General features: G+C 65.9%; 54 protein-coding genes and 3 pseudogenes. 21 read left to right on the top strand and 36 right to left on the bottom strand.

The genetic code is table 11. The annotated features are described in order from the left end of the window. Nucleotides 1-14: 14 nt before the first annotated feature. Nucleotides 15-617, top strand: coding sequence for a GntR family transcriptional regulator (locus C8J30_RS13555; RefSeq protein ID WP_110806383.1), 603 nt, complete (start codon nt 15-17; stop codon nt 615-617). 23 nt (nt 618-640) lie between these two features. On the opposite strand, the gene C8J30_RS13550 is transcribed toward C8J30_RS13555, so the two are convergent. Then, nucleotides 641-1,840 (bottom strand): MFS transporter, encoded by a 1,200-nt coding sequence (locus C8J30_RS13550; protein ID WP_110806382.1) that lies wholly within the window; start codon nt 1,838-1,840, stop codon nt 641-643. Between the two features lie 88 nt (nt 1,841-1,928). Between C8J30_RS13550 and C8J30_RS13545 the strand changes: the two genes are divergently transcribed. Further along, on the top strand, nt 1,929-2,834 hold the full coding sequence (locus tag C8J30_RS13545; protein ID WP_110806381.1) for a LysR family transcriptional regulator: 906 nt from the start codon (nt 1,929-1,931) through the stop codon (nt 2,832-2,834). Nucleotides 2,835-2,925: 91 nt separating this feature from the next. On the opposite strand, the gene C8J30_RS13540 is transcribed toward C8J30_RS13545, so the two are convergent. Both C8J30_RS13540 and C8J30_RS13535 read right to left on the bottom strand, forming a co-directional pair. Then, nucleotides 2,926-4,494: a glucan biosynthesis protein gene (locus C8J30_RS13540; RefSeq protein WP_110806380.1), complete on the bottom strand. Its 1,569-nt coding sequence runs from the start codon at nt 4,492-4,494 to the stop codon at nt 2,926-2,928. A 58-nt stretch (nt 4,495-4,552) separates the two neighbouring features. Further along, on the bottom strand, nt 4,553-5,737 hold the full coding sequence (locus C8J30_RS13535; RefSeq protein ID WP_110806379.1) for an NnrS family protein: 1,185 nt from the start codon (nt 5,735-5,737) through the stop codon (nt 4,553-4,555). Nucleotides 5,738-5,893: 156 nt separating this feature from the next. Between C8J30_RS13535 and C8J30_RS13530 the strand changes: the two genes are divergently transcribed. The 6 genes from C8J30_RS13530 (at nt 5,894) to C8J30_RS19250 (ending at nt 10,052) form a co-directional block, all read left to right on the top strand. Next, nucleotides 5,894-6,268, top strand: coding sequence for a hypothetical protein (locus C8J30_RS13530; protein ID WP_110806437.1), 375 nt, complete (start codon nt 5,894-5,896; stop codon nt 6,266-6,268). Continuing rightward, nucleotides 6,259-6,684, top strand: coding sequence for a YqaA family protein (locus tag C8J30_RS13525; protein ID WP_110806378.1), 426 nt, complete (start codon nt 6,259-6,261; stop codon nt 6,682-6,684). The genes C8J30_RS13530 and C8J30_RS13525 overlap by 10 nt, the downstream gene beginning before the upstream one ends. 173 nt (nt 6,685-6,857) lie before the next feature. After that, on the top strand, nt 6,858-7,298 hold the full coding sequence (locus C8J30_RS13520) for a PepSY domain-containing protein (RefSeq protein ID WP_181420881.1): 441 nt from the start codon (nt 6,858-6,860) through the stop codon (nt 7,296-7,298). A gap of 70 nt (nt 7,299-7,368) precedes the next feature. Beyond that, nucleotides 7,369-7,929: a hypothetical protein gene (locus C8J30_RS19255; protein WP_220033730.1), complete on the top strand. Its 561-nt coding sequence runs from the start codon at nt 7,369-7,371 to the stop codon at nt 7,927-7,929. Nucleotides 7,930-7,950: 21 nt separating this feature from the next. Beyond that, nucleotides 7,951-8,508, top strand: coding sequence for a helix-turn-helix transcriptional regulator (locus C8J30_RS13515; RefSeq protein WP_245909814.1), 558 nt, complete (start codon nt 7,951-7,953; stop codon nt 8,506-8,508). A gap of 119 nt (nt 8,509-8,627) precedes the next feature. Continuing rightward, nucleotides 8,628-10,052, top strand: a complete 1,425-nt coding sequence (locus C8J30_RS19250) for a calcium-binding protein (RefSeq protein WP_181420879.1) — start codon at nt 8,628-8,630, stop codon at nt 10,050-10,052. 64 nt (nt 10,053-10,116) lie between these two features. On the opposite strand, the gene C8J30_RS13495 is transcribed toward C8J30_RS19250, so the two are convergent. From C8J30_RS13495 to C8J30_RS13470, 6 genes are all read right to left on the bottom strand, one after another. Beyond that, nucleotides 10,117-10,746, bottom strand: coding sequence for an HAD family hydrolase (locus tag C8J30_RS13495; RefSeq protein WP_181420878.1), 630 nt, complete (start codon nt 10,744-10,746; stop codon nt 10,117-10,119). Continuing rightward, nucleotides 10,746-12,374, bottom strand: a complete 1,629-nt coding sequence (locus tag C8J30_RS13490; protein WP_110806373.1) for an FGGY-family carbohydrate kinase — start codon at nt 12,372-12,374, stop codon at nt 10,746-10,748. The genes C8J30_RS13495 and C8J30_RS13490 overlap by 1 nt, the downstream gene beginning before the upstream one ends. Nucleotides 12,375-12,401: 27 nt before the next feature. After that, nucleotides 12,402-13,130: an SDR family oxidoreductase gene (locus C8J30_RS13485; protein ID WP_110806372.1), complete on the bottom strand. Its 729-nt coding sequence runs from the start codon at nt 13,128-13,130 to the stop codon at nt 12,402-12,404. Nucleotides 13,131-13,145: 15 nt separating this feature from the next. Beyond that, nucleotides 13,146-14,390 (bottom strand): sugar ABC transporter permease, encoded by a 1,245-nt coding sequence (locus C8J30_RS13480; protein WP_394341940.1) that lies wholly within the window; start codon nt 14,388-14,390, stop codon nt 13,146-13,148. A gap of 2 nt (nt 14,391-14,392) precedes the next feature. Next, nucleotides 14,393-15,196, bottom strand: a complete 804-nt coding sequence (locus C8J30_RS13475; RefSeq protein WP_110806370.1) for an ATP-binding cassette domain-containing protein — start codon at nt 15,194-15,196, stop codon at nt 14,393-14,395. An 81-nt stretch (nt 15,197-15,277) separates the two neighbouring features. Then, on the bottom strand, nt 15,278-16,324 hold the full coding sequence (locus C8J30_RS13470; RefSeq protein WP_110806369.1) for an ABC transporter substrate-binding protein: 1,047 nt from the start codon (nt 16,322-16,324) through the stop codon (nt 15,278-15,280). A 244-nt stretch (nt 16,325-16,568) separates the two neighbouring features. Here C8J30_RS13470 and C8J30_RS13465 point away from each other — a divergent pair, with 244 nt between their 5' ends. After that, complete coding sequence (locus C8J30_RS13465) at nt 16,569-17,603, top strand: substrate-binding domain-containing protein (RefSeq protein WP_110806368.1); 1,035 nt, start codon at nt 16,569-16,571, stop codon at nt 17,601-17,603. A 95-nt stretch (nt 17,604-17,698) separates the two neighbouring features. Here C8J30_RS13465 and C8J30_RS13460 read toward each other — a convergent pair whose 3' ends face one another. The 5 genes from C8J30_RS13460 to C8J30_RS13440 form a co-directional block, all read right to left on the bottom strand. Beyond that, nucleotides 17,699-19,498: a peptidoglycan D,D-transpeptidase FtsI family protein gene (locus C8J30_RS13460; RefSeq protein WP_110806367.1), complete on the bottom strand. Its 1,800-nt coding sequence runs from the start codon at nt 19,496-19,498 to the stop codon at nt 17,699-17,701. Continuing rightward, nucleotides 19,495-19,893, bottom strand: a complete 399-nt coding sequence (ftsL, locus tag C8J30_RS13455) for a cell division protein FtsL (RefSeq protein WP_110806366.1) — start codon at nt 19,891-19,893, stop codon at nt 19,495-19,497. Before ftsL ends, C8J30_RS13460 begins: the two co-directional genes overlap by 4 nt. Further along, complete coding sequence (rsmH, locus tag C8J30_RS13450) at nt 19,890-20,918, bottom strand: 16S rRNA (cytosine(1402)-N(4))-methyltransferase RsmH (RefSeq protein WP_394341939.1); 1,029 nt, start codon at nt 20,916-20,918, stop codon at nt 19,890-19,892. The genes ftsL and rsmH overlap by 4 nt, the downstream gene beginning before the upstream one ends. Beyond that, entirely contained in the window at nt 20,908-21,393 is a 486-nt protein-coding gene (gene mraZ, locus C8J30_RS13445; protein WP_245909820.1) for a division/cell wall cluster transcriptional repressor MraZ, read from the bottom strand. Before mraZ ends, rsmH begins: the two co-directional genes overlap by 11 nt. 737 nt (nt 21,394-22,130) lie before the next feature. Continuing rightward, the gene (locus tag C8J30_RS13440; RefSeq protein WP_110806363.1) at nt 22,131-23,195 is read right to left on the bottom strand and encodes an Mrp/NBP35 family ATP-binding protein; all 1,065 of its coding nucleotides are present in this window, start codon (nt 23,193-23,195) and stop codon (nt 22,131-22,133) included. A gap of 303 nt (nt 23,196-23,498) precedes the next feature. Between C8J30_RS13440 and C8J30_RS13435 the strand changes: the two genes are divergently transcribed. Both C8J30_RS13435 and C8J30_RS13430 read left to right on the top strand, forming a co-directional pair. Then, entirely contained in the window at nt 23,499-23,702 is a 204-nt protein-coding gene (locus tag C8J30_RS13435; RefSeq protein ID WP_181420877.1) for a DUF1127 domain-containing protein, read from the top strand. A 502-nt stretch (nt 23,703-24,204) separates the two neighbouring features. Continuing rightward, a complete protein-coding gene (locus C8J30_RS13430; RefSeq protein WP_110806362.1) occupies nt 24,205-25,002 on the top strand; it encodes a 23S rRNA (adenine(2030)-N(6))-methyltransferase RlmJ in 798 nt (265 codons plus the stop codon). Nucleotides 25,003-25,060: 58 nt separating this feature from the next. Here the strand turns inward: C8J30_RS13430 and C8J30_RS13425 are convergent, their stop codons facing one another. After that, complete coding sequence (locus C8J30_RS13425; protein ID WP_110806361.1) at nt 25,061-25,309, bottom strand: hypothetical protein; 249 nt, start codon at nt 25,307-25,309, stop codon at nt 25,061-25,063. Nucleotides 25,310-25,528: 219 nt separating this feature from the next. Here C8J30_RS13425 and C8J30_RS13420 point away from each other — a divergent pair, with 219 nt between their 5' ends. From C8J30_RS13420 to C8J30_RS13405, 3 genes and pseudogenes are all read left to right on the top strand, one after another. Next, nucleotides 25,529-25,786: a transposase gene (locus C8J30_RS13420; RefSeq protein WP_110806360.1), complete on the top strand. Its 258-nt coding sequence runs from the start codon at nt 25,529-25,531 to the stop codon at nt 25,784-25,786. Nucleotides 25,787-25,907: 121 nt separating this feature from the next. Further along, nucleotides 25,908-26,835 (top strand): annotated as a pseudogene (locus C8J30_RS19070) (tyrosine-type recombinase/integrase). Nucleotides 26,836-26,847: 12 nt separating this feature from the next. Next, on the top strand, nt 26,848-28,041 hold the full coding sequence (locus C8J30_RS13405) for an IS91 family transposase (protein WP_110806357.1): 1,194 nt from the start codon (nt 26,848-26,850) through the stop codon (nt 28,039-28,041). A 695-nt stretch (nt 28,042-28,736) separates the two neighbouring features. On the opposite strand, the gene C8J30_RS13400 is transcribed toward C8J30_RS13405, so the two are convergent. From C8J30_RS13400 to modA, 12 genes are all read right to left on the bottom strand, one after another. Beyond that, entirely contained in the window at nt 28,737-29,567 is an 831-nt protein-coding gene (locus C8J30_RS13400; RefSeq protein WP_110806356.1) for an amino acid kinase family protein, read from the bottom strand. A gap of 13 nt (nt 29,568-29,580) precedes the next feature. Beyond that, entirely contained in the window at nt 29,581-30,393 is an 813-nt protein-coding gene (locus C8J30_RS13395) for an amino acid kinase family protein (RefSeq protein ID WP_110806355.1), read from the bottom strand. A gap of 307 nt (nt 30,394-30,700) precedes the next feature. Then, complete coding sequence (locus tag C8J30_RS13390) at nt 30,701-31,351, bottom strand: pyridoxamine 5'-phosphate oxidase family protein (protein ID WP_110806434.1); 651 nt, start codon at nt 31,349-31,351, stop codon at nt 30,701-30,703. An 11-nt stretch (nt 31,352-31,362) separates the two neighbouring features. Next, nucleotides 31,363-31,884 (bottom strand): gamma-glutamylcyclotransferase family protein, encoded by a 522-nt coding sequence (locus C8J30_RS13385; RefSeq protein WP_110806354.1) that lies wholly within the window; start codon nt 31,882-31,884, stop codon nt 31,363-31,365. Beyond that, a complete protein-coding gene (anfO, locus tag C8J30_RS13380) occupies nt 31,884-32,561 on the bottom strand; it encodes a Fe-only nitrogenase accessory protein AnfO (protein ID WP_110806353.1) in 678 nt (225 codons plus the stop codon). Before anfO ends, C8J30_RS13385 begins: the two co-directional genes overlap by 1 nt. A 63-nt stretch (nt 32,562-32,624) precedes the next feature. Beyond that, nucleotides 32,625-34,007 carry a Fe-only nitrogenase subunit beta gene (gene anfK, locus C8J30_RS13375; RefSeq protein ID WP_110806352.1) on the bottom strand — a complete coding sequence of 461 codons (1,383 nt, stop codon included), beginning with the start codon at nt 34,005-34,007 and terminating at the stop codon, nt 32,625-32,627. A gap of 13 nt (nt 34,008-34,020) precedes the next feature. Then, nucleotides 34,021-34,368: a Fe-only nitrogenase subunit delta gene (gene anfG, locus C8J30_RS13370; RefSeq protein ID WP_110806351.1), complete on the bottom strand. Its 348-nt coding sequence runs from the start codon at nt 34,366-34,368 to the stop codon at nt 34,021-34,023. Between the two features lie 9 nt (nt 34,369-34,377). After that, nucleotides 34,378-35,961, bottom strand: a complete 1,584-nt coding sequence (anfD, locus tag C8J30_RS13365) for a nitrogenase iron-iron protein, alpha chain (RefSeq protein WP_110806350.1) — start codon at nt 35,959-35,961, stop codon at nt 34,378-34,380. 56 nt (nt 35,962-36,017) lie between these two features. Next, nucleotides 36,018-36,845, bottom strand: a complete 828-nt coding sequence (gene nifH / locus C8J30_RS13360) for a nitrogenase iron protein (protein WP_110806349.1) — start codon at nt 36,843-36,845, stop codon at nt 36,018-36,020. A gap of 276 nt (nt 36,846-37,121) precedes the next feature. Continuing rightward, the gene (locus C8J30_RS13355) at nt 37,122-38,738 is read right to left on the bottom strand and encodes a sigma 54-interacting transcriptional regulator (protein WP_110806348.1); all 1,617 of its coding nucleotides are present in this window, start codon (nt 38,736-38,738) and stop codon (nt 37,122-37,124) included. Between the two features lie 164 nt (nt 38,739-38,902). Then, nucleotides 38,903-39,589 carry a molybdate ABC transporter permease subunit gene (modB, locus tag C8J30_RS13350; protein WP_110806347.1) on the bottom strand — a complete coding sequence of 229 codons (687 nt, stop codon included), beginning with the start codon at nt 39,587-39,589 and terminating at the stop codon, nt 38,903-38,905. Between the two features lie 3 nt (nt 39,590-39,592). Beyond that, the gene (gene modA / locus C8J30_RS13345; RefSeq protein WP_110806346.1) at nt 39,593-40,300 is read right to left on the bottom strand and encodes a molybdate ABC transporter substrate-binding protein; all 708 of its coding nucleotides are present in this window, start codon (nt 40,298-40,300) and stop codon (nt 39,593-39,595) included. Between the two features lie 108 nt (nt 40,301-40,408). Between modA and C8J30_RS13340 the strand changes: the two genes are divergently transcribed. After that, nucleotides 40,409-41,116, top strand: coding sequence for an ABC transporter ATP-binding protein (locus C8J30_RS13340; protein WP_110806345.1), 708 nt, complete (start codon nt 40,409-40,411; stop codon nt 41,114-41,116). A 16-nt stretch (nt 41,117-41,132) separates the two neighbouring features. Next, nucleotides 41,133-41,852, top strand: coding sequence for a type 1 glutamine amidotransferase (locus tag C8J30_RS13335; RefSeq protein WP_110806344.1), 720 nt, complete (start codon nt 41,133-41,135; stop codon nt 41,850-41,852). A 6-nt stretch (nt 41,853-41,858) separates the two neighbouring features. Here the strand turns inward: C8J30_RS13335 and C8J30_RS13330 are convergent, their stop codons facing one another. Beyond that, the gene (locus C8J30_RS13330) at nt 41,859-42,257 is read right to left on the bottom strand and encodes an ArsC/Spx/MgsR family protein (RefSeq protein ID WP_110806343.1); all 399 of its coding nucleotides are present in this window, start codon (nt 42,255-42,257) and stop codon (nt 41,859-41,861) included. A gap of 82 nt (nt 42,258-42,339) precedes the next feature. Beyond that, nucleotides 42,340-44,388, bottom strand: coding sequence for a TonB-dependent receptor (locus tag C8J30_RS13325; RefSeq protein WP_110806342.1), 2,049 nt, complete (start codon nt 44,386-44,388; stop codon nt 42,340-42,342). Between the two features lie 420 nt (nt 44,389-44,808). Here C8J30_RS13325 and C8J30_RS13320 point away from each other — a divergent pair, with 420 nt between their 5' ends. Together C8J30_RS13320 and C8J30_RS13315 are read left to right on the top strand one after the other, a co-directional pair. Continuing rightward, complete coding sequence (locus tag C8J30_RS13320) at nt 44,809-45,363, top strand: homogentisate 1,2-dioxygenase (protein ID WP_110806341.1); 555 nt, start codon at nt 44,809-44,811, stop codon at nt 45,361-45,363. Nucleotides 45,364-45,365: 2 nt separating this feature from the next. Continuing rightward, nucleotides 45,366-46,337, top strand: coding sequence for a cytochrome-c peroxidase (locus C8J30_RS13315; RefSeq protein ID WP_110806340.1), 972 nt, complete (start codon nt 45,366-45,368; stop codon nt 46,335-46,337). A 36-nt stretch (nt 46,338-46,373) separates the two neighbouring features. Here the strand turns inward: C8J30_RS13315 and C8J30_RS13310 are convergent, their stop codons facing one another. The 6 genes and pseudogenes from C8J30_RS13310 to C8J30_RS13285 all read right to left on the bottom strand — a co-directional run bounded on the left by C8J30_RS13310 (nt 46,374) and on the right by C8J30_RS13285 (nt 52,562). After that, complete coding sequence (locus tag C8J30_RS13310) at nt 46,374-47,228, bottom strand: energy transducer TonB (RefSeq protein WP_110806339.1); 855 nt, start codon at nt 47,226-47,228, stop codon at nt 46,374-46,376. Beyond that, entirely contained in the window at nt 47,225-47,656 is a 432-nt protein-coding gene (gene exbD, locus C8J30_RS13305; protein ID WP_110806338.1) for a TonB system transport protein ExbD, read from the bottom strand. The genes C8J30_RS13310 and exbD overlap by 4 nt, the downstream gene beginning before the upstream one ends. Next, the gene (gene exbB / locus C8J30_RS13300; RefSeq protein ID WP_110806337.1) at nt 47,653-48,450 is read right to left on the bottom strand and encodes a tonB-system energizer ExbB; all 798 of its coding nucleotides are present in this window, start codon (nt 48,448-48,450) and stop codon (nt 47,653-47,655) included. The genes exbD and exbB overlap by 4 nt, the downstream gene beginning before the upstream one ends. 580 nt (nt 48,451-49,030) lie before the next feature. Next, the gene (locus C8J30_RS13295) at nt 49,031-50,197 is read right to left on the bottom strand and encodes a DUF4236 domain-containing protein (protein ID WP_110806433.1); all 1,167 of its coding nucleotides are present in this window, start codon (nt 50,195-50,197) and stop codon (nt 49,031-49,033) included. 50 nt (nt 50,198-50,247) lie between these two features. Beyond that, entirely contained in the window at nt 50,248-51,498 is a 1,251-nt protein-coding gene (locus tag C8J30_RS13290) for an MgtC/SapB family protein (protein ID WP_110806336.1), read from the bottom strand. 17 nt (nt 51,499-51,515) lie between these two features. Beyond that, nucleotides 51,516-52,562, bottom strand: a pseudogene (locus tag C8J30_RS13285) (IS481 family transposase). A gap of 379 nt (nt 52,563-52,941) precedes the next feature. Here C8J30_RS13285 and C8J30_RS13280 point away from each other — a divergent pair. The 3 genes and pseudogenes from C8J30_RS13280 to C8J30_RS19065 form a co-directional block, all read left to right on the top strand. After that, nucleotides 52,942-54,006 (top strand): acyltransferase family protein, encoded by a 1,065-nt coding sequence (locus C8J30_RS13280; RefSeq protein WP_110806335.1) that lies wholly within the window; start codon nt 52,942-52,944, stop codon nt 54,004-54,006. Nucleotides 54,007-54,172: 166 nt separating this feature from the next. After that, complete coding sequence (locus C8J30_RS13275; RefSeq protein WP_110806334.1) at nt 54,173-54,532, top strand: hypothetical protein; 360 nt, start codon at nt 54,173-54,175, stop codon at nt 54,530-54,532. 276 nt (nt 54,533-54,808) lie between these two features. Next, a pseudogene (locus tag C8J30_RS19065) lies at nt 54,809-55,129 on the top strand (transposase); the annotation flags it as partial. An 83-nt stretch (nt 55,130-55,212) separates the two neighbouring features. Here C8J30_RS19065 and C8J30_RS13265 read toward each other — a convergent pair. Next, on the bottom strand, nt 55,213-55,326 hold a 114-nt coding region (locus C8J30_RS13265), incomplete at its 5' end, for an integrase core domain-containing protein (RefSeq protein ID WP_146227913.1).

The following is a 55,326-nucleotide window of genomic DNA, read 5'->3' as shown; positions in this document are numbered from 1 at the left end:
AGGTTTCCGCCGCCATGACCGTTTCCCCCACCCCCCAGCTGATCGCCGACGAGATCGCGCGCCGCATCATCCGGGGCGAGTTGAGCGCAGGCGAGCGGCTGCGGCAGGATTATGTCGCGGCCGAATTCGGGGTGAGCCATGTTCCGGTGCGCGAGGCTTTGCTCAAGCTGGCCGCCCGCGGGCTGGTGGTGTCGCAGCACAACAAGGGCGTGCAGGTCGCGCCGCTTGACCCCTTGGCGCAGCGCGAGCTGAAGCTGATGCGGCTTGCGCTCGAGCCGCTGACCCTTCTGCATTCCGTCCCCCACCTGAGCCCCGCGCAGGTGCGCGAGGCCGACCGGCTGCGCGAGGCCTGCGATCAGGCGCCCGACATATACGAGTGGGAGGAAATGAACCGCGCCTTCCACATGAAGATCTACGAGGCCTGCGAAATGCCGCGGCTCCTGGAATCGGTCGAGAACATGCAAAACCTCGCCGCGCGCTACATCCTCGTGCATTACCGCGCGCGCTGGCGGCCAAGGATCGACACCGATCACCACGGCATCATGGCCGCGATCCGCCGCCGCGACCCGAAGGGTGCCGCCGCGATCCTTGAACGTCACCTGCAACGGCTGAACTGAGCCGGTTTCCGATCCGGCGCGGTTCAGCGCGCGGGCACCGGGCGCAAGCTGAGGAGAAGCCCGGCCAGCGCGGCGGTGACCGTCAGCCCGACCACGCCCGGCCAGCCCAGATGCTGCCAGAACCAGCCGCCAAGCGATCCGGTCAGGCTCGATCCGGCATAGTAGAACAGCAGATAAAGCGAGGAGGCATGGCCCTTGGCCCCCTCGGCCACGGCGCCGACCGCGCTTGAGACCACGGCATGGCCGATGAAGAACCCGGTGGTGACCAGCGCGACCCCCGATGCCATCGCGGCAAGCGAGGCGGGCAAGGTGGCAAGGCTGCCGATCAGGATCAGCCCGAAAGCGAGTTGCAGCAGTCGGCCGCGCCCGAACCGGTCGGCCAGACGTCCGGCCAGCGGCGAGGCGACGACGCCCAGACCGAAGGCCAGAAAGATCAGGCTCACCTGTCCCTGCGTCAGCCCGAAGGGCGGTGCCGAGAGCCGGAAGGTGGCATAATTGAACAGCGTCACGAAGACGCTCGTCAGGCAAAAGCCCATCGCATAAAGCCGTTGCAGCGCCGGGCGGCGCAGATGCCCGGCCCAGAGCCGCAGATGCCCGGCAAGCCCGATCCCGGCGCGCGGGGTGAAATGGCGCGAGGGCGGCAGCAGCAGCGCAAAGCCCAGCGCCGCCAGAAGACAGAGCCCGCCCAGCACCGCCATCGCGCCGCGCCAGTCGAGCAGCTCGGCCAGCCCGCCCATGCCGACCCGCCCCATCATCGCCCCGAAGGCGGTGCCGCCGATGTAAAGCCCCATCGCCCGGCCCAGATCGGCGGGGCGGATCTCCTCGGCAAGATAGGCCATCGCCACCGCGGGCACGCCGCCCATCGCCAGCCCCAGACCGAACCGCGCCGCAAGCAGCGCGTGCCAGTCGCCAAGCCGCGCCACCGCCAGCGTCAGCGCCGCGCCCGCAAACATCGACCCCGCCATCACCGCCTTGCGCCCAAGCCGCTGCGACAGCCCCGCCATCGCCATGATCGCCCCCGCCAGCGCCCCGGTCGTCAGCGACAGGGCAAGCGAGCTTTGCGCGGGCGAGACCTGAAATCCCTTTGAAAAGGCGGGCAGAAGCGGCTGCACGCAGTAGATCGCGGCGAAGCTCGCAAAGCCCGCAAGGAACAGCGCGAGCCGGATCCGGGCAAAGGGCGCGGTGCCGCGGGCAATCTGCGGCGCAACGGGGGCGGCGGTCATCTCGATCTCCTTTCGGCAGGGGATAGACCGCGGCCGCCCGGCAGTCCAATATATATCAAAGCCATTCTTCATAGGAAAAACAGATAGCATGGAGCTGCGCCACATCCGCTATTTCCTCGCCGTCGCCGAGGAGGGCAACTTCACCCGCGCGGCGGCGAAGCTGGGCATCGGCCAGCCGCCGCTGAGCCAGCAGATCCGCGATCTGGAAACCGAGATCGGCACGCGGCTGTTTCGACGCTTGCCGCAGGGGGCAGAGCTGACCGAGGCGGGCCGGGTGTTTCGTGCCGCCGTCGCCCCGCTGCCCGAGGCGGCGCAAGCGGCGATTGCCGCGGCCCGGGCGGCGGCGCGGGGCGAAACCGGCGTCTTGCGCCTTGGGCTGACCGGCACGGCGGCGCTCAATCCGGCGGTGCAGGGGCTGATCCGCGGCTTTCGGACCGAGCGTCCCGGCGTCACCCTGCATCTGATCGAGGCGAATTCGCTGCGCCTGCGCGAAGAGGTTCTGGCGGGCCATCTCGATCTGGCGATCTTGCGGCCGAGCCGCTCCGATCCGCCCGATCTGGTGACGCGACCGCTGCTTTCGGAACCGCTTGTCGCCGTGGTTTCGGCCGGGGGCGATCTGCCGGGCACGGGCCCGGTGTCGCTGCGCGATCTGGCAGGCACGCCGCTGATCCTGACCCCGCGCGAGATGGCGCTGAGCCTGCATGACGCCGCGATCGCGGCCTGTCGCGCCGCGGGGGTGGAGCCGCGCCTTGGCCCGGCCGCACCGCAGATCGCCACGATTCTGGCGCTGGTCGCCTCGGGGCTCGGGTTTTCGCTCGTCCCCGCCTCGGTCGAGAAACTGGCGCTGGAGGGGGTACGCTATCGCCACCTGCAGGCGCCGGTCCCGACGGTCTCGATCGCGCTCGCCAGCCGTTGCGGCGCCCTGCCCCCGGCGGCGGCGGCCTTTGCCGCCAGCGTGCCGCACGCGCCCGAGGCCGCGGCGCCCCTCGCGTAAGAGCACGTCAGGTCGGCGGCTTCCCTGGCACGAAACCGGGCCGCATCGCCCAAGCTTTCCCGCGCAGCCGCCGTGCCGGAGAGACCCCGGATCAGCGCCGCGCTTCGATCTGCGCGGGATGCAGCACCCCGGCCCAGGTCTCGCTCAACGCCCGGCCGCCGCGCTTGATCGTGGCGAGCAGATCGACCGTCTCGGTGCCGGGCGCGGTCTTCACGTCGAAGACGAGCCGCCAGCGATCGGTGCCGCGGATCGGATGCGCGAAGGGGTTGATGATCTCGACGCCGGGCGGCGCGGTGATCGCGGGCTGCACGGCATCGGCCTCGCCCAGACCTGCAAGTGCCGGGCCTTCGAAATCGAGCACCACCTTGATCTGATCCTTCGGCTGCGACTGGCCCGGATTGCCCCCCGCGCCGATGCGGCTGTCGACCACCTGCGCCAGATCGGTTTGCAGGGGCGCCTTGTCGACCCAGTGCAGGGTGTAGTCGAAGCGCAGCTCCTGTCCCGGCGGGGGCAGGGTCTCGGGGGTCCAGAAGGCGACGATATTGTCGTTCGTCTCGTCATGCGTCGGCAGTTCAACGAGCGTCACCGCCCCCCTGCCCCAATCCGAGGTCGGTTCGACCCAGACCGTGGGACGGCGGTCATACCAGACGCCATCATCCTGATAATGATCGAAGTTCCGGTCACGCTGCACAAGGCCGAAGCCCTTTGGCGCGGGCCCGGCAAAGCGCGTGGTGACGATCTTGCCCGGCACATCGAGCGCGCGCCAGATCGGCGTGCCCTCGACCGGAACGATCGAGAGGCCGTCGCTGTCATGCACCTCGGGGCGCCAGTCGAGCGATTGCAGCCGGTTCGTCTCGGAATACCAGAACATCGAGGTGAGCGGCGCGATGCCGAGCCGCGCCACCGGTTTGCGCAGGTAAAGACGGCTTTCGACCGCCATCACCTGCCCCTGCCCCGGGCGGTTCGTGATCACCATCCGCCAGACCCCGGCGAGGCTGCGCCCCTCGACCAGCGCGGTGACGATCGCCTGCCCCTCGGGCGCGTCTTCCAGATAGACCTCGGTGAACCGGGGGAATTCCTCGCCCGAGGGCAGGCCGGTATCGACGGCGATGGCCCTTGCCGAAAGGCCGAATTGGCCAAGCGCCCCCTCGGTGCGGAAGTAGGAGGCGCCCAGGAAGGAAATCCAGTCGCCCGAAAGGTCGGGGCGCAGGATGCGCAAGCCCGCAAAGCCCGCATCGGGCGAAAGATCATGCGCCGGGCTGTCCTTGGGCATGTCGAAAAGGTCGGGCGAATAGACGACTTCGCGCGCCGCGCCGTTCGTCACCGCGAACATCTTCACCGGCTGACGGAAATAGGTGCCCATGTGGAAGAACTGCACCGGCACGCCGTCCTGATGCAGGGTCTTGTCCTTGCGGTAGCGGAGTTTCCAATGCGCGTCGAAATCGATGCGGGCGAGCACCTCGGGCTGGCGCGGCGGGCTGGGCACATAGGGCGCGCGGGCGATCGCGGCGGCGCGGGCGGCAAGGGCGTCAAAGCTGAAGGGCGCGGGGGCGGCGAGGGTCGGACCTTCGGCGGGCATCTCGGCCCATGTCGCGGGGGCGATGGGGGCGAGCAGGGCAAGCGCAGCAGTGGCCGCGAAGAAAAGGGGGCGCAGGGTCACGGCAGGCTCCTTTGCTTCTGGCCGGGCGCCCACCGAAAGACAGGAAATCCTGCGCCGATCAAGGGGTTTTGCGCGGCCCCCAAAAGGCGGGCGCGTAGCTGAGGGCGAAAAGCGCGAAGGCAAGGCACCAGAGCGTGGCGGCGGCAACGGCGCCGGGGCCATAGGCCTCGGCGAAGGTCGCGGCGCTCCAGCGCGCAAGGGCGGCAAGCGGCAGCAGCGCATAGGCCAGCGCGACCGGACGCGGCGCGACAAGCGGGCGGCCGGTCTGGGCCAGCGGCGCGCGGCTCATCACGGCCAAGATCATGCCGCCGACGCCCGCGATCGCGCCGACATGCAGCGCGCCGATTTCCTCGCCCCAGCCAAAGGCCGCCGCCCCCTGTAAAAGCGCACCGATCCCGGTGCCAAGCATCGCCAGATGCAGCGCGGCAAGGAGCGGGTTCCGCACCACGGTGCGGCTGCGCCAGAACCCCATCCGCAGCAGCTGCACCGCCCCGAGCGCCAGCTGCGCCGCCCCGGTCAGCGTGTCGGAGAGCGCAAGACTGGCCGAGATCGCCGCCAGACAGGCCGCCGCAGTGGCGCCCCGATCCAGAACCGCGAATGTGCGCGGCAGCGCCTCGGTCCCCGCACCCGCGCGGGTCAGCGCGTTGCGGGTGAATTGCGGCGTGATCTTGCCGCCCAGCGCCACGATCAGCGCGACAAGCGCCGCAAGCCCGCCGCGCAGCCCCGCCGTTGCCTCGCCGCCGGGCAGACCCAGCCATTCAAGCAGCACCCGCGCCTCGGACAGGGTCATCAGCGCCAGCAACGCCAGATAAAGCCCCTCCTGCGAGGCGGGACGGCGGATCAGCTGCCGCGCCATCCGCTCGGTCAAAAGTGCAAGGAAGGCGAGCACCAGACCCGCGGCCAGGAGCGGCGGCACCCAGCCCCACAGCAGCACCGCGCCGCGGCCCACAGCCCAAAGCCCCGCCATCGCCGCGATGAAAAACCGCCCGGCGACCGGCTTTCCGGTCCAGTTCGGCGCCGCGGTCAGAAAGAACCCCGCCGTCGCCGCCATGCCGAAGCCGAAGATCAGCTCATGCGCGTGCCACTGGCTCGGCGCGAGCGCAGTCGGCAGGTCGACCCCGGCGCCGAACTGATTTTGCCACAGCCACCAGAGCCAGAGCGCCATCGCGCCCGTGGCCCAAAGCGCGGCCAGCAGGAAGAAGGCACGGAAGGATTCGGAGAAAAGGCGGGCAAGGGCGGTCATCGGCAGTCCATCGCGGGGTCGGCTGCGGTGGTGCGGCCCGGCACGGGGGCTGTCAAGGGCGAGGATGCGCCAATTGGCCCGCCCCGGATCGGCCCGCAGGGGCTTGCCCCGCCGCCCCCGCCTTGTCAGGAAGAGGAAACCCTGCCGGAGACCCCGATGTCGCGACCGCTGTCCTTGACGATTGCCGCCCCGATTGCCACGCTGTTCGGCCTTGCCACGATCCTTTCGGGCGGACGGGTGCTTTTTGGCGGCGTCGACATGGGCATCGTCGTGCCCTTCGTGCTCTGGTTCAATTTCGGCGCGGGCTTTGCCTATGTCGCCGCCGGGCTCGGGCTGTGGCGCGGCGCGGGCTGGGCGCGCTGGCTGGCCTTCGCCCTTGCCGTCTCGACCGGGATCGTCTTTGCCGCCTTCCTCGCACATGTGCTGGACGGCGGCGCCTATGAGGCGCGCACGATGGCGGTGATGATGCTGCGTCTTTGCGTCTGGTCGGCGATCGCGACGCTTGCCCTGCGCACCGCGCCGTGGCGCTGACCGGCCTGTTTCTGGCCGCGCTGCTGGCGGCGACGCTGATTCCGGCGCAATCCGAGGCGGTGCTGGCCGGGCTGATCCTGCAGGGCGCGCATCCGCTCTGGCTTCTGTTGACCGTCGCGACCTGCGGCAATGTGCTGGGATCGGTGCTGAACTGGGTGCTGGGGCGATTCTGTGCCGCCCATGCCGGGGCGCGCTGGTTTCCGGTTGCGCCCGCGCGGCTCGATCAGGCGGCCAAATGGTATGCGCGCTGGGGACAATGGAGCCTTCTGGGCGCCTGGCTGCCGATCATTGGCGATCCGCTGACGCTGGCGGCGGGGCTATTGCGCACGCCGTTCTGGCGATTCCTGGCGCTGGTCACCCTTGCCAAGGGCGGGCGCTATCTTGTGCTCGCGCTTGCGCTGACGGATCTGCGCTGAAACCGCGTCTTCTCGTAATCCCGCATAAACCTTCGGCATAACCTCTGGTTTATGCGCCTAACCCTGCGGTCGACGGACCAAGGATTATCCCCTCAGGTCGATGGAGCGAAAGAAAAAAACCTGTCCCTGTGAGTGCATCGACATCGCAACCCATGCAACCCAGGGAGACAGGCATGACCCGAGCGATCCACACCACCGGCTTCGCGCTTATGGCGCTTTTGATCACCACCGCCGCTGTTCAGGCCGAGATCAGCCGCGAGGCGGTGACCGACAGCCTGACCGCTGCGGGCTACACCCCCACGGAAATCCAGTATAGCGGCAGCACCGTCCATGCCGAGGCGACAAATGGACCCAACCGGATCGAGGTCGTCTATGACCGCGCCACCGGGCAGGTGGTCTCGCAGGAAGTCTCGGGCCGTGACGCCGAGGGCACGCAAAGCGGCACGGATGACACGACCGACGATGATGCGACCGACGATCACGGCGCGGGCGATGACGACGGTCCGAACCATGACGCGGGTGACGATCACGGCGGCTCGGACAGCGATGGCGGCAGCGATCACGATGGCGGCGGCCACGATGGTGGCGATCACGGCGGCGGTTCGGACGACTGAGCCCCGGTCCGCGATCCGGCCCTTGCGCGAACGGGGCCGGGTCGCGATACTCGCCATAAACCTCGGGATGATGACGATGAGAAGACGGACGTTCCTGATCGGTCTCGCCACGGCAACGCTGGGCGTTTCCGGCCCGCTGCGGGCAGAAGACCCCGCGCAGCAGGTCATTGACCGGCTGCGGTCCGAAGGCTTTGGCAGCATCGAGACGAAGCGCACCTTCATCGGCCGCATCCGCGTCACGGCGAGCAAGATCGGGCAGAGCCGCGAGGTGGTGATCGACCCGCGCAACGGAGAGATCCTGCGCGACCTCACCCGCTACACGGGTCCGGCCGACACGGAGGGTGCGACGGCATCGAATGGCGGTACGGGCAGCGGCGGCTCATCGGGCAGCAGCGGTTCGGGCAGCGGTTCGGGCAGCGGCGGATCAGACGACGGCGGCTCGGATGATGGCGGCTCCGGTGGTAGCTCGGGCGATGGTTCGGGCGGCGACTCCGGGGGGGACTCGGGCGATGACTCGGGCGACGGCGGCGACTCGGGCGACGGTGGTTCGGGTCACGATGGCGGAGACGGCGGCGGAGACGGCGACGGTGGCGACGGCGGCGACTCCGGGGGGCACGGCAATGATGACTGATCCGAAAAAAGGGCATCCGCCGTGCCGCGCAGCCGTCTGATCCGACTTCTGGCCCTTGCGGGCGTGGTTCTGGCGCAGGTCGCCTGCGCCTGGTTCTTCGTCTCCGATATCGTGCTTTCCATGCTCGGCATCTACATCGAGCCGCTGACCTGGGAGAGCCGCGAGGTGATGGAGCTTGGCGCGGCGCTCGGGCTGATGCTGGGCGTCGGGCTTGGGGCGGCGCTGCTGTGGCATTCGCTCAGCGAAACGCACCAGATGCGCGAAAAGCTGCGCCGCGCCTCGGGGGCCTTCGCCGAGGTTCTGGCCGAGCGCTTTGCCGAATGGGGCCTCACCGCCGCCGAACGGGACGTCGCGATGTTCGCGCTGAAGGGACTGAACACCGCCGAGATTTCCGCCCTCCGCGCGACATCGGAGGGCACGGTCAAGGCGCAGACGGCTGCGATCTATCGCAAGGCCGGGGTAAACGGGCGCGGCCAGTTGCTCAGCCTGTTCATCGACGATCTGATGGAGGGCCTGCCTGCGGCACCGCCCGCCGCAGATCCGAAGACCGCGCCGTCCGGAGAGAGCCGGGCGCGCTGATCGCGAAACCGATATGAATCGACTTCGATCCAATCGGGAAAAGTTAACACTTTCGTAACTTCATCCGGCCATCCGTGGGACTGGCCCGGAAACCTTCATGCCAGCAAGGGAGAATGCGCATGAGCGAAGACCAATATCGGATCACCCTCGTGGATGGCGCCGTGCAATCGTTCGAGGAATGGGATGACGGGCTTTGGGATACGCAACGCCTGCATCTGAACGAAAGCCTGCAGGTGCAGGTCGACGGCACGATCTGGTTCGTCGAGGATCACGGCGATTACACCAGCCGCATCGTGCTCAGCCCCTCGGGCGTGACGGATGTCTATGACGTCACCAGCGAGCTTTACTTCCTGCCCGATGGCACGCCTCTGGCGCAAGAGCCCGAGATCGAGATCGAGGACGCGGACGAAGACGGCTTCGACGATGGCGACATCGATCAGGACGGCTCGCGCGATGACACGCTGCTGGGCACCGATGACGACGACGCCGAGGATGGCGGCACCGGCGATGACGACATGTCGGGCGGTGGCGGCGACGACGATCTGCACGGCGGTTCGGGCTATGACGTGATCGACGGTGGCACCGGCAGTGACAACATCGATGGCGGGAGCGAGGATGACATCCTGAACGGCGGCGCGAACAACGACACGGTTCTGGGCGGCGCGGGCAATGATGACGTGCTGGGCGGCGACGGCAGCGACAGTCTGGATGGCGGCATCGGCTCCGATGACCTGGGAGGCGGTGCGGGCAGCGACGACGTGCTGGGCGGCGATGGCGACGACAGCCTTGATGGCGGCGGCGGCGCGGATGATCTGTCGGGTGGCAACGGCAATGACGATGTCCTCGGCGGGGCGGGCGATGACAGTCTCGACGGCAACGCCGGTGGGGACTCGCTCTCGGGCGGGATCGGCACCGACACGCTGAACGGTGGCATCGGGGACGACAGCCTGAACGGCGGCAGCGGCGACGACAATGAGCTTGGCGGGGCCGGCCTTGACGATCTGAATGGCGGCACCGGCGATGACACCCTGTCGGGGGGCGCCGGGGATGACAGCCTGGTCGGCGGCATCGGCGATGACAGCCTCCTCGGCGGCACGGGCGGTGACGATCTGAGCGGCGGGGTCGGCAACGACAACATGTCGGGCGGGATCGGCGACGACGATCTGGCGGGCGGTGCCGGACGCGACGTGTTGACCGGCGGCGCCGGGCTCGACAGCTTCATCTTCCGGGCGCTGGCCGATGGCACGGCGACCGTCGTGGGGGCCGATGTGATCACCGATTTCAGCGATGATGACACGGTCGACCTTTCTGCGATCGACGCCTCGGCGACGAACCCGGGCAACGACAGCTTCGTCTGGTCGGGCGATGCCGCAAGCTTCACCACCTCGGCCGGGGGCGAAGTCCGCTTCGTGCAGGTCGACCGCGACGGCACGGCCAACGACGAGACGCTGATCCTGATCGACACCGACAGCGACACCGGCACGGAAATGATGATCCGGCTGAAAGGCCTTTACGACCTCACCGCGGCCGATTTCGCGCTCTAAGAAAAAGTCGGACCCGCCGCGGCTTTGCGGCGGGTCCGAACACAGCCCTTTCTGCCCTGCGCCCTCAGGCGTGGGGCAGGTGTTTTTGAAGCGCTCCGAAGGGCTGCCAGTTGCCCTTTTCGCCCTCGAACCAGGGCATCATGTAGGCCGCAATCCCGGCGGCCTGTGCCGCGGCAAGGCCCGCGCCGCTGTCCTCGATCACCGCCGCCGCCGTTGCAGGCACACCAAGCCGCGACAGCCCGAGCAGATAGGGGTCGGGATGCGGCTTGCCACGCGCGACATCATTGCGGCTGACCGTGACGACAGAGCCGGGGGCAAGCCCGAGCCGGGTCAGGTTGGCGCGCACGATCCCCGCGGGCGAGTTCGAGACGATCGCCTGATCGAGCCCCGCCGCCTCGGCCCGCGCCCAAAGATCGGTGGCGATCGCAAACGGCTGCACCTCCTCGATCCGCGCGAGATAGGCGGCAAAGCGGCTTTCGGACCAGGCGGCAAAGGGCATGTCCAGCCCGTGTTCGGCCACGAGGATGGCATGGATCGCATCCTCGCTCTTGCCGATCAGCCCATCGTGGAAATCCTCGGGCAACGCCAGCCCATGGGACCGCGCGGCATCGACGAAAGAGCGGCGATGCACCGGCTCGCTGTCGACCAGCGTGCCGTCCATGTCCCACAAAAGCGCGCGCAGGGGCAAACTCATCATGCCTCCCGCAGCGCGGCGTCGCGGGCAAGCGCCTGAAACTTCTCGAAAAGCGCGAAACGGGCGTCGTGATAGGCGCGCGCGGCCGCGCCGCCCGGCGCATAGCGCCGCGCGATGCGCGACATCTGCGCCATCGCGGTCGCCACATCCGGCGCCGCCCCCCCGGCCACCGCGCCAAGGATCGCCGAGCCGAGCAGAACCGGCTCCTCGGTCTGCGGCGCAGCCACCGTCACGCCGGTCGCATCGGCGAGGATCTGGCGCACCAGATCCGACCGCCCTGCCCCGCCGCTGATCACGATTGTCGAGACCGAGGCCCCGCGTTTCGCCTGCACCTCGATGATCTGGCGCAGCCCGTAGCCGAGCCCGCAGATCCCCGCGATGTAAAGCGCGACCAGATTGTCGAGGTCATCCTCCATCCCCAGCCCGGCGATGATCGCGCGGGTATAGGGGTCGGCATGGGGCGCGCGGTTGCCCAGAAATTCGGGGACCACATGCAGCCCGTCGGCCAGACGCGCCGCGTCACCTCCCGCCCCCGCCAAGGTTTCGGCGCGCGCGCTGAGCCAGGCGGGGAGGGAAAGCCCGGCACGGGAAGCCGCGGTCGAGGCCTCGGCGGAGGCGGGATGGAACCGCAGAAGCTGATCGATCGCAGCCCCGGCGGCAGACTGACCGCCTTCGTTGAGCCAGGCCCCCGGCACCATCGCCGAGTAATAGGGGCCCCAGACGCCCGGAACGAAGACGGGTTCTTCGGTCGTGGTCATGGTGCAGGAAGAGGTGCCGAAGACATAGGCGAGGTTTGCCACAGCCCCCCCCTCGCCCGCCGCGCCGACGGTGCCGACGCCGCCCGCATGGGCGTCGATCAGCCCCGCCGCGACGGGGGTGCCGGGCAGCAGGCCCAAGTCTCGCGCCGCCGCCTCGGTCAGACCGGCGCCAAGGGCGGTGCCGGGCATCACGACCTCGGTGCCGATGCGGGCGAAGCCCTCGTCGGCGAGTTCCGCAAGCCCGATCTGGCGGAAATAGCTTTCGTCCCAACGGCTTTCATGGCCCATGTAGGTCCATTTGCAGGTGACGGTGCAGATCGAGCGCGCCCCCGCCCCGGTCGCCTTCCAGGTCAGGAAGTCGGTCAGGTCAAAGAAATGCGCGGCGGAGTCGAAGTCGGCGCGGCGGTGTTCCTTGAGCCACAAAAGCTTCGGCGTCTCCATCTCGGGCGAGATCCGGCCGCCGACGTAATCCAGCACCCGGTGTTTCGTCGCGTTGATCCGCTCGGTCTGCGCCGTCGCGCGGTGGTCCATCCAGACGATCACGTTGCGCGCCGGGTCGTTCGAGGGGCCGACCGGCAGCGGCCGGCCCGCGGGGTCGAGCACCACCAGCGAACAGGTCGCATCAAAGCCGATGCCCGCGATATCCGCGCCCGTCAGCCCCGCCGCCTTCAGCGCGCCCTGCACCGAACGGCCGACTGCCGCCCAGATCTCGTCGCTCGATTGCTCGACGACCGAGCCTTCCTCGCGGAAGAGCGTGATCGGGTGGTGATCGGTGCCAAGCAACTGCCCGGTCAGGTCAAAGACCCCGGCGCGGGCAGAGCCGGTGCCGACATCGACACCAATGAGATGGCGGGCGTTAGGTGCGGACATGGGAATTCCTCCGGGCTGGCCGTGGGGTCAGAGATCGACGCTGTTGGGCAACAGCACGAGGTCGCGCACGACGACGCCGCGGTTGCGGCTGAGCATGAAGAGCACCGCCTCGGCCACTTCGCGCGCCTGCATCAGCGAGCCATTCGCCAGGGCTTCCTCCATCTTCGCCTTCGGCCAGTCATCCAGAAGCGCCGTCACCACCGGGCCGGGCAGAACCGCGCCCATGCGGATGCCATGCGGCGCCACTTGGCGGCGGGTGGCATGCAGGAAGGCCTGCACCGCGAATTTCGAGGCGGTGTAGACGGGTTCCCAGACCACCGGCACCACCCCGGCGACGGAGGAGGTGAAGATGATGTCGCCGGTCTTGCGCGCGATCATGTGCGGCAGCACCGCGTTCACCGTGCGGAAGGCGGCGTTGATGTTCAGATTGAGCACCTTGTCCCAGACATCCGGGTTGCCCTCGGCGGCGGGGCCACCGACATAGGCGCCCGCATTGGCGTGGAAGATGTCGAGATCGCCGACCAGATCACGGATCGCGGGCAGCATCCCCGAGACCGCCTTGCCGTCAAACAGATCAAGGGACAGCGGATGGGCGCCGGGTCCGATCTCGGCGCAGGCGGCCACCAGTTTCGTCTCGTCGCGGTCGATCAGCACGACCTGCGCGCCTTCCTCGACCAGAATTTTCGCGCAAGCGAGGCCGATGCCCGAGGCGGCGCCGGTGATGGCGGCGGTTTTGCCCTGCATGAGGTTTGTCATTCTATCCTCCGGTTGTCAGGCGCGGCCGTGGCTGGCGCGCGATTGCCGTGCGAGCGAGTCGATGATCACGGCGATGGCCAGAACCGCCCCGGTGATCATGTAACGCAGCGACGAGCTGAGATTGAGAAGGGTGAGGCCGTTCGAGATCGACTGGATCACCAGCACGCCCAGAAGCGCCGCCCAGGCCGAGCCGCGACCGCCGAAAAGCGAGGTGCCCCCGATCACGGCTGCGGCGATGGCATTGAGGTTCACGTCGCCCGTCCCCGCCTGCTGGCTGGCCGTGGCCAGACGCGCGGCCGAGAAGACACCGCCCAAGGCTGCGAGCGAGGAACCGAGCATGAAGGCGGTCAGGCGGATGCGTTTCACCTTTATCCCTGAGCGCCGCGCCGCCTCGATATTGCCGCCGACGGCGAACATCGACCGGCCCCATTTCGTGCGGGTCAGCGCATATTGCATCGCCGCGACGCAAAGCACGAAGACGACGAACATGAAGGGCACACCGCGGCCAAGGTTCAGATAGGCGACGGCGCCTTCGAGAGCCACGGTCACGGCACCCGCCTTGACCAGCACGACACTGGCGCTGGTGTAGGACAGGTTCGCCGCCGCCCGCGCCTTCATCTGCCGAAAGCCGAACCAGAGGATGCCAAGCCCGGGCACCAAAGCCAGCGCGTAAGAGGCCCAGTCCGGCATGATCAGGATCTGCCCGAAGCGGACAAGGAACGAGGCGTAAGGCAGGTTGATCGAGCCGGTCGGCCCGAGGATGTAAAGCTGCATGCCCAGCAGCGCGAGCAGCCCCGAGAGCGTGGAGACGAAGCTCGGCATGGTGAAGCGATTGAGCAGCGTCGCATAGGCCGCCCCCATCATCGCCCCGGCCGAAAGCGCCGCCAGAAGCGCCAGCGGCAGCGGCAGGCCCATGTTCACCCAAAGAACGCCGACCAGCGCCGAGGCAAGACCGCTCATCGAACCGACCGAGAGGTCGATCTCGCCCAGCAGCAGCACCATCACGATGCCGAGCGAGATGAACCCCACCGCGGCGGCATCGAACAGCAGGTTGACGAGGTTGTTGGGCAGCAGGAACACCGGATTGAGCGCGGTGAAGACGAGCGAGATCAGGATCAGCCCCACCACCACCGGCAGGATGCCCAGATCACCCGAGCGGATGCGGTCGACAAAAGCGCGCGCGGCGCCGGAAAGCCCGTTATCGGCCCGCACCCGCGCGTCGGCTCGGTCATAGGCGGGTTTCGGAGTGTCGGGTTTCATGCTCATTGCTGGGCCCTCGTGCGTTCGATGGCATCTCGACGGGCGGCGACATTGTCATCGGCGCCCATGATCGCGGCGACGATCTGCTCGCGCGTGGCGTCGGCGGTGAAGGTGCCATTGTTGCGACCGAGCCGCAGCACCGCGATCCGGTCGGACACGGCGCGGACGTTGTCCATGTTGTGCGAAATCAGGATGACGCCATAGCCGCGGTCGCGCAGGCGTTCGATCAGGTTCAGGACCTCGGCGGTCTGGGCCACGCCAAGCGCTGCGGTCGGCTCGTCCAGCATGACGATCTTCGGCTCGAGAAGCAGCGAGCGGGCGATGGCCACGGTCTGACGCTGCCCGCCCGAGAGCGAGGCGATGGGTTCGCGCACCGAGGGAATGCGGGCGGCAAGCTCGCCGAGCAATTGCCAGGCGCGGACCTCCATCTGCACTTCGTCCAGCGCCCAAGGGGACAGCTCCTGCCCGAGGAACAGGTTCGCCACCACATCGAGGTTCTCGCACAGCGACAGATCCTGAAACACGGTGGAAATGCCCAAAGTCAGCGCCGCCGAGGGGCTGTCGATGCTGACCGGACGCCCCATGAACTCGATCGTGCCCGATGTGGGCTGGAACACGCCCGCAAGGATCTTGATCAGCGTGCTTTTCCCCGCGCCGTTGTCGCCCACCAGCGCCACCACCTCGCCCGCATGGACGTCCAGATCGATGTCGCTCAGCGCCGACACGGCGCCGAAGGTCTTGGTCACCCCGCGCAGGCGCAAGATCGGCTCGCGCGCGGGCGCAAGCGTTGCGTCTTTCACAGCCATCAGGCTCTCCCCTCCCTTTGGGGACGCAGGCAGTTGCCCGCCTGCGCCTCTCGTTCACAGGTCTGACGTGATGCCCGGACCTTACTCGATCCCGAGCGCCTTGCAGCCCTCGGCATATTCGCCGGTGCAGATTTCGGCGGCGGTCTGAATGCCCTTGTCGAAGATCTCGGCCTTGATGTTTTCCTTGGTCACGACGGCCGGAACGAAGAGTTCCGAGGGCGTGTCGTAAAGCGTCGTCTTCGGCGCGGGCGTTTCGCCCTTGAGGAAGGTCACCGCGACATTGGCGGCGGCTTCGGCCACGATTTCCGAGGGTTTCGAGATCGTGTTGTATTGATCGCCCGCGATGATCAGCTGCAGCGCCGCGATCGTGGCGTCGTTGCCGGTGACCGGCGGCATCGGATCGGTGCCCGCGGCCTTGAGGGCCGCAATCGCGCCGCCGCCGGTGCCGTCGTTCGCCGCGACGATGCCCTTGATCTGATCGCCAAAGCGGGTGATCTGCCCGGCGGTCCATTCCTGCGCTTTCGGCGGCGCCCAATCCGGCGTGTCGAATTCCGAGAGCTTGGTATAGGGCGTTTCCTCCAGCGCGCGGTGGATGCCGTCGCGGATCAGACCGGCGGCCGCATCGGTGGGCGAGCCGTTGATTTCCAGAACCCCCGCGCCATCCGGCACGCCCGAGGCCTTCATGTGATCAACGAGCGATTTCGCGATCGCATAGCCGATACCTTCATTGTCGAAGGAGACATAGTAATCCGCCGGTTTCGCCGGGATCGGACGGTCATAGGCGATGACCTTGACGCCTTGCGACTGCGCGATTTCCACAAGGTTCGCGGCGGCGGCGCTGTCGACCGGATCGAGCACGATCACCTTGGCGCCCTGCGCAATCACCGAGTTGAACTGCTGCTGTTGCAGCGCCACATCGGCATTGGCGTTTTGATAGATCACCGTGCAATCGGCGCAAAGCTTGCCCATGGCGGCCTTGAAGCCAGGGAAATCGTGCTGCTCGTAGCGCGTCGAGGCCTGGTCGGGCATCAGGAACGCCACGGTGGCGGCTTCCTGCGCACTCGCGGCCGCGCCGAAGAAAGCTGCAACGAGAACCGAAGCCCCCGCCAGCGAAATCGTCTTGTTCATCCTGGTCTCCTCCTCTGGATGATCTGCAAAGCTGTGGCTCGGTCTTGGCCCTTGGTCCCGTCCGCCGTCCGCGAAGGCCCGAAAGCCCCGTCGCGACACGCGCCGACACGACCCGGTTGCGCCTCCTCCACGCCTCCGCCTCGCTTGCTTCATCGGTTGCGCAAGCTTGCTCAATCGATGAAGCAGAATTGCATCCGGTTTCGATTCACGTCAAGATGGAAGATGACAGAGACGACGGGAAACCATGACCGACACCCCCGGCCCCGGCCGCAAGCGCCCCACGATCTATGACCTGGCCACGCTTGCGGGGACCTCGCCGAGTGCCGTCAGCGCGGTTCTGAACGGGTCCTGGAAGAAGCGGCGGATCAGTGAAAAGCTGGCCGACCGGATCACCGCGCTGGCGGGGGAACAGGGCTATGCGGTGAACATTCAGGCCTCGGTGCTGCGGCGCGAGCGCTCGAACATCGTCGGCATGATCGTTCCGAAATATGACAACCGCTACTTCGGCGCGATGGCCGAGCGATTCGAGGCGGTGGCGCGCGCGCATGGGATGTTTCCGGTGATGACCTGCACGCAGCGCGACCCGGAGCTGGAATTCGAGGCGGCGCGGGCGCTTCTGTCCTATCAGGTCGATTGTCTCGTCGCGAACGGGGCGACCGACCCGGACCGGATTGCCGATCTTTGCGCCGCGGCGGGGGTGCGGGTGCTCAACCTCGACCTGCCGGGGTCAAAGGCCGCTTCGGTCACCTCGGACAACTTCGCCGGGGCGCAGACGATCACGCATCTCATTCTCGACCGCTGCCGCGACGATCTGGGCTACCCTGGCCCCCTGCTCTTCATCGGTGGCCGGGCCTCCGATCACAACACCGCCGAGCGGATCCGGGGCTTTCGCACCGCCCATGCCGAGCGCGGCATCGCCCTGCCCGAGACCCATATCCTCGCCTGCGGCTATTCCCCCGACAAGACCGAGCGGGCGCTCGACGATCTGCCGATCGCGCTGCCGCCGGGGCTGTTCGTGAACTCGACGATCACCCTCGAAGGGGTGGTGGGCTGGCTCAACCGCGCGGTCCCCGATCACGCCGGGCGGATGCGCTACGGCTGCTTCGACTATGACAGCTTCGCCGCGCAACTGCCCGACAATGTGGGCATGATCGAGCAGGATGTGGACGGGATGATCGCCAAGGTCTTCGAGCTGATCGAGGGCGGGATCGACACGAAAGATCATTTCCGCGTGCCCTGCATCCTGCGCACGCCGGCGCCCCTGCCCGCCCGCAGCTGAGTGCCAAAACGAACGGGCCGGATCTTCCGATCCGACCCGCCGCCTTCATCTTGCCCGAAATATCCCGGGGTGCGGGGCAGATCCCCGCTCCGCCCTCAGTGGCTTTTCGCGGCCTTGACCAGCTGGATGCCGTCCAGAACCTCCGGCACGCTGTCGGCCGGGCGCATGCCCAGGATCGGCGCGATGCGGCGGATCACCTCGGCGGCGACCGGAACGGCCGTCCAGCCCGCGGTGCGCCGCGTCTCGTTCGCCGCAAAGGACGAGGGTTCGTCAAGGCTCAGCACCAGAATGTATTTCGGATCCGAGGCCGGGAAGGCCGAGGCGAAGGTGGCGATCACCTTGTTGTCGTAATAGCCGCCGCCCGGTTTCACCTTGTCGGCGGTGCCGGTCTTGCCCGCGACCTCGTAGCCCGGCACATCGGCAAAGGAGGCCGTGCCGCGCGTCACCACGGCGCGCATCATCGCCAGCGCGGTCTTGGCCGCCTCGGTGCTCATCACCTGAGGCCCCTTTTCATGGGTTGCGGCATGCACCAGCGTCGGTTTGACCTTGTACCCACCATTCGCGATCGTCGCATAGGCCGCCGCCAGATGCAGCGGCGAGGCGGCCAGGCCGTGGCCATAGCCCACCGTCATCGAGGTGATCTCGGACCATTTCGCCGGCACGATCGGACGGCCCGAATTCGCCTCGGACAGCTCGACCGGAGTCGGCGCCATGAAGCCGAGGCTTTCGAGGAATGCCTTCTGCCGCTGCCCGCCGATCAGCAGCGCAATCCGCGCCGTGCCGACGTTCGAGCTTTCGACCACGATATCGGTGATCGAGAGCGCGGGCCCGTAATTGTGGAAATCGCGGATGCGGAACCGGCCCCAGACCATCGGCGATTTGGTGTCGAGCATCGTCGTCGGGTTCACCAGCCCCAGTTCCAGCGCCTGCGCGACGGCAAAGATCTTGAAGGTCGAGCCAAGCTCGTAAACCCCCTGCACCGCGCGGTTGAAGAGCGGGCTGTCGGAGGCATCGCCCTTGGCGAGCGGCGCCGGGCGATCATTCGGGTCGAAATCGGGCAGCGAGGCCATGGCGATGATCTCGCCCGTATGGGCCTCCATCACCACCGCGGTCGCGCCCTTGGCATTCATCAGCTTCATGCCACCGGCAAGGATTTCCTCGACCGCCTGCTGCACCGTCAGATCGATCGAAAGCTTCAGCGGCGCACCATTGTTGGCCGGATCGCGCAGCCAGCCATCGAAGGCCTTTTCGACGCCCGCGGTGCCGACGATCTCGGCGCTGTCGACGCCTTCGTTGCCAAAGCGCGCGCCGCCCAGCACATGCGCCGCCAGCCGCCCGTTCGGGTAAAGCCGCATCTCGCGCGGGCCAAAGAGCAGCCCCGGCTCGCCGATGTCATGCACCAGCTGCAGCTGCTCGGGCGAAATCTTCTTCTTGATCCAGACGAATTTGCGCGAGCCGGTAAAATCGGCAGCCAGACGTTTGGCATCAAGATCGGGGAAGATCTTCGCCAGTTTCTTCGCCGTGCCGACCGGATCGACCATCATCGGCGGCTGCGCGTAAAGCGCATGGGTCACCAGATTCGTCGCCAGCACCCGGCCCTCGCGGTCGGTGATGTCGGCGCGCTGCGCCATGATGACGGGCGCGGTATCGGCGCGCTGCGGCTCCTCGGGGGTCGAGGCCGCGAGCGTCCCCATCCGGACGCCGACAGCGCCAAAGCAGACACAGAAGATGCCTATCACAAGGCCGATGCGCCAGGCCACCCGCGCCCGGGCCGCTTCCCGCCCCGCCTCGCCACGGGCGCGGATGTTGTCGCGCTCGATCAGGTCGGGGTTTTCGCCGCGGGCGCGGGCGTCAAGGATGCGGGCAAGCGGTCGCAGCGGGGTGCGTTGGCTCATTGAGCTTCCTCCTCGACGACTTGCGAGCTGTCGTCATCGGTCGGCGGCGCAGAAACTTCGACGGCCTGCGCGACGGCCTGATCGATCGCGGCCGGATCGGCGCCTTCGGGCACCGGATAGGCCACCATCGAGGCGGTGCCGAATTGATCGGGCGTCATCGGCAGCAGGCCGAGCGAGGCGAAATTGAGGTTCACAAGTTCGCGCAGCCGCTCGGGGCGGTTCAGATAGGCCCATTCGGCGCGCAGAACGCTCAGGCCTTCCTGCAGGTCGGCGATCTCGGAATTCAGGGCGCGCAGCTCTTCTTCGCGGTCCTGGGTGGCGTAGTTGACGTGATAGGCCCAGAAGGCAAGACCAAGAACACAAAGAGAAACAAGGATATACGAGATGGTCTTCATCTGGGGCGGCCCCGGCTGCGGTCGGTTTCGAATAGGGGAGCCGGCAGGCCAAGGCTATGACGATCAGCTCTACCGGCAGGAGATTCGGTGCGTGCACCGATGCGCAATATAGCAGATCGTGCCCGCGGGTTCTCTGCAAGCTCGATTTCGTCGGGTCCGACCCCCTTTCGGGTCACAAGATCGAAGGCCGCCGCCTCGGCCGCGGTCTCGGGCGCATAGCGCGAGCCCCCGGGTGCCCGGCCCGAGCGCGCCTGAAAGAAGCGCTTCACCACCCGGTCTTCGAGCGAATGGAAGGTGACGACGGCCAGTTTGCCACCCGGCTTCAGCGCCCGTTCGGCGGCTTCGAGCCCCTCGATCAGCTGGCCGAATTCGTCGTTCACCGCGATGCGCAGCGCCTGAAAGCTGCGCGTCGCGGGATGGCTCTGCCCCGGCTTCGGCCGCGGCAGGCAGCGCTCGACCGTGGCCACCAGCTGCTTGGTGCTTTCATAAGGCGCGGTTTTGCGGGCTTCGACGATGGCACGGGCAATCCGGCGCGAGGCGCGTTCCTCGCCGTAATGATAGAGGATATCGGCGAGCGTACCCTCGTCGGCCTCGTTCACCAGATCGGCGGCCGACGGCCCGGATTGCGACATCCGCATGTCCAAAGGCCCATCGCGCAGGAAGGAAAAGCCGCGCTCGGCCTGATCGAGCTGCATCGAGGAGACACCAAGATCGAGCACCACCCCGTCGAGCCCCTCGGGCGCGATGTCCTCGGCCACGGCATCAAGGTTCGAGAAGGTGTTTTCGACCAGCACCAGCCGGTCGCCATAGTCCCCCCGCCACGGCGCCGCCATTTCGAAGGCGAGCGGGTCGCGGTCGATGCCGATCACCCGCGCGGCCCCCGCGGCCAGCAGACCCTTCGAATAGCCCCCCGCCCCGAAGGTGCCATCGAGCCATGTCCCCAAGACAGGCGCGACCGCCTGAAGGAGCGGTCGCAGAAGAACGGGAATGTGGGGCGCATCGGGTGTCTGCATCTCAGCCCCCATTGAGCAGGCTGAGCGGGTCGAAGTCGTCGCCCATCTCGGCCATCAGTTTTTCCAGCCGCGCCTGATCGACGGCGGCGAAGGTCTCGGGGTTCCAGATCTCGAAGGTCTCGCCCATGCCGGCGAAATAGGCGTCGCCGGTCAACTGGAAGCGCTCCCGCAGGTTGGCGGGCAGGACCAGACGGCCATCGGGATCGATCTCGGTCGGATGCGCCTTGTTCAGCACGAGGCGCTGCAGGACGGACCGGCCGGGGTCGGTGTAGGGGCGCGCGTTGATCGCGGCGGCCAGCTTCTGGAAGCCCGCAAAGGAATGCACCTGCAGCATCTTCTGCGTGTCGGCGCCGTAAACGATGACCAGACGGGGGCGCTTGGTGACGGCGGCCTCGGGGTCGCCCTCTTCGAGTTCACGACGAAACAGCGCGGGGATCGACACGCGACCCTTGCTGTCCACCTTGAAGGTGTATTCGCCGATGAACATTCCCGCCAAGGCGGCAACTCCTGTGCCCTCCCCCGCGGTGGTTTTTATGGAAAACGGCGGACCGAGCTGCTGCCACCGCTCGATCCGCCGCCCTCGTCCCATCTCTGGGCTGTCCGGTCTGCGCGCGCCACCTGGGGGATGTCTGCTCGCTCGCGCGCCGGATCTCTCTTTCGTGAAGCGGGTGCCTGTATGAAACTCTCGGTCTTTGCGCCGTTGAGGTCTTGATGCCTCTTGCCCGTCTTCCGTGAGACAGTGATGCCATGGTCCTGTATGGGATTTCAAGGGAAATTTTGGGAAGTGATCGAATTCTCGCCCTGCATGCTGTTAAGAAACAGGTGCAAACTCAAGAGCTTGTGGATAACTTTTGCGACAAAAGCGAAGCCTTGGGGGAATTGATCCAGATCAACCACAAAATGTAGATGAGGCGCCCACACAGGTCCGCTTTCCCGCGCAGTGGGGCAAATTCCCGGCAAGACGTCTCATCTTCGCCGATCCCGGCGCCAGGGCCCGAAAAATCGCCCCGATCACGCCTGAACACGGACGAGTGATTCGCGCCGCGGAGCCGATCCGCCCCTTTCCGCCCATGAATTCCCACCCCGCACACGGCGGTGGGACACAGGCCTACGCAAAGCAAAGGGGCAGCCCCAGACTGCCCCTCCTTCATCTTGCCCTAAATACCTCGGGGGTGCGGGGGCAGCGCCCCCGCCCGGGTCGCCTCGGCCCCGCCCGAGGCGAAATCAGGCCACGCCCGCCTCGATCAACTTGCGCGCAATCCCGGCATAGGCCTCGGCCGCCGCACCCTCGCCCAGCGCCACGGGACGCCCTGCATCCCCGGCCTCGCGCACCTCGAGCGCCAGCGGCAGCGCGCCGAGGAACGGCAGACCGAGCCGCGCGGCCTCGGTCTCGACCCCGCCATGACCGAAGAGATGCGCCTCATGCCCGCAATTCGGACAGACATAGGTCGACATGTTCTCGATCAGACCCAGCACCGGCATCTTCAGCTTGGCAAACATGTCGAGCGCCTTCTTCGCATCCAGAAGCGCAATGTCCTGCGGCGTCGACACGATCACCGCACCATCGAGCACCGTCTTCTGGCACAGGCTCAGCTGAATATCCCCGGTGCCGGGCGGCAGGTCGATCACCAGCACGTCGAGCGGGCCGAAGTGGTCCCATTTCACCTGACCCAGCATCTGCTGCAGCGCCCCCATCAGCATCGGGCCGCGCCAGATCACCGCCTCGTCCTCGCGCAGCATCAGGCCGAGCGACATCAGCACCACCCCATGCGCGCGCACGGGCAGGATCGTCTGCCCGTCGGGCGAGGCGGGCTTTTCGGTGGCGCCCATCATCCGCGGCTGGCTCGGCCCGTAAAGATCGGCATCGAGCAGCCCCACCCGCTTGCCCGCCCGCGCCAGCGCCACGGCGAGGTTCGAGGCGACGGTGGATTTGCCCACGCCCCCCTTGCCCGAGCCCACCGCAATCACATGCGCGACGCCCGGCACCGGCAGCGGCCCGTCTTGCGGTTTCGCATGACCACCGATCTTCACCCCGCCGCCCGGCGCCTTCGACGGCCCGGCCGGAATCACCACCGAGAGGCTTTTCACCCCGTCCAGCGCTCGCACCGCCCCTTCCAGCACCGGCCGCATCGCCAGAAGCTCCGCCTCGGGCGCGCCTTCCAGAACAAAGCGCACCACCCCCGACTCGACCGCCAGCGCATGCACCAGATTGCGCCCGATCGCATCCCCGCCCCCCGGCAGAGCCGTCTTGCGCAGCGCCTCCAGCACCGATTCCTTCGTAAGCGTCATGGGTCTCTCCTGTCGATTTGGCGGGGACTGTGGCGCATTTGCCGCGGGCTTCAAGGGGGAGCCCCCCGCTCACACAAGATTTGCACGAATTTTGCGCGCCAGAACGTAGAACTGTTCCAGTTTCGAGGCGGAGTCAGGTCAGAATCCGTTATGCATTTTCTGCAAGGCCGCATTGCCCGCGGCGACCATTGTGCAGCCGCAGCATTCAGGCCATGTTAGCCCCAACAGCGACGGTGCACCACGGCGACAGCCAGACGGTCCCAAGCTAAACCCCGAGACGACACGACAGAAAGTAGACGACCGATGGCTCTGGTCAGCGACATCCGGACGACCGATAGCGGTTTTTCCAATCTTGTGGCCTCGATCCGCGAGGCGCTGGCCCGCCGCAAGGTCTATCGCCAGACGCTGGCCGAACTGCGCTCGCTGTCGAACCGTGAACTGAGCGACCTTGGCATGCACCGCTCGATGCTGACCCGCATCGCGCTGGAAGCGGCCTACGGCAAATAAGAATAGACTTCCGGAGACCCTCTCCTCCTCCCTGGGTCTCGGAGATCGGCGGCATCCTCTCTCCTCCTCCCTGAGGATGCCGCCACCCCATACCGGCCCCATCTGCCGGACCAAGGATCAAGCCCCTCTCCTCCTCCCTGGGGCTTCGATAGAAGGCGGCGGCCTCGTCCTCCTCCCAGAGGCCGCCGTTCCTTCGACCAGATCCCGACCGCCCTCTCCTCCTCCCTGGGCGGCGGTGTGGTGCTGCCCATCCTCCTCCCGGGTGGCACCGGAAAATCCGAGGCCCTCTCCTCCTCCCTGGGCCGAGGTTTATGCGGCGGCGCTCTCTCCTCCTCCCTGAGCGCCGCCGTTTTCTTTTTCGGGCGTGCCTGAGCCGACCCGAAGGCGGGGGGCCCTGCCCCCCGGCGCTGACGCGCTCCCCCCGGCGTATTTGTCCCAAGAAGAAGCAGCCCCTTGCAGCTTGGCCCCGGTCAGGTCAGGAAGGCGCGAAAGGGAGGCTTCGATGCTGTCTTATCAACATGCCTATCACGCCGGAAATCTGGCCGATGTGCACAAGCATGCGCTGATGGCGGTGCTGCTCGACTACATGACGCGCAAGGACAAGCCGCTCTCGTATATGGAGACGCATTCCGGGCGCGGGCTTTATGCGCTCGATGGCGCCGAGGCGGCGAAAACGGGCGAGGCGGCGGCGGGGATCACCCGGGCCGAGGCCGAGCGCTGGTTTGCCCCCGATCACCCCTACAGCCGGGCGCTTTCCGCGGTGCGCAAGGCGCATGGGCGCGCCGCCTATCCGGGTTCGCCGATGCTGGCGGCAACGCTCTTGCGGCCGGTGGATTCGCTCCAGCTGTGCGAGCTGCACCCGCAGGAATTCGCCGCGCTGAAGGCGGCGATGGTGCCCCATGGCGGGATTTTCCATCAGAAGGACGGGCTGCAGATGGCGCTGGCGATGTGCCCGCCCACGCCGCGGCGCGGGGTGTTGCTGATCGACCCGTCCTGGGAGGTGAAGTCGGATTACGACACCGTGCCAACGGTTCTGGCGCAGGTGTCGCGCAAGTGGAACGTGGGCGTGATCGCGCTCTGGTATCCGATCCTTGCGGCGCAGGTGCCGGTGGCGGCGGCGCAGCGGTCAATGGCGCGCGGGCTTGTCGCCGCCCATCCCGAGGCGCTGCTCTCGGAGGTGAAATTCCCCCCCGCCCGGGAGGGGCATGGCATGATCGGCTCGGGCATGTTCGTGCTCAACCCGCCCTGGGGTCTGGCCGAGGAAGCCGCGCAGATCGAACGCCGGTTTGCGAGGCTCTGACAGATGATTTCGCCCCGGCTTGCGCCGAGGCGATCGGGGGGCGAGATCTGAAGGCGGCTCAGTAGCGGCGCATCATCCCGGCGACCAGCACCCAGGCGATGCAGACCGGCCAGACCGCGAGCGGCGCAAAGCCCATGGTGAAAAGCGAGCCGACGAGCGCGACAAGGATCAGCGCGACCCCACCCCGGACCGAGGTGTAAAGCAGCCCGACCGGGCCGAACAGCACCACCAACAGCAGCGCAAGCGGTTCGTGGTGGAAGCCCACGTCGGAGGATTCTTCCGGGGCATTCAGTTCAACTGCGGACATGTCGGACTCCTGTTGCCGATGACCATTCTGCGCGGCCTCGGGCAGCGGCGATGCCCCCGATCCGTGATGACCAGAAGCTCGCGCCGAAAAGTGGCGCGATTGCGGCAATCCGCCGACAAGCTAAAGTTGCAGATATTTTGTAGGCGGTGCCTATACCCCATGTTCCAATGAAATAAGGGTTTGCGATGATCTCCCTCTCTCTGTTCGACGGCGGTCGAGATGTTGGACGAGGGTGAGGGCGGCGATGTGGTGGTCTGGGGGTGCCCGGTGATCACCGCCGACAACGGGCGTCGGATCTGGCCCGATGAACTCAAGGCCATGGCGGTGAAGAAGATCGAGGCCGGCACCAAGATCGTCACCGTCGCCAAGGAGATCGGCGCCAATGAGTCCCTGGTCGCGAAATGGGCGGGCGCCGAATTGCCTGAGCTGCCGCGTCGGGGGCGGCCGCAGGGAAAGTCTCCGCAGTTCGTGGACTAAGCCGCTCCGCGGCATTGGCGCCTGTGGTTGGCGCTCGGCTCCCAATTCAGCGTTGCGCTTTGTGTGAGGCCTTTCTGGGCTGACGATTTGGGTCTTCCCACTCGTCAGACAGGAGGTTTCGATGAAGGAGGAGAAGACCACCCCGCTGCGCCAACGGATGATCGAGGACATGAAGATCCGCGGGTTGTGCGAGAAGACCCAACAGGGTCACATCCGCTGCGTGAAGCATTTCGCGTCGTTCCTGGGGCGATCGCCTGATACCGCGACGCCGGATGACCTGCGGTCCTACCAGCTTCAAATGACGAAGGACGGGGTCTCGGCCACCACGTTCAACGTCCGGATCATCTCGTTGCGGTTCTTTTTCGGCGTCACCTGCGGACGCGAAGAGATGAAGCGATACATGCAGTTCCATCGCCAGCCGCGGAAGTTGCCGGTGGTGCTGAGCGTGGAAGAGGTCGCAAAGCTTTTGGCCTCTGTGCCCGGGCCCGGATTGAAGTATCGGGCGGCCCTTGGCATCAGCTACGGGGCCGGGCTGCGGGCATCGGAGGTCTGCAACCTCAAGGTCCGCGATATCGACAGCCAGCGCATGCTGATCCATGTCGAGCAAGGCAAAGGGAGCAAGGACCGGCAGGCCATGTTGTCGCCCAGCCTGCTGGAGGTGCTGCGGCAATATTGGCGCGAGTCCCGGCCCGAAGGCTGGCTGTTTCCGGGCAAGCCGAAGATCTCGCCGCTGTCGTCCAGGCAGTGGAACCGCGCTTTCATGGCGGCCAAGGAATGAGCCATGGTCCGCCACTGGTCCGAGGACCATGGCGAATGCGGGGATCACGAAGCCCGCGACCCTGCACACCCTGCGCCACAGCTTCGCCACGCATCTGCTCGAGGCCAATACCGATGTGCGGGTGATCCAGGTGCTGCTGGGGCACGCCAAGCTCAGCACCACGGCGCGGTATGCGCATGTCGCCACCAAGACGATCCAGAGCACCGTCAGCCCCTTCGAACAGATGAAGCTTGTGCAGGACAGGGTGCTGCGATCCGACGGCCCGGACTGATGCAGGGGCTCTATGCCCCGCCCGTCGCTGGAACTGGCTGACATCTTCCGCACCCATGGCCCGGCGTGGCGACGGGCCAATGCGGGGCATGTCAGCCTGACCCAGCTGAAGGTGATGTCGGCGATCGAAGCCTGCCGGACCGAGGCGCTCGGCGGGCATGTGGCCGGTTGCGCCAACTGCGGCCACCAGCACATCGCCTATAACTCCTGCAAGAACCGGCATTGCCCCAAATGCCAGGGGCCGGCGGCGCGGGACTGGATGGCGGCGCGCGCCGAGGATCTGCTGCCGGTCGAATATTTCCACGTCGTCTTCACCCTGCCGGCCGAGATCGCGCAGATTGCCTATTGGAACAAGAAGGCAGTCTATGACCTGTTGTTCCGCGCCTCGGCCGAAACGGTTCTGACCATCGCGGCTGACCCCAAACGCCTCGGCGCAAGGCTCGGCATGACGGCGGTGCTGCACACCTGGGGCTCGGCGCTGACCCACCATCCCCACATCCACATGATCGTTCCGGGCGGCGGCCTGTCGCCTGACGGAACCCGCTGGATTGCCTGCAAGCCGGGCTTTTTCTTGCATGTTCGGGTGCTGTCACGGCTGTTTCGGCGCCTGTTCCTTGAAGGGCTGATCGCCTTGCATCGCGCCGGGGAACTCGCCTTCTTCGGCGATCTGGCGAGGCTCGCGGACAGCGCCGCCTTTGCCGCCTGGTTGGCCCCGTTCCGCAAATCCGAATGGGTGGTCTATGCCAAGCCCCCCTTCGGCGGCCCCGAGGCTGTGCTGGCCTATCTCAGCCGTTACACCCACCGCGTCGCCATCTCGAACCACCGCCTCGTCAGCGCCGAGGCCGGAACCGTCGCTTTCCGCTGGAAGGACTATCGCATCAAGCAGGGCGACCGGCAAAAGGTGATGCGCCTCGCCATCGACGAGTTCATCCGCCGGTTTCTGATCCATGTTCTGCCCGACGGGTTCCACCGCATCCGGCACTACGGTCTGCTGGCAAGCGCCAGTCGCAAGGCCAATATCGCGAAGATCCGCTCCCTGCTCGGAGTGCCGCAACCATCCTCGACACCGAAAACGGCGACTGACCCCGCACCCCTGACCCTGCGCGAACCATGCCCCTGTTGTGGCGCGCCGATGCGGATCATCGAGATCTTCCGGCGCGGACAGACGCCGCGATCACGGGCACCGCCGCGGGAGCAGGCCGCATGATGAAACGCCCATCCCTTTGCCTGATCCGCCGCCGGTGCCTGCCTGGAACCGGCGTGGCCCCGATTTGCGCGCAACGGAACGGATCGCCAAATTCGGCAGACGGTCGCCCGCTTTCAAGGCTCAAACCGGCGGCAACTGGCGGAAAAAGCCAGGGTGTCGCCGAGCGCCCAGAACTCCGGTGGACGTCTATGCGCCAGGTCGGCAACACCCTCGGCGCTCTTTCCCCATAGGCAGCGCATCGCTCCCCGCGGCTTCGTCCTTCCGAGGTTTGTCAACGTGGACCGCCACCATCCGGCGGCAACCGCAGCGCTGCGGTCCACGTCGAAAAACCTTCAGCTGAGCCGACGATGAGGCTGCCGCATCGCAGACGCAGAAAATCGGCGAAAGCCGCCGTTCACGGCTCGCTCAGAGCGCGACGCACTTCGCGGATTGACCCCCCTCCCCGTGGCTAGGGAAGCACCATATGCCCAGCGGTCCGCGACCAGCCTTCCGGCCTTTCTGTGCGGCTGCGGCACGCGGCCGTTCGGAGGCAGCGCAGCGACAGGGAGGTCACGCCCCCCTTGATTGCCGACGCTTCGCCATGGCCCGCTCAGTGCGGGACGGCGCTTGCGTCCGTTTGATTGCAACGTGCGACCGGCTTTTCGATCAACGGCCGGGATCGCTGCCCGGGAGGATTGCCCCCTCCCTGGCCTCGCTCACCCCGCTGCGCCGGTGCGGATTACCGTGCCGACGTGTTCGCCGCGCAGGGCCGCCGTCAGCCGCCCCGGAACAAGGCCGTTGACGATCTGCACCCGCTCGAGATGCCGCGCCGTCGCCAGCACCTCGACAAAGGCCGGATCGACCGGCAGCGAGCCCTTGAACGCGGCCAGTTCCGCCGCGCTCACCTCGGGCAGAAGCTGCGCAGAGCCGCCCTCGGGCCCGTTCGGGTCGGCGGTGAAAATCCCGTCCACATCCTCGACAATGGTCAGCCCCGCCGCACCCAGCGCATCGGCCAGCAGGAACGCCCCGGCGTCAGCCCGGTGCGGCGGCAGCCGCAGGCCCGGGAATTCATGGTGGTGATAGGGCGGAAAGGCGCTGCCCACCACCGCGCGGGTGGCGGAAAGGTGGATCGCCAACTGGCTGGCCAGCGTGTCATGCTCGACATAGGACACGCCCTCGGGCGCGAGCATCGCGGCCAGGATATGCCCGTTCTGCCCCGCCTCGGTCGCGGCCAAGGGCGCAAGCGAGCCCACCGGCAGCCCAAGATCGAGCGCCACGCTGTAAAGATGGCGCGCCCGGATCCCCGCGCCGGTCAGGATCAAGAGCCGGTGTTCGGGCAGCAGGCGGCGGATTTCGTCGACGATAGGCAGGATCGCCTCGGCGCCGCGGTCCATGATCGAGCGGCCGCCGATCTTGACCACCTGCAGCCAGGGCAGGATGCGGATCGGGCGCTTGCCTGCGACCGGGCGGGTCAGGCTGCCATCGAGCAGGGTCTGGCGCGCAAGGGCCGAGGCGACGTGTTTGATGCCGGGATTGGTTTCGGACATGGTCGGGTCTTTCTCAGCGCGCGGTGATGATGGTGCCGACATGCTCGCCCGCAAGCGCGCGCGTCAGATTGCCGGGTTTGAGACCGTTGACGATCTGCACCTCGCGGACATGCCGGGCGGACTGGATCAGATCAAGCACCGGGAATTCGAGGATCGAATCCTGCAACCCCGCCGCCTTCATCTCGTCGATGCTGATCTTCGGAATGAACTTCGCATCGGGGGCGGTCTTCGGGTTGGCGGTGTAAAGCCCGTCCTCGTCCTTCACATAGATCATCTGCTTGCAGCCGAATTGCTCGGCCACCAGATAGCAGCCCGCATCGGTGCGATAGGGCGGGATCACGCCTTCGGGCGCGGGCCGCATCCAGAGCCCATAGGGCGGCATGCCGCTGAAAACGACAGCGTGGATTTCCGCAAGCGACAGCGGCACCGACGACAGCGCCGCCCCCGAAACGAGCGGAATGCCATACCGCGCGAGCAACTGGCCCAGCATCGCGGCATTCTGATCGGCGACCGAGGCGCCCAGTTGCGACAGCATCCCCGCGGGCAGACCAAGCCCCGCCGCGATCGAATAGATGTGGCGCGCCCGTGTGCCCGCCCCGGTGCCGATCAGCATCTGATGACTTTTGCGGGCATTCGCGATTTCCTCGACGATCGGCCAGATCGCCGAACGGCCGCGGTCGATCATGCTCTGGCCGCCGATCTTGATCACGGTGGCCTCGGGCAGGATCCGGTAATCGGGGGCGCGTTCGGTCGCTGCGACAAGCTCGGGATCGCTGAGCGATCTTTGCATGAGGAGCGCTTCGAGCTGCTCCGTGCTGTCGATCATGGGTTCGCCTTTCTCACGTCATGCGGGCGGAGAGGGGGTGCGACGCACCCGCCCGCGGGGCAGAAAACGCGAGGCGATCGCCGGGAAGGCCACGAGGGCGGCGCGGGGGAACCCGTCACCGGCCGACCGGGGAGGAAGGACCCGACGGGCACCTCGCTTTCAGAAGTGCCATGCGAGGGTTTGTCCGTCAATGAGATCGGATGAATAGGGATTTAAAATCATGGCGTTATGGAAATTTACCCCATAACGCCTGAAATTTGGGCAGTCGCGACCACAAGGCCCGCGAACACGGCTTTACGGGGTCACCTTACAGCCCGAAAGCGGTGACGAAATCGGGCATGGCGATCCCCGGCCGCAGTTTCGGGTCGGGCACCGGGGCGCCAGTGACCATCCGCACCGGCACATGTCCGGCCCAAAGATCAAGCGCCATGTCGGCTTCGTCCTCCTCGGGCAGACCCGCCGCCACCTTGGCCGAGACCTCGTCGAGCTTCATCCGGATCACTTTTGACGCCTTCCACTCCTGCTCGGTCGGCGGGCGGGCATAGTCCCAGAGCCCCGGCGCCAAACGGGTGACGAAGGCTTCAAGCGCGGCTTTCTTGTCGTCGCCCTCGACCAGTTCGGTTTTGCCGAAGGCCATCACCGAGCGATAGAGAATGTTGTGGTCAAAGGCGGCCCGCGAAAACGCCACGCCGTCCAAATGGGTGACCGAGAAGCAGACCGGCACGCCGCTTTCCTGAGCACGCAGCATCCGGCTGGCCGAGGAGCCGTGCCAGTAGACATGATCGCCCATCCGCCAGTGGCAGGTCGGCGTCACGATGGGCGCGCCCTCGACCACATAGCCGATCTGGCACACGAGCGCCGCGTCGATGATCGCGTCGATGGTGGCGCGGTCATAGGCGGCCAGCCAGTGATAGCGCTTCAGGCGGGTGCGCTCGGAAGGCACTTGGGTCTCGGTCATCATCTTTCCTTTCAACAGCAGGAGCCGGCAAAGATCGGCAGTTGGATCGCCATCGGCACCGGATAGGCGGGCTCGGTGGCGGGCAGCGCGCAAAGCGCCGCGATGTAATCGGAATCGAGCCCATGCAACGCCGCGCCTTCGGCGATGCGGTCGCGATAGGGGCGGCTTGGCGGCTTTTCCGCCCGCCGTTCGGTCTTGATCAGCGCCACCGCGCCCAAGGCCGTGCCGTCCTCGGTCACGACATCGATCGGCGTGTGGAAATAGCGCCCGGTGCCGTTCAGCTTCACCCCGCGGGCGGCTTCCAGCATCTCGGCCTCGGACGGCGCCAGCGCATAGATCACGCCCGGGACATGGGCGTCGGGATCGGGGATCAGGCTTTCCTCGGCCCCGTCCCAGACCCGCGAATGACCGAAGAAGCCGATCCGCCAGCCTTTGGCCGTGGCCCGGGCGAGAGGCTTCGCCGAGGGGCAAAGCCGCGTGATTTCATCGGGATGCAGATCAAGCCCATAGGCGAAGACAAGAACCTGTTTCATCAGGCGGGAACCTTCTCGACCGTGACGGTGAGGAACAGCGCCCCCTCGCGGCGCTCTTCGGTGAAGCGCAGGCCCATCGCCTTGACGGTGCGGGCAAACCAGCGCGGTTGGTGATCCATGCGGATCGCCAGCGTGCGGAACGGCTCGGCGGCAAGGATCGGACCAAGGACCGAACGCGAATTGTGCCGCGCATCCGAGGCCAGCACCGCGGCCAGATCGAGAAAGCGGCTGCCGTCGGGGCGGTCTTCTGCCTGCACCTCGGGCGGCGGGCTGATCGCCGTGACCTTGGTGCCGCAGGTGCCGCAGCCCGCTTCGGGTTTCGTATCGCAACAGGCGGCTTGTTGCGCGCGTTCCTCCTCGCCCGCCGAGACCGAGGCGAGCATCGCCTCGACCGGGCCGGTCGAGCGCCAGACGGAAAAGCCGTATTGCTCCTGCAGCAGCGAATAAACATATCCGCGCACCTCGGCCGAGATCAGCACGGTGCAGGGGGCAAGCGCGAAGACCATCCGCTCGACGGCGGCGCGCACGGCCGGAATGCCACCCTCGCGGGGAAGCTCAAGCGGCCAATCTTCGATGAGCCGCCAGTCGGTGCCGCTGCCTTCATAAAGGAACAGCCGACCGGGGGTGTTCAGGGAAGCGGGTTGGCCCGCCGCGTCCAGATGAAGGGCAATCTGCATGGGAACCTCCGAAGGAAAAGGCCGGGCCGCCGCGACGGCCCGGCAGGTTGCGCGGCGATGCCGTCACCACACGTTGAGGATCCATTCCTTGTTTTTCTTCGCCTCCATGTCGGCGAACAGCGTATTGGCCATCGTCTCGGCCAGGAACATGGCGCCGCCGTAGCCCAGCACCGGATGACGATACATCCCGGCGCGGTCGTAGGTCGGGAAGCCCACCCGGACCATCGGCACCTTGTAGTCGATCGAGATGAACCGGCCCTTCGAGTGGCCAAGGATCAGATCGAGTTCGAGGCCCTGCTGGATGCGGCTTTCCAGATCCCAGAAATCGGCATTCGTCACGATTTCCAGATCGGGGGCGTTTTCCTGCAGCGCCAGAACCCGGGGGTCTTTCACGTAGCCCGAGTTGTCATCGCCCAGCAGCAGCAGTTTCGGCTTCATCTCGAGGTCGAGGCAGAACTCGGTCAGGCCGATGGCCAGATCGGGGTTGGCATAGATCGCCACCCGCTTGTCGGCGAGGAACATGTGGCCGATGTCGGCAATCGCATCGAGCGCCAGACCGCGTTCCTTGACCAGCTGCGCCGGGATCGGCTGGCCGGTCATCTCGGACACCGCTTTCAGGAAGGCATCGGTGTTGCGGATGCCGACCGGGGTCGGGCCGATCACCGAGGGCACCTTGAACTTCTTCTTCAGGTATTCGGCCGCCTTCATCCCCTCGTAGCGATTGAGCGCGATCGTGCCTTTCGCATTCGCGGTGTCGCGCAGATCGTCGATGGTGGTCGAGCCGTGCGAATGGTGTTCCAGATCGGGCATCAAGGGGCTGTCGAAGCTTTCGACCTCGAAGAGCACATTGGCCTTCACCTCCATCACCTCGAGAAGGTGCTTGAGTTCCTTCACATCGCCCGGGTTCACCCAGCCGGTGATCAGGTTGATCTTGTCGCTGGGCTCGTCCTTCGTGGCGAATTTCTTCACGAAATCATGCACCGCCTTGTCATAGCCGGTGATCATCGAGCCGACGAAGCTCGGGCAATGCACGGTGAGCAGATGCACTTCGCGGCCGGGGAATTTGGTCGGCAGCAACTCGTCTTCGAGTTTCGAGAGCAGCCCGTCGACGTCGTCGCCGATGATCTCGGTCGAGCAGGTGGTGATGATCGGCACCACCTTCACATCGGGGTAGCGGGTCAAAAGCACCTCAACCGCGGTTTCAACACGGTCGAGCGCGCCGAAGACCGCGCCGTCTTCATGGACGGACGACGACGCGATCTCGAAGCTTTCCTTCATGTGCTGCGAAATCAAGAGCCGCACGAACATCACGCAGCCCTGGCCGCCGTGAACGATGCCGATGCAATCCTTGATCCCGATCGAGGCGAATTGCGCCCCGGCGGGCTGACAGGTGAAGATCGGGTTGATCGTGCCTTCCCGCGCCTTCTGGGTGACCTGGCAAGTCATTGGGGTCTTCCTTTCAATAATGCGGGACGGTCAGCTCGGTATTGAGCGAGCCGTGAACGGTGAGGTGGTCGATCTTTTCGTGCAACGCCTTGAACAGGCTCTTGATCTCGGGCTTGGTCATGGCCATCAGCCACGGAAACCGGGTCTTGAAGGCGCGCGACAGGATCACCGCATCGACCCAGTAGCAGCGGTCCATCGCGGTTTCATGCACCGGCTCCTCGCCGCACAGGATCTCGCAGGTCTGGCTGAGGATCCCGGCGTTCTGCTTCAACCGGTCCCACCCGCGCGAGTTGAACTGCCACAGGCAATTCTTCATGATGTAATCGACGAGCGGGGCGATCTTTTCGACGGTGTCGGTCATGGTGTCCCCTCACTCGGCGGCAGGTTGGGCGGCGTCGCGGAGCGCTTTCTGCTCGGCGGCATAGGCCAGGTTGCGGGCGCGGACTTCGGCGATCGAGTCGTATTTGCCGGTGTATTCGTGCAGCACCTCGCTGAACTTCACCGCGTCCGAAACGGTCAGATCGGCGTTCATCTTCGCGGTGCGGAAGCCCGCGCTGATCGGCGCATCCGGGGCCGAGATGTCGATCGCCGCGAGCTGGCGCATCGGCGCATAGATCGCGTTGTAGATGTCGCGGGCGAAACGCACCCAGCCCTCGAAGCCCTTGTAGGGGCCGTTGTGATAGGCATGGGCATTCAGATACGGCACGCCGTGTTTCTTGACGAATTCGCCCGGGCGCTTGCCGGTGAAGATGATGTCGGGCTTGAGCATTTCGATCGCCTCGACCGACTCAAGCTCGTTCGGATCGTCGATCGCAAGCGCGCCTTCGCCGCAGCGCGACACGCCCTTTTCCATGTCGCCCTGATGGCCGAACTTGGTGTAGACCGAGACGACCTTGAGGCCCATCTCTTCCTCGATCGCATGCGCCCAGTGCCAGAGCTTCGAGCCACCGGGCCAGAGGCACACTTTCTTGCCCTGCAGCCGTTCCTTGTACCAGTCGAGCTGCGGTTTCCATTTCGCATATTCCTCGGCGATCAGCGCCTCGGCCTTGTCCTCGATGCCGAAGAACAGCGCGACCTTGCGCAGCGAATTGGCGAGCGGCTCGAAGCCGAACCCGTCGATGTCGAGGCGCGGAATGCCGTAGCGCACGCGCAGCTCGTCGCAGATATATTCGGCCGAGCGCGCGCATTCGAGCACGTTCAATTGCGCGCGGTGCATCATCCGCAGGCTGTCGTAGCTGCCGTTGCCAGTGAAGGTCGACAGGACATGGATGCCGATGCGGTTGAAATAGTCGATCATCACCTCCTGGTCGCCCTGGATGTTGTATTCGCCGACATAGTTGATGACGTGCTCGCCGAGGTATTCCGGCTCGACCGTGCCGACCTTCTGATTGAGCCAGGCGATGTTGATCTTGTGGTGACCGCCCGATTGGCTCGGCCCCGCGAACCCGGGCGAGTTGCAGACGAACACGTCCACATCGCCGCGTTCCGCCATCACTTCCTTGGCGATGGCATCGACGTCATCGCCGATCAGCGCCGTGGTGCAGGTCTGGTAAACCGTCATGCGCTTGATGTTCGGGAAGGCGTCAAAGGCCTCGTGCATCGACTTTTTCAGCAGCCCCTCGGCGCCGAAGACGACGTGCTTTTCCTTCACATCGGTGGCGAAGGTGTATTTCAGCTGGAAGTTGTCGTTGTCCGAGATGTAGCGCTTGGTCTGCCAGGTGTCATAGGTGCAGCCGTTCGGCCCGTGGGAGATGTGGATCACGTCCTTCATCGGCGTGCCGATCACGTGTTTCGCGCCGCAATAGGCGCAGCCGCGTTCGGAAATCGTGCCGGGGATCGTGTTCAGGTAGCCTTTCGGCAGGCAGGAGGTCAGATCCTCGCCCGCCGCCTTCATCACCGCGTGCTCCTTGCGCTCGGGGATGCATTTCGAGACTTCAAACTCATGGTAGGGCATTGACCTAACTCCATGCGAAAGGGGGGGAAGGGCACCGGGCGCGGTGCCCCGGTGCATCAGTCCATCAGGCCGTATTTGACGACCATGGCTTCCAGCTCATCCATGGCGAGCGGCTTCGGGATCACGAAATCCTCGTTTTCGATGATCTTGCGGCCGAGTTCGCGATATTCCTGCGCCTGATTGGCCTCGGGCTGGAATTCGGTCACGGTCTGCTTGTTGAACTCGGCCTTTTGCACGATGTTGTCGCGCGGCACGAAGTGGATCATCTTCGAGCCGATGGCCTTGGTGAATTCGTCGAGGAATTCCTTCTCGCCGTCCACATTGCGGCTGTTGCAGATGATCCCGCCCAGACGCACGCCGGATTGCCGGGCGTATTTCGCCAGACCCTTGCAGATGTTGTTGGCGGCATATATCGCCATCATCTCGCCCGAGGCGACGATGTAGACCTCCTCGGCCTTGCCGTCACGGATCGGCATGGCGAAGCCGCCGCAAACCACGTCGCCCAGCACGTCGAAGAACAGGAAATCAAGGTCTTCGCTATAGGCTTCGTTTTCTTCCATCAGGTCGATGGCGGTGATGACGCCGCGGCCGGCGCAGCCCACGCCCGGCTCCGGCCCGCCCGATTCCACGCAGCGGATGTCCTTGAAGCCGGTCTTCACCACCTTGTCGACGGTGACGCGCTCGGCGCCCTCGATGCGCAACGTGTCCATCACGGTGGCCTGCGGCAACCCGCCGAGGATCAGACGGGTGCTGTCGGCCTTCGGGTCACAGCCGTGGATGAAGACGTTCTTTTCGTGGAAATAGGCAAGGGCTGCGGCGGTGTTCTGAGTGGTCGTCGATTTGCCGATACCACCTTTGCCGTAAATGGCGATCTTGCGGGTCATGAGGTGCTCCTTGGGAAGGGTTGTCTCGTGACGGCGTTTCGTGGCCGTCTGAACCCTATAGAGCAGCCCCCGTGCCAAGGCGGTTTCGGGGCGAAAATCCACCTTTAGGCCATTGTTATTAAATGATTTTACTGAAGAATATCCACCCCGCCGCCCGACAGGATTTCCTTACCGTTATGTAACCGATTACCGTTCGGTAAACGGGTTTCCGAACGCCGCTCTGCAAAAGAAAAGGCCCCGCCGAAGCGGGGCCTGAGCCGGATCAGGTCTGATGTGTCAGGCCGAGGCGCGGTAGCGATGCGGGTCGATGCCCAGCCGCCCCATCCGCAGCCCCAGAACCCGGCGCGAGACCTGCAACAGCTCCGCCGCCTGACCGATATTGCCCTGCGTCGTCTTCAGCGCCTCGACGATCATCTCGCTCTCGACGAGGCGCACCTTTTCCTCGAGCCCCACCCCAAGAGTGGTGCCGGTCTCGCGCGCTGTCTGCAAGGACGGCGGCAGGTTCCAGGCGTGGATCACCTCGTCATCCGACAGGATCACCGCCCGCTCGATCACATTCTCAAGCTCGCGCACATTGCCCGGCCAGTGATAGGCCATCAGCATGTTCAGCGCGGGGGTCGAGATCCGCTTGACCGATTTCTCCATCGCGGCGCAGGCCTTGGCGACGAAATGATCGGCAAGAAGGATGATGTCCGAACCCCGCTCGCGCAGCGGCGGCACGGTGATCGGCACGACATTGAGGCGGTAAAACAGATCCTCGCGGAACCGCCCTTCGGCCACCATTCGCACCAGTTCCCGGTTCGTCGCCGCAATCACCCGCACGTCGACCTGCACCGGCGTCGTGCCGCCCACCCGTTCCAGCGTGCGATCTTGCAGCACGCGCAGAAGCTTCGCCTGCACCGAAGGGCTGAGTTCGCCCAACTCGTCGAGAAACAGCGTGCCCCCGTCGGCCTGCTCGAACAGCCCCTTTCGCTGCACGATGGCCCCGGTGAAGGCGCCCTTTTCATGTCCGAACAGCAGGCTTTCCGCCAAGGTTTCGGGAATGGCCGCACAGTTGAACCGCACGAAAGACTTGCTCGCCCGGTCCGAGGAATAATGGATCGCCGAAGCCACCAGTTCCTTGCCCACGCCGCTTTCGCCGAGGATCAGCACCGTCGCCCGCGTCTTCGAGACCTTGCCGATCAGGTCATAGACATCGGCCATCATCGCCTTGGAATTGCCGATGATGTTCCCCGGCTTGAAGCGCTCGCGCAGCGCATCGCGCAGCTCGCGGTTCTCGCGTTCCAGCTCCAGCTTCTCGACATTGGCGATCAGGTAAAGCTCGACCGTCGGCGCGATCATCAGCGCGATCGCGGCCAGAAACTCGGCATCCTGTTTCAAAAGCCGCTGGTTGATGTAGCTGCGTTCACCGCCGATCGTGCCCAGAACCTTTTTGCCGAGCATGATCGGAACACAGACGAAGGCGACCTTGCGCCGGGCGTCGTTCGCATGCGCCCCGGTGCGATCCAGAAAATCGGGGCTCTCGTGCAGTCGCGGCGCGATGATCACCCGCCCCGTCTCGGCCACCTTGCCGGTGATGCCTTCGCCCATCGCATAGACGCCGCGGCTTTCCTCCTCGGGGGTCAGGCCGAAGCTTTGATGGATGAACACCTGCCCGCGGCGGCGATCCATCAACGAAACGAAGCCGCGCTCCATCCGCATGTCGGAGCGCATCATCTTCAGGATCATGCCCAGACTTTCGCCCAGATCCGGCGCTTGCGAGATCACCGCGTTGAGCCGGTAGAGCGTCGGCAACAGGTTCACCCGGCATTCCCCGGTGAAGCACTGGCCGAATTCGTCCTCGGGGCTGGCCTGCCCGAGTTCGAGCGCCTCGACGTGATCCTCGGCGACCATGATCGACTCCGCTATGTAGCGATTCCATATAACGATAGGCTGCGCAGCATATCGGCACCAATCCAAGCGATGCGCCAGACTCTGTGCAGCGGTGCGGATCAGAAAGCCGGGCCTGCCCGAAATTCGGGCGAGCCTGCCCCGCCCGCAGGCGCTTTGGGAAGGTCTCAGGGCAACGGCGCGGGGCGGCGGCGCAGCACGATCAGCACCAGCGTTGAAAACAGCCCGAGCGCCGCAGAAAGCACCAGCGCGCGGCGAAATTCCCCAACTGAAACCGCGTTGTAGATTTCGAGCGAGATCGTGTTGGTGCGGCCAAGGATATTGCCACCGAGCATCAGCGTGACGCCCACCTCGCCCAGCGAGCGCGCCGTGGCCATCAGCAGCCCCGCGCCCAGAGCGCCCGCGATATTGGGCAGGATCACCCGGGCAAAGATCGACAATTCTCCATGGCCGAGGGTGCGCGCCGCCTCGGCCAAGTTCCGGGGCAGCGCGGAAATCGCCGCCTCGACCGGTTTCACGACGAGCGGCAACCCGACGAGGACCGAGGCGAGAAGCACCCCCGCCTCGGAAAAAATGAAGCCCGCACCGAAGCTTGCCTCGATCCAGCCACCAAGGCCGCGACGCCCGAGAAGCATCAGAAGACCAAAGCCCAGCACGATCGGCGGAAACACCATCGGCAGCGTCACCACGATGTCGAGGACGGTGCGGCCGGGCCAGTGCCGGTTCGACAGCGCCCAGCCCAAGGCCACCCCCAGCGTCGCATGCAGGCACAGCGTCGCCGCCATGATCCGCAGGCTGAGCCCCAGCGGAAAGGCAAGGCCCGGATCACCGAGCACGGCGGCGACAGCCTCCATGCGTCACAGCCCGTAATGGTGCAGGATCTCTTGCGCGGGCGGCGTGGCGAGGAAGGCGGCAAAGCCCTCGGCCGAGGCATCGAGCACGCCGCAGGTGATGTCGATCGGCTGATAGAGGCTCGGATCGACCTCGACCCAACCGCCCAGATCGTCCTTGGCACCGATCGCATCGGTGATGTTGAGGAAGCCCGCATCGACATCGCCCGTGGTCAGATAGGCGGTCACCTGCGGCACCGTCGCGACCGTCACCAGCTTCGGATCGACCTTGGCCCCAAGCCCGGCATGGTCGAGATATTGCCGCCCCGCCTTGCCGTAAATCGCTGATTTCTCGTCGGGAATCCCGACTTTCGTGATGTCGTTCTCGGCCAGTTTGGCGGGGTCGGCAAGGCTCATCCCCTTGCGAAAGGCCACGACAAGCTTGCCCTTGCCCATCGGCAGAAAACGTTCGAATGTCAGCCCCTCGGCCTTGGCGAGCACCGCCTTGTCGCCACAGACCATCGCCATCTTGCCGCTTTCGCGCGCCTGCCCCAGCACCTGCCCCATGTTGCCATAGACCTCGCCGACGCTCTTGCCGCTTAGCGCCTCATAGGCGGCGACGGCCTCGGCCATCGGGCGGCGATAGCCCGCGCCCGCGCCGATCACGAGGTCTTCGGCCAACGTGGCAGTGGCGACAAAGATGAGAATGGCCGAGATGGCAAGGCTTTTGCGCATGAGGAACTCCTGTCGGTTTTGCGGGCTGGACAAGCGCCGCTCATCGCTATGTAGTCCTTCCTTATAGCGAATAGGTCAACTCCCCCGCGCCCATGCAGGACAAACACCGTGCCAAGTGCTGCCCCTCTTGCCATTACGCTTGAAACCCGGCTCTCGGGGCCGGATGGTCCGTTCCGGCTTGACGTCGATCTGAGCGTGGCGGCGGGGGAATTTCTGGTGCTGACGGGGCCTTCCGGGGCGGGCAAGACGACGCTGTTGCGGCTGATCGCGGGGCTGACACGGCCTTTGCGCGGCGTGGTTTCGATGGCCGGACAGGTCTGGAGCGACACGGCGTGCGGGATCGATCTGCCGGTTCGCGCCCGGCCGCTCGGCTTCGTGTTTCAGGACTATGCCCTGTTTCCGAACATGACTGTGGCGGGGCAGATCGGTTTTGCGCTGCACGACCTGCCGCAGTGCGAACGGGCAGATCGGGTCGCCGAAATGCTCGATCTGGCAGGGCTCACTGGGCTGGCCAAAGCCTATCCGGCGCAGTTGTCGGGCGGGCAGAAACAACGCCTCGCGCTGGTGCGGGCCTTGGCGCGGTGCCCGAAACTGCTGCTCCTCGACGAGCCGCTTTCCGCGCTCGACCCCGAGACCCGCGCCCGCCTGCAAGGCGAATTGCGCCGCTTGCACGCACATTTCGGCGCCACGACGCTGATGACAAGCCACGACCAAACCGAGGCGCAGCGTCTGGCCGACCGGGTATTGCGGCTTGAGGCCGGACGGCTGAGCGCCGCGTCCCTTTCCTATCCCCCTTTGCACCTTGTGCGTGCCTGAAAGCCCCGGAGGCTCCATGAACATCCTTGTTTTCCAACATCTTGCCGTCGAACACCCCGGAACCCTGCGCGATGTCTGGGCCGCTGCGGGGCACCGCCTGACCACGGTCGAGCTGGATGCGGGCGAGCCGATCCCGCCGCTTGAGGGCTTCGATCTGATGGTGGCGATGGGCGGGCCGCAGGATCTTTGGCAAAAGGACGAACTGCCCTGGATGCGGGCGGAACTGGCAGCAATCCGGGCTTGGGTGGCGGGTCTCGGGCGGCCCTATCTGGGCATCTGTCTCGGCCATCAACTGCTGGCCGAGGCCCTTGGCGGCAAGGTCGGGCCGATGGCCGCGCCCGAGGTGGGCCTGTGCGAGGTCACCCGCACGGCAGCCGGGGCAGCAGATCCGATCTTTGGCGGCCTGCCCGCGCGGCTCACGACCTTTCAATGGCACGGCGCCGAGATCATACACTTGCCCGAGGGCACGGTGGTTCTGGCGGAAAACGACGCTTGCGGCGCGCAGGCGATCCGCTGGGGGCGGCACGCCTGGGGGCTGCAGTTCCATGTCGAGATCACCGAAACGACGGTGGCCGACTGGCAGCAGATCCCCGCCTATGCCGAAAGCCTGCGCCGTGCCTTGGGCGAGACCCGCGCGGCCGGGCTTGCGGCCGAGGTCGCGCCGCATCTCGCGGCCTTCCGCGCCACCGCCGCGCAGATGAACGCGGCGCTTGCGACGGTGATGGCAGGGGCCTGATCCGGCTCAGACGTCCTTGCGCGGGCAGGCATCGCCCAGCCTCGGCGCGCCCTCGGCCAGACCGATCCAGGCCGCCACCGTGTCGCTGTCGAACCCCGCGCGGCGCTCCGCGCCCACCTGCATCAGCGGACGGCGGATCAACAGCGGCTCGACCAACATCAGGGCGAGCGCCTCGGCCTCGGAGAGCGCCTCGGGGCGGATCTCGCCCGACCGGACCCGCGGCGCAGCGGCATTGAACCACTCCACCACCGGGCGGGCGCCGAAAAACGGCCGCAACGTCGCCTCGGTCCAAGCTGCGGCGAGCAGATCGCGCACCTCGAGCCGATGACCCGCCGCCGCCAGAAGCGCCTTTTGCCGCGCATTGCCCGCGCAACCGGGCTTTTCCCAAAAGATCACATCCGCCATCCCGTCCTCCTGTCGCTTTGGAAAAGGCCCAGCAGGAAACGTGCCGGGGCGCGGCCCGAAAACCGCCCCGGCCTGCCGAGGCTCAGAACGTCGCCTTGGCATTGATGAAAAAGCTCCGGCCCTGCGAAGGATAGCCGTAAACCGTCGCAAAATCCTCGTCGAACATGTTGTTCACCCCCGCCGAAAAGGTGACCCGGTCGTTCACCGCATAGTCTGCCGAAAGATTGGCAAGCGTGTAGGAGCCAAGCTGGAAATAGCTGCCGCTGTTCGAACTCCAGTTGCCGTCCGAATATTCGACGCTCGGACGGATCGTCAGACGGTCGGTCGGGCGGATGTTGGCGTAAAGGAAAAGCTTGGCATCGGGAAAGCCGGTCTGATGCAGGGTGGGGTTGCTTGGGTTGCTGACATGGGTGCGCAACAGCGACAGGCTGCCGCCAAAGGCGAACTTGTCCGAAACCTGATGGTCAAGCGACAGGTCGAGCCCGTAGCGATAGCCGTCGCCGACGTTCTGGTTTTGCTGCACACCGCCGGTGAGCGTGACCGACTGGATCAGCTCATCGACGTCGGCGTAATAGGCCATGGCCGAAATCTGGCTGCCCTCGGCATAGCTCTTTTTCCAGCCGATCTGGGTATTGACCGCGCGCTCGGGGCGCAGATCCGGGTTCGAGGCCGCCCCGCCGAAGCGGGTGGAATAAAGCTCGAACAGCGTCGGAAAGCGGGTGCGGTCCGAGATGTTGGCGAACAGTTCGGCGTCTTCCGAATAGTGCCAGATCGCCGCGAGTTGCGCGTTGAGCGCGTGGGCCGACGACGGTTTGTAGCTGAAGATACCGGTCGGATAGACATGATCCTCGGCGCGCGAAATATCGCGGTAGTCCCAGGAAATCCCCTGCACCAGATCGACCGCCGGTGTCGCGTGGAAGGTATTTTCCAGCGCCACCGAATAGGTATCCATCACCGCATGCTGCACAGGTTCCGTATAGCCGGGGTTGTATTTGTGATCCTGTTCCGAGTGATCGTCGTGACGGAAATGGAAGGCCGCCTTGAGCGTATCGGAAGATCCGAAATCCCAACCGAATTCCGTCGATCCGCCGATCGCATAATCGGAATATTCCGAATGCGCGGCATTCGTGCTGGCTTGCGTCGTGCGCGTGGCGGAATCAAACATGTCGATCGCGTTATCGAAGGTCTGATAATAAACCCGCGTCTTCAGCGTTCCGCTTTCGCCCACCATCGTGCGCGTATTCAACGCCAGCGTCTGCACATTCCACCAAGGCCAGGACCAGTAGCGTTGCGTTCCGGTGGGATAGATATTGTCCGGGGCGCCTTTTTGACCAACCGAGCGGGTAAAACTCAGCGAATATTCGTCGGTGTCGTTCGGCGTGAAACCGAGTTTCAGGTTGACGCTCTTGTCCTCGGACGAAGACCAGTCCCGTCGCCCGCCGTTTTCGACCGCATTGGGGGTGAAATCCTTCGACAACTCCCAGCCCTTGCTGTCCTTGAAAGTGCCGCTGAGTTGGAAATAGAACCGCTCGCTCCGCATCCCGACGCGGGCATAGGTCTTGAACCCGTCGAAGCTGCCGTCATTGCCCCATTTCGCCTCGGTGCGGATTTCGCCTTCCTTCGGCTTCGTCGGGGTGCGCGAGGTGAGGTTGATCGCGCCACCCATGCCGCCCGGCCCGTCGAGCACCGAGACATAGCCCTTGGCGATTTGCACCTCGGCCACATCGTCGGTCAAAAAGCGCGAAAAATCAAGGCGGTTATCGGCAGGCAGATAGATCGGCACGCCATCGAGCGAGAGCGGTATTCCCCAGCGGTTGAACCCGTGGATATAGATGTCGGCCTCGTTGCGCTGGTTGCCCGTCAGCGCGCTTGAGGCCCCCGGCACGACATCAAGCACCCGGTCCAGACTATCCTTGCGATGCGCCTCGAGCGTGCTGCGTTTGATCGTGGTGCCACCAAAGGAGGTGAAGGCGAGTGTGCCTGCGCGCGGTGCATAGACGTGAATCTGACCAAGGTCATAGATGCCGCCATCCTCTGCAATGGCCATTCCGGCCGCAAGAACCGTGGTGATCCACAGGGCGACCCCGACCGGGATCTGTCTCGGGCCAAGGCCCGTCGCTATCGCCTTCATCTCTGTCCCTCATTCTTTTGTTCAAGGCTTGTCATCGAAAGGAGGCTTGCCCCTTCGATCGACCTGCCGCCCCGGCGCCCTCCCTTGCTACCGATATAAACGACAAGTATATAGCGAATCGTTAACGGAAAATTGACGGCTTCGCAATCACCCAGTTGAGTCCCTTGGAGGCAGGATGCCCATGGTGTTCCACAGGCGAAATCCGCCCCTCACGTTGCCGATATTGGCGGCGCCGTTTTCCGTGAAACACAAGGCGCCAATTCCGGCATCTGTTTCCCGCCGCAGTCACTCTGCAACTCATGGCGGAATTGCCGAGTTTCGCGCCGTCAATTCACGCATCGAAATGATGGATTGCGTAAATTCCACGCGGTTTGAAAACTTGCTCGCTCCCCTCACCTTCAATAGAAAGCCGAGACACGCATGAAAACCCTCTCTCTCCTTCATCTTTTCCCGCTGGCCGCCGTGATCTGCCTCGCGTCACTTGGCCCGATCCATGCGCAGCAGCAAATCCAGGGGCAGGCCCCCGCGCCGAAGTGCCCCGAGGAAGCGCAGCCGATTCCCGAAGAGCTGTCGGGCTGGACCGCGCGCAGCCCGATCATCGCCGCCGCAGATCCCGCGCATCTCGGCGCGGCGATGCTGCACCTTGGCAAGGGGGCCGATGCGACGCTCTTGCCGACCCCCGAGGTGACCTATGCGGTGCGGCCGGTAAAACCGGGCGGCAAGGTCAGCTCGGGCGGGATGTTCGAGATCACGCTCGATCATGCCGGTGTCTATCGCGTGGCGCTCGACACCCGGGCCTGGATCGACGTGGTGGTGGCGGGCAAACCCACCGAGTCTCTGGGACATTCGGGCGGACCGGCCTGTTCGGGGATGCGCAAGATCGTCGATTACGCACTGCCCGCCGGCACCCATGTGATCCAGCTTTCCGCCGCCGAGGCAAAGGCGAGCGCGATCCTCGTGACCGAAAGGAAGTGAGCATGGCCCGCCCCGTTCAGCCCGTCGCGGCCCTGACCCTTTCCGTCGTCGCATTTGGACTTGCGGCCACGATGGCGCCCGCCGAAACGCAGATCCGCATCGATCTGGGCCGCAAGCTTTTCTATGATGCCGACCTGTCCTTCACCGGCACGATGGCCTGTGCCACCTGCCACGAACAGTGGCACGGCTTCACCGACAACAACCGCGGCCATCCCGGCATCTATGACGACCCGGCCAAGCGCAACGTGCCCGGCCTTGCCAATATCGGCGCCTTCAAGAACTTCACCTGGGCGGACAACAGCCTTGGCACGTTGCAACGGCAGGCGCGCAACCCGCTTCTGGGCACCGCTCCGATCGAGATGGGGGTGAGCGGACACGAGGACGAGGTGGTGGCCCGCTTCGCTACCGATCCCTGCTACGACAAGGTTTTCGCGGCGGCCTTCCCCGAACGCGGCGGCGAGGTCAGCCTCGACACCATCACGCTGGCACTTGCCGCTTTCGAGAAAGCCATCGTCTCGACCGACAGCGCCTGGGACAAGGCCGAGGCCAGCGGGGCGGCCCTCGCCAACCCGACCGCCGAGCGGGGCCGCAAACTGTTTGCCGAGAAGGGCTGCGCGTCGTGCCACACGCCGCCGCTGTTCAGCGACGATGCCTTTCACAAGGTGACCGAGTTGAAGGAGGGCGAGGCCGATGCGGGCCTTGGCGATGTCACCGGCAAGGCTGAGGATCGGGGGATGTTCCGCACCCCGTCGCTGCGCAATGCCGCGATGACCTTCCCCTATTGGCACGACGGGCGGGTGGAAACGATCACCGAGGCGATCGCGCTGCATGATCCGGCGCTCACCGGCCAGCCGCAACCCACCGGAAACGAAGTTGCGGCGCTGATCGCCTTTCTCGGGTCTCTGACGGATCACACCATGCTGGAAAACCCGGCCTATGCGCTGCCGCCGGAAGCGTGCCCGTTGAAACCGTGATACTGCGGGCGGCCGGGCTTGCGCCGCGGCCGCCCGTTATTCCCGAAACCGGATCGAGAGGGTGAAGGCGAAACGCGCGCCGGGAAGCCCCACGGGGGCAGCGGGGAAAGGACCCGCCCTTTTCACCGCCCGAAGTGCCATCCGATCCAGCACCGGATTGCCCGAAGATCGCGCCACCGCCGCCCCGGCAAGCCGCCCCGTCTGCGAGAGCGTCAGCCGCAGCCCGACCGTTCCCGTCGCCCCGCCGCCCTCGGCCGCCCGTTCGATCCGGGAGCGGATCTGCGCCCCCCATCGCGCCGTGAGGCTTGCCGCAGCACCTTGCGGTGCCGCGCCGCTGCCTAGACCCGCTCCCGCGCGCGCGACCGCAGACGCGGCGGCAGGCGCCGCCGCTTTCGGTTTCGAGGTGTCGGGGCGCTTGCGGTGTTTTCCGGGCGTGGGCTTTGCCGTCGCGGCTTTGGGGGGACGTTTCGTCCCCTGCGATTTCGGCGGCGCAGGCAGACTTGGCACGGCCTCCGGCACCAGCGGGCTTGGAAGCAGGATCGGCACGACCGGATCGGGGATCGGCGCGGGATGGGGCGCCCTCTCCGGCGCGGCATCCTCCGTCTGCCCGGTCACCGCAGGGGCGGGGCGCGGGGGCGTCGTCATCGGGGGGCTTGGCGCAGCCTCGGGCGCGGCCACGGCGGCAGACGGGCCGTCGCCGCCATCAAGCTGAAGATAGACCGCCTCGGGGGGCGCCGTCTCGCGCCCGAACCGTGCGTCTGCCTGCAGCAGCGCCACCGAGGCCGCCGCCGCAAGCGCCGCGACGATCCCTGCCGCGAGCGGCCACAACAACACCTCGCCCCGCCGCGCCTGCGCGTCAACGGCGGCCAGCCAATCCCCGCTCGCCGTCATGGCGCGTTGCCATCCGGCACCGCCTCGAGCCCGACCAGCGCCACCTTGAAAAATCCCGCCGCGCGCAGCAGATCCATCACCGCCATCAGATCGCCATAGGCCACCGCCCGGTCTGCGCGCAGAAAGATGCGGGTGTCATGATCTCCCGCCGTCGCCGCCTCAAGCGCCGCGCCAAGGCGCTCGCGCGGCACGTCCTCATTTGCCAGATGCAGGGTCAAAGCTTTGTCGAGGCTCAGGAAAATGGGAATGTCCGGGCGCTCGGCGGGGGCCGCACCGGACGGCGGCAGATCGAGCGGCACATCGACCGTCGAAAGCGGTGCGGCCACCATGAAGATGATCGTCAGCACCAACATCACATCGATGAAGGGCGTCACGTTGATCTCATGCGCCTCGTCCATGTCGCCGTCCTCGGCGCCGGGACGGATCATCGCGGCCCGCCCCCGACGCGAAAGTCGAGATCGCGCGACAACAGCCGTTCCACCCCCGCCCCGGCATCGGCCAGCGCCAGCCTCCACCCCGCGAGGGCGCGCACGAAGAGGTTGTAAAGCACCACCGCCGGGATCGCCGCGCCAAGGCCTGCGGCGGTGGCCAGAAGCGCCTCGGCAATGCCGGGGGCGACGATGGCGAGGTTGGTCGAGCGGGCATCGGCAATGCCGACAAAGGCGTTCATGATGCCCCAGACCGTGCCGAAAAGGCCAACGAAGGGGGCGGTGGCGCCGATCGTCGCCAACAGACCGATGCCACGGCGCAGCCGCGCCGCCGCCTGCGCCTCGGTGCGCAGGGCGATCGAGGCCACGCGCTCCTTCAGCCCCGCCGTCCCGGCCAAGGCGAGCGCAGGTTCAGAGCGCAGCACCTCGGCTTGGGCGGCGTTGGCAAGAAAACTGGCCGGGTCGAGCCGATGCGCAAGGGCCAGAGCCGCCGCTTCGAGGCTGTCGGCCGCGCGGATGGCGCGCGCGGCGCGGCGCACCCTTGCGCGGGCCAGCGCGAGTTCCACAGATTTGACCAGGGCCACCGTCCAGGTCAGCAGCGCCGCACCGGCCAGAAGCGCCATCACGCCTTGCACCAGCGGATGCGCCGTCGCGAACATGTCTTTGAGGGTGAGCGGGGTGGTCCCGATCACGGGCGCGGCGACGATCTGTGCGGGCGTCGGTGTCGGCGGAAGGGTCTGTGCCGAGAGTGCGACTGGCAGCCCGACAAGGAGGAGGACGAGGAGGAATTTCATGGTCTTGCCTGCCGCTTGCGACCCACGAAGCCGGAATGACGAGGGGTGATACAAAAGGTTAACGATATGCAGTCTGAATATATAGCGATTGCCCCTCACGATCCCGTGATCGGCTTCGCCGGGACATCACTTGGCACGCAATCTGCAAGAAAGTTGCGAAGAGAAAAATCCGCTCGGATCGACATGTCTTCGCATTTGCGGCGCCGCGCTCTGGTGACGGCCTGCAGCCCCGTTTATCTTCACAGGTGCCCATCCGGTTGGAAGGGACCGCTTCGACCGCTTTTGACGGAGGCGTTGCGGCAAGCACACGGTCCGCTTACCCTACGTCGCGTCATCACAACTGTTGCGCTGCGGCACGCACGTCGGGCAGTAAGGGGCTGCGTACGCATCTCGCTGCGGCACGCTCAAGCGGCCGCTTCGGCCCCATGCGCAGGAAGGGCCGACCGGCCGCTCAGGGCCTGATCCGTCGATCTCGCAGTGCGCATCGTCAATTCCGCGATTCTCAGCGGTTACGCATCCCTGTGCAGGCCCGTTTTCCTCCTGTTTTGGCTCGCGCTCATGGCACCTCTTTCTCCCCGGCTCACGGCTCCGAGGACCCATCACTCTCTGCGAGCGCCACCTGATATCTTGCGACCGCGGCCGCGAAGGCCTCGGCCGCCGCTGCGTTCGAGAACATGTATTCCTCCGTCACGCCGGACCCGGACTGAAACGTCAGACGGCCGTAACGGCAGATCGGGATCTGATGGTTGTCCTTGAACCGCCGATCGGGCGAGCCGTCCTTGTTCGCCTTGGCCCAGGTGTGGCCGATGACCTCGGCATCCTTCGGAACGCCGTCTTCCTCCTGAAAGGGCGAATTTCCCGCCGAAATCGAGAGTTCTCGAATGTCGATCAGCGCGAAAGCGCCATCCACGCGCGGGATGACCGCTACACCGGGATAGATCAGGATGTCGTCGCCGTTGACGTTCTCGAAGCGCATCGCGCGCCCGGGGAAACGGATCAGATCCGTCGCGCTGAACTCCAACCGGACCGGATGACGGTCGATGACGCGGCTCGCCGTTGTGCGCTCCGCCACCCGGTTCGCCGCCCTGTGAGAGGTGACATCCCATTTCTTCGCGCTCTGACGCAGCGCCTCGAACAGCCGGACCATCTCCGCATAGGCGCGCTGCGCGGCATCCCCGGACTCGAAGGTCACGTCGATCTTCGTGCTGCCCTCCCAGGCGATCAGCCTTGCGACCTCGGCTTGGGTCACGGGCAACTCGACCTCAAGCTCGGCGATGCGTCGTTTGTAAAACCAGCGGAACAGGCTTCGGCGGCGGCGATGCAGCTCGTTTTGCTGCGCCGCCTCGGCGTCCTTCGCCTCCTTCAGATCCGCAGTGACCTGCGTCCGCTGCTCGCGCGCCTGCGCAATCATGTCCCGCAACGGCAGCAGCGAGGTGCTGGTCAGAACCTCGACCGAGGCGCTGGCGATCTCGTTCATCCCCGAGACCGGCATGTAGATTTTCGCCGAGGCCGGGGCGTTCTGGGGAAGCGCGGAAGGCGCAAGTTCCACCGCTCCGGGCGATGAGGTGAACGGAATGACGGTGGTGCTGAACCCCAATCCGGTTCCGGGCAGCCCGACCGTCGCCCGGACGCCCTGTCGCCCGACGTTGACGGATGCGCCCGGGACCGCGATGCTCGTGCTGATGCCGCGCTTGCCGACATTGATGCGGACGCCGGGAAAAAGTGTGAAGGCCGACCCACATGCCACATCCTGCGACGGCACAGGGGGGGACGGTGCCCGGCTTCGGGTCCATCCGATCACATGAGCAAACTGCCCGCCCAAGCGGCAAGGATGACCAGAACCAGCCCCGGCACGACGCGCAGGGCAAAGCCACGCCCGCCGCTGATCGCCGCCACCAGGATCTTCGTTGCCGTATTCGCGCTCAGCCCGGCCAGGATCGGCACCACCGCCGCCTCGGGCGCGACCTTGCCCGCCGCGACCAGCGTCGCCACCGAGATCGCCGAGGCATGGGTATCGACCAGCCCCGCCGCCGTCGCCGCCAGAAGCACGCCGGACCCGCCGAAATTTGCCTGCAACCCGGCCGCGGTGACCAGCACCAGCGCCAGCACGGTGCCGAAGATCAGCGCCGTCTTCAGGCTGAAAGCGCTGCCGGGGCCGGGCGTCTCGGGCGCGGGGTGGCGCATCGCCGCGAGCGTCAGCACCACCCCGTAGGCCACGGCGGTGCCCCCGGCAAAGACCAGCGGCAGGATCAGCTGGCGCAGCGTCGGCAGGCTGACCGCCGCCAGCACGAGCGCCATCTGCAGCACCGTCGCCACGGTCGAGAGCACCGCCCCCGCGACGCAGGCGGCCCGCATCTCGGGCGATTGCAGCGCCCGTGCCCCCATCGCGCCGATCGTCGCGGTGCTGGAGACGAAACCGGAAAGCGCCCCCGAAAGCGGCAGCCCGAACCGCGCCCCGAACAATCGCACCGCCAGATAGCCCGCCGCGCCGATCGCCATCACCAGCACGATCACGATGCCCAGGGAATGCGGGTTCAGCGCCAGCCAGGGCCCCATCGGCCGATCCGGCACCAGCGGCAGGATGACGAGCGTCGCCGCGGCAAAGATCAGCGTATCGTCAAGCTCATCCTTGGAAATCAGCGTCGTGACCAAGGTGTGCAGCCAGGCCTTGAGATGCAGCAGCACTGTCACCGTGACGGCGATCGCCGCCGCCATCTGCGGCGCGGGGATGCACAGCCCCCCCAGCAGCACCGTCAGCAGCAGCACGATTTCCGTGGTCAGCCCCGGGTCCTGATGCGGCCGCTTGCCGTAAGACACGGCCAGCAGCCCCGCGACCGAGGCGGCGACGACGGCCAGAAGCATCCCCCCGCCCAGACTGAAAGCCACCGCCCCGGCGGTCGAGGCGATGGCAAAGGTGCGCAGCCCCGCAGGCGAGCGCGCCGGTCCTTCGCCCTTGCGCCGCTCGCGCTCGGCGCCGATGAGCACGCCCACGGCGATCGCGCTCACCAGGTTCAGGACGGGCGGAACGAGGATCGGCAGCGTGTCCATGCGGGCCTCCGGAGCAATTAGGTGTTCAGTCCCGGCATCTGGTGGTTCGGCTTTAGGATGGATCGATCCGGCTCTGAGGTCCAGACCTTGCAGATGTATTCGTAGGGCGTGAGGCCGCCGAGGGTCTTGAGCCTGCGGGCGAAGTTATAGGCTGCCAGGACGTCGGCGAGATCTGTGCGCAACGGATCGTGACTGTCGTCGTGGAAGCGTTTGACGGTGGCGTCTTTGATTGTCCGGTTCATCCGCTCGACCTGACCGCCTCTCGGGTGGTTTGCTCAGGCGATGCTCGATCCCGTTGGCCTCGCAGAGTTGGAGGGGACCGTGGCCCCTGTGGGGCCGCGCAAGCCCCGGAAACGGCGAAGCGCATTGGCCGGGAATAGAGGGGGTTCCGGCTCCGGGGCCGCTCGGCGAACTGGATGCCATTATCGGTCAGAACCGTGTGGACCTGGTAGGGCACGGCTTCGCGCATATGCGGCAGGACCTCCCAGGCCGTCTTTCTGTCAGCAGTTGCAACGAGTTGAGTGACAGCGAACTTGGCAGTCCGGTCGATTCCGACGAACAGATAGAGCTTGCCCTCCGCCGTCTGCACCTCAGCGATGTCGATGTGGATCGAGCCTGCGTGGTCGCCATCGGTTCGAGACCCGCTGGCGAGGGCCGATGGGGTAGCGCTTGAACTTCTGGCGCTTGGGCTTGTCGCCTTCGACATCCGGCAGGCGCGAGATGCCATGACGCTGCAAGTACCGATGCAGCTCTGACCGTGTCAGATGCGGGATCGACGACTGCAAGGCATAGAGACAGTCGTCCAGTGGCGGCAACGTGTGCCGCCGGAATGTGACAACCATCGCCTCTTCGGCCTCGGTCAGCACGGTGGACCGCGGTTCCGTCGGCCCGGTCTACATGTCCTCGACCGTCGCGCGCTTGCGCCACTTCGCCACCGTCTTCGGATTGATGCCGAGCTCCCGGCTCAGCTGCGCGAGCGAAGCTTGCGATCATTCGGGCCAGCCCTTGAACCGATGGCGCCGCACTGGCTCGATCATGGCGCTGCCATGACGAACTTGTCCCAAAGTGCTTCCTTCCATTCTTGCGAAAGGATCGCACCATCAAACCGTGGGATCAAACACCTAGCCTGATGTCAACGTCTCCCGGCTCTCTCCACGGGCGCTGCCGATGCGGCTGAGGTGGCATATTCCGTTGCGGCGACGCTGCGGACAGGACGCCGGGGCCCGCCTCGGTGGGGGCTGAGGAGACTGATCGGTCATTTCCCCTCCCACGGAGCGGGCGTGATCGACCCTGTTCAAGCACAACCCATAAGACGCTCGGCGGCAGAGCGCATCTATGCTAGGTTGAAAAGGACGTCCCGTGGCAGCATCCCTTCCGACGATGCCTCGATCGGCTTTGGCCGTGGATTTGGGTAACGGCGTGAATTCGATACAGGGCAGTTGAATGATCACGATCGAGCAAAGATTTGCAGCGGTGAGCCGACCTGCCGGCTTTGATTATCTGCGGCTCGTGCTGGCCTCCCTGGTTATCGTCTGGCATTCGTTCAGCGTGACCGGAATTGGCTACGGGGCGGTTTTCGACGCCCTCGGCGTGTTCGGAGAACTTTTCTTTCCGATGATCCTCGGGATGTTCTTCGCATTGAGCGGATTCTTGGTGGCCGGAAGCCTCGAGAGATGCCAGACCCTGATCTCGTTCATGGGACTGCGCGTCATCCGCATCTATCCCGCGCTGGCGATGGAAGTTCTGCTGAGTGCGTTCATTCTCGGGCCGACGCTGACCCAGTCGCCGTTGGGAGAATATTTCACCTCCCCGCTGTTCTTCACCTATCTCTACAATATCCTGGGACACATCCACTACAAGCTGCCGGGCCTGTTCCTTGACAACCCGGTCTCGGGGATCGTCAACAGCCAGCTCTGGACCGTGCCGTGGGAACTGGGCTGCTACCTGTCGCTGGCCGGTCTGGTGCTCATCGGGGCGCGCAAATGGCCGGTTATCTTCGTGGCGGCGATGGTCTTCGGGGCGGTCTGTTTCAACTTCATCGAGCATGTGCCACGCGGCACCCGCCTTCTCGTCGCCTTCTTCGGCGGCATCTCGATCCATTACTACAGGCACAAGCTGCCCTGGAACCTAAGCCTCTTCCTGGGCGTGCTTGTGATCGCCTTCGCTGGCGTGCTGCTGGAGCAGAGGGGGCTTGTAACCCTGTGCATCCCCTACATCACGATCTATCTGGGCCTGTGCAATCCGCGGCGGATCTTCGTGATCCAGGGGGCAGATTACTCCTATGGCATGTATCTCTACGGCTATGTCATTCAGCAGGCGCTGTACCAGACGCTGCCCTTCGCCCGCGACTGGTACACCAACACGATCCTGACGCTGATCGTCGCGGCCGCGTTTGCGGCATTCTCCTGGATCTGCGTCGAGAGGCCGGCCCTCGGGCTGCGCAAGGCGGTCTTCCGGATCGAGGCAGCCTGCCTCAGGATGCTCCGCAGGCAGGCCGTGACACGATAGCCGCCATCGGTGCCGTGGGCCGGACGGTGGCCCGGGCACCCGCATCGGTGGCGGTCGTCCGGTTTGCGTCCTCAATCTTGGAAGGTCGATTGTCAGCGGTGCCTATACCCGATGTTCCAATGAAATAAGGGTTTTGCGATGCTCGCTCTGTTCGACGGCGGTCGAGATGTTGGACGAGGGTGAGGGCGGCGATGTGGTGGTCTGGGGTTGCCCGGTGATCACCGCCGACAACGAGCGTCGGATCTGGCCCGATGAGCTCAAGGCGATGGCGGTGAAGAAGATCGAGGCCGGCACCAAGATCGTCACCGTCGCCAAGGAGATCGGCGCCAACGAGTCCCTGGTCGCGAAAGGAGCGCGCGCCGAATTGCCCGAGCTGTCGCGTCGGGGGCGGCCGCAAGGCAAAGCTCCGCAGTTCGTCGAGGTGATGGCGCCTTCGGAACCGGCGCGCCACGAGGCAGACGGGCGCCGCGGACGCGGCCGCCTGTCAGATCCGGATCGGCGACGCCGAGATATCGCTGCGCGGTGACTTTCCGACCGAGCAGCTGGCCGAGATCCTGCGTCGGGTCGAGGGCCTCGCAATGAGTTACCACACCCCGAGCGACCGCATTTCCCTCGCCACCGAGCCGATCGCTCGTCCTTGGGCTTGAACCAATGGCGCCCAACGCTCGTTTCGCAAGGGCGTGGACGGGTTGGTGGCGCATGTCGCGAGCCAGTTCCAGCTTGCCCCGTTCGACGGGGCGATCCCGGTTTGAACCGTGGCGGGTTTGCCGGAGGCGGCAACTTCTGAGTAGGATGGAGCATCATGAGCAAGACGAGGAACAAGTTTTCGCCCGAAGTGCGTGAACGCGCGGTGCGGCTTGTCCTCGACAGGTCGGCGGACCGCGCCATAGGTTCAAGCGGATCGCCGAACGGGCAGCACGGGTCGCGCTAGCAGGCGGTCATGCCGCTTGCCGCGAATATCGGCTGTGCGCCGCAGAGCCTGAATGACTGGGTCAAGACGGCCGAGGTCGAGAGCGGCAAGCGGGCGGGCATCTCCCGCGAGATGGCCGAGCGGATGAAGGCGCTGGACCGCGAGAACCGCGAGCTGCGTCAGGCGAACGAGATCCTCCGCAAAGCGTCAGCGTCGATCCTGTCACTCGAACCGGTGGCGTGAGGTGGTCCCCGTTTTCCGGACAGATTTGCGGCGTTGCTAAGCTTGCCCGTTGATCAAACCGCCGCCTTTAGGTCTTGGCCCTGATGGGCCTCAACCGGTGTCCTTCCGCCAAGCGCCGAATGGGGGCGCTGCGTGTTGTAGAAGTCGATCCATTTGCCGATGCCTGC

The sequence above is a fragment of the Rhodobacter viridis genome, assembly GCF_003217355.1.
Classification (GTDB): domain Bacteria; phylum Pseudomonadota; class Alphaproteobacteria; order Rhodobacterales; family Rhodobacteraceae; genus Rhodobacter; species Rhodobacter viridis.
The sequence above is the reverse complement of the archived record's forward strand: the minus strand, read 5'-3'. Positions and strand labels throughout refer to the sequence as shown.

Excerpts from the sequence above, each read along its gene's own strand:
- exbB (WP_110806337.1), bottom strand. The coding sequence starts at position 48,450 with ATGAAATTCCTCCTCGTCCTCCTCCTTGTCGGGCTGCCAGTCGCACTC.
- ftsL (WP_110806366.1), bottom strand. The coding sequence starts at position 19,893 with ATGAAGACCATCTCGTATATCCTTGTTTCTCTTTGTGTTCTTGGTCTT.
- modB (WP_110806347.1), bottom strand. The coding sequence starts at position 39,589 with ATGGAGGCTGTCGCCGCCGTGCTCGGTGATCCGGGCCTTGCCTTTCCG.
- C8J30_RS13325 (WP_110806342.1), bottom strand. The coding sequence starts at position 44,388 with ATGAAGGCGATAGCGACGGGCCTTGGCCCGAGACAGATCCCGGTCGGG.
- C8J30_RS13420 (WP_110806360.1), top strand. The coding sequence starts at position 25,529 with ATGTTGGACGAGGGTGAGGGCGGCGATGTGGTGGTCTGGGGGTGCCCG.
- C8J30_RS13405 (WP_110806357.1), top strand. The coding sequence starts at position 26,848 with ATGCCCCGCCCGTCGCTGGAACTGGCTGACATCTTCCGCACCCATGGC.
- C8J30_RS19250 (WP_181420879.1), top strand. The coding sequence starts at position 8,628 with ATGAGCGAAGACCAATATCGGATCACCCTCGTGGATGGCGCCGTGCAA.
- C8J30_RS13435 (WP_181420877.1), top strand. The coding sequence starts at position 23,499 with ATGGCTCTGGTCAGCGACATCCGGACGACCGATAGCGGTTTTTCCAAT.
- C8J30_RS13355 (WP_110806348.1), bottom strand. The coding sequence starts at position 38,738 with ATGGTCGCCGAGGATCACGTCGAGGCGCTCGAACTCGGGCAGGCCAGC.
- C8J30_RS13310 (WP_110806339.1), bottom strand. The coding sequence starts at position 47,228 with ATGACGGCGAGCGGGGATTGGCTGGCCGCCGTTGACGCGCAGGCGCGG.
- C8J30_RS13470 (WP_110806369.1), bottom strand. The coding sequence starts at position 16,324 with ATGAACAAGACGATTTCGCTGGCGGGGGCTTCGGTTCTCGTTGCAGCT.
- C8J30_RS13535 (WP_110806379.1), bottom strand. The coding sequence starts at position 5,737 with ATGACCGCCCTTGCCCGCCTTTTCTCCGAATCCTTCCGTGCCTTCTTC.
- C8J30_RS13440 (WP_110806363.1), bottom strand. The coding sequence starts at position 23,195 with ATGACGCTTACGAAGGAATCGGTGCTGGAGGCGCTGCGCAAGACGGCT.
- C8J30_RS13315 (WP_110806340.1), top strand. The coding sequence starts at position 45,366 with ATGGCCCGCCCCGTTCAGCCCGTCGCGGCCCTGACCCTTTCCGTCGTC.
- C8J30_RS13400 (WP_110806356.1), bottom strand. The coding sequence starts at position 29,567 with ATGTCCGAAACCAATCCCGGCATCAAACACGTCGCCTCGGCCCTTGCG.
- anfD (WP_110806350.1), bottom strand. The coding sequence starts at position 35,961 with ATGCCCTACCATGAGTTTGAAGTCTCGAAATGCATCCCCGAGCGCAAG.
- C8J30_RS13390 (WP_110806434.1), bottom strand. The coding sequence starts at position 31,351 with ATGACCGAGACCCAAGTGCCTTCCGAGCGCACCCGCCTGAAGCGCTAT.
- modA (WP_110806346.1), bottom strand. The coding sequence starts at position 40,300 with ATGCGCAAAAGCCTTGCCATCTCGGCCATTCTCATCTTTGTCGCCACT.
- C8J30_RS13280 (WP_110806335.1), top strand. The coding sequence starts at position 52,942 with ATGATCACGATCGAGCAAAGATTTGCAGCGGTGAGCCGACCTGCCGGC.
- anfK (WP_110806352.1), bottom strand. The coding sequence starts at position 34,007 with ATGACTTGCCAGGTCACCCAGAAGGCGCGGGAAGGCACGATCAACCCG.
- C8J30_RS13465 (WP_110806368.1), top strand. The coding sequence starts at position 16,569 with ATGACCGACACCCCCGGCCCCGGCCGCAAGCGCCCCACGATCTATGAC.
- C8J30_RS13385 (WP_110806354.1), bottom strand. The coding sequence starts at position 31,884 with ATGAAACAGGTTCTTGTCTTCGCCTATGGGCTTGATCTGCATCCCGAT.
- C8J30_RS13475 (WP_110806370.1), bottom strand. The coding sequence starts at position 15,196 with ATGGCTGTGAAAGACGCAACGCTTGCGCCCGCGCGCGAGCCGATCTTG.
- nifH (WP_110806349.1), bottom strand. The coding sequence starts at position 36,845 with ATGACCCGCAAGATCGCCATTTACGGCAAAGGTGGTATCGGCAAATCG.
- exbD (WP_110806338.1), bottom strand. The coding sequence starts at position 47,656 with ATGATCCGTCCCGGCGCCGAGGACGGCGACATGGACGAGGCGCATGAG.
- C8J30_RS13335 (WP_110806344.1), top strand. The coding sequence starts at position 41,133 with ATGAACATCCTTGTTTTCCAACATCTTGCCGTCGAACACCCCGGAACC.
- C8J30_RS13520 (WP_181420881.1), top strand. The coding sequence starts at position 6,858 with ATGACCCGAGCGATCCACACCACCGGCTTCGCGCTTATGGCGCTTTTG.
- C8J30_RS13530 (WP_110806437.1), top strand. The coding sequence starts at position 5,894 with ATGTCGCGACCGCTGTCCTTGACGATTGCCGCCCCGATTGCCACGCTG.
- C8J30_RS13430 (WP_110806362.1), top strand. The coding sequence starts at position 24,205 with ATGCTGTCTTATCAACATGCCTATCACGCCGGAAATCTGGCCGATGTG.
- C8J30_RS13495 (WP_181420878.1), bottom strand. The coding sequence starts at position 10,746 with ATGAGTTTGCCCCTGCGCGCGCTTTTGTGGGACATGGACGGCACGCTG.
- anfG (WP_110806351.1), bottom strand. The coding sequence starts at position 34,368 with ATGACCGACACCGTCGAAAAGATCGCCCCGCTCGTCGATTACATCATG.
- C8J30_RS13290 (WP_110806336.1), bottom strand. The coding sequence starts at position 51,498 with ATGGACACGCTGCCGATCCTCGTTCCGCCCGTCCTGAACCTGGTGAGC.
- C8J30_RS13275 (WP_110806334.1), top strand. The coding sequence starts at position 54,173 with ATGTTGGACGAGGGTGAGGGCGGCGATGTGGTGGTCTGGGGTTGCCCG.
- C8J30_RS13425 (WP_110806361.1), bottom strand. The coding sequence starts at position 25,309 with ATGTCCGCAGTTGAACTGAATGCCCCGGAAGAATCCTCCGACGTGGGC.
- C8J30_RS13395 (WP_110806355.1), bottom strand. The coding sequence starts at position 30,393 with ATGATCGACAGCACGGAGCAGCTCGAAGCGCTCCTCATGCAAAGATCG.
- C8J30_RS13485 (WP_110806372.1), bottom strand. The coding sequence starts at position 13,130 with ATGACAAACCTCATGCAGGGCAAAACCGCCGCCATCACCGGCGCCGCC.
- C8J30_RS13460 (WP_110806367.1), bottom strand. The coding sequence starts at position 19,498 with ATGAGCCAACGCACCCCGCTGCGACCGCTTGCCCGCATCCTTGACGCC.
- C8J30_RS13490 (WP_110806373.1), bottom strand. The coding sequence starts at position 12,374 with ATGTCCGCACCTAACGCCCGCCATCTCATTGGTGTCGATGTCGGCACC.
- C8J30_RS19255 (WP_220033730.1), top strand. The coding sequence starts at position 7,369 with ATGACGATGAGAAGACGGACGTTCCTGATCGGTCTCGCCACGGCAACG.
- C8J30_RS13550 (WP_110806382.1), bottom strand. The coding sequence starts at position 1,840 with ATGACCGCCGCCCCCGTTGCGCCGCAGATTGCCCGCGGCACCGCGCCC.
- C8J30_RS13555 (WP_110806383.1), top strand. The coding sequence starts at position 15 with ATGACCGTTTCCCCCACCCCCCAGCTGATCGCCGACGAGATCGCGCGC.
- C8J30_RS13330 (WP_110806343.1), bottom strand. The coding sequence starts at position 42,257 with ATGGCGGATGTGATCTTTTGGGAAAAGCCCGGTTGCGCGGGCAATGCG.
- C8J30_RS13480 (WP_394341940.1), bottom strand. The coding sequence starts at position 14,390 with ATGAAACCCGACACTCCGAAACCCGCCTATGACCGAGCCGACGCGCGG.
- mraZ (WP_245909820.1), bottom strand. The coding sequence starts at position 21,393 with ATGTTCATCGGCGAATACACCTTCAAGGTGGACAGCAAGGGTCGCGTG.
- rsmH (WP_394341939.1), bottom strand. The coding sequence starts at position 20,918 with ATGGGGGCTGAGATGCAGACACCCGATGCGCCCCACATTCCCGTTCTT.
- C8J30_RS13320 (WP_110806341.1), top strand. The coding sequence starts at position 44,809 with ATGAAAACCCTCTCTCTCCTTCATCTTTTCCCGCTGGCCGCCGTGATC.
- C8J30_RS13545 (WP_110806381.1), top strand. The coding sequence starts at position 1,929 with ATGGAGCTGCGCCACATCCGCTATTTCCTCGCCGTCGCCGAGGAGGGC.
- anfO (WP_110806353.1), bottom strand. The coding sequence starts at position 32,561 with ATGCAGATTGCCCTTCATCTGGACGCGGCGGGCCAACCCGCTTCCCTG.